The following is a 57,671-nucleotide window of genomic DNA, read 5'->3' as shown; positions in this document are numbered from 1 at the left end:
TTGCGGATGTCTTGTTCAACCATTTTATACCCTATAGGAATTTCATGTTCATATCCATGGTAGGTAACTAGTCTTGTCCCGCTTGCCTTATTTTCCAAGGCTTTACATAAGTAGTTAGAATAATAGGCATACAAACCTGGCGAGTAGTCTATAGATTCGTCTATACGTGCAACATCGATCATGTTCTCTGCAAATGCATTGTAGAAATAAATACTATCATAATATTCGAGGCTCAATTCTGTAAAATTACCGTGTAAAAATTGAACATTATTTACCTCACTTCTTTGTTGTGCTTCAATAGCCAAATTGAATAGATCTTTTCGTTGCTCCACGCCGTGGAACTCTGAATCAGGAAAAAAATGCGCGGCAGCAATACAGAATTTACCAATACCGCTGCCAATATCCAGGATTCTGGACCCAGGCACCGGGGCTAAAAATGAGGCCGCTTTTTTAGCAATAGCCAAGGGTGTCCAATGGACTTTTGATATTTTTTTTATCTGTTCTGGGAAAAAGCTATCAAAAACCGAGTCATTAACGTAATAATTCAAGGGCAACAAGCCGGGTTCTATTTCTTTTTCACTCATAATCATGCAATTAAACAAAAAGCTTAATTATCTCCATGATGCAAAATTAGCTCTATTAAGCAGATATTTTACAGAAATATATCAGTAGCAATATTGATAAAAATCATGTTTTCTAATGACCAAGAAAATTGGTCATGCTATGCTCAGTTAAGATTTTAAAGCATTTTTCAGCGAATTTGTTGTTTTTTTGTAAAACCGCTTAGCCTTAATTCTAAAAACATCGTAGAGTAGGGCATAAATCAGGATGCTTATAGGTGCAAAAAAAGCCTTAAACCCAACATGATGAAATAAATAAGCACCCAAAACAGCACCTGTCATAAAAAAGAATATAATGGCAAATCGAAGCTTGATCTTAGCTCTAAGGGCCTGATGATCATTTTTCTTTTTATCAAATAACTGAGCTAACTCTATACCAAGATCGGTAAAAGTTCCAGTAAGGTGGGTGGTTCTTACCACAGAGCCAGAAATCATAGAAACTAAAGAGTTCTGCAAGCCCATTGCAAAAAGTAGACTACCTGCAAATATTTCTTTGGAAACTAAAGACCCATCGTATCGTTGACCATATAATGCTGAAAAAAGCAAAATAATGATTTCAATAAAGATCGCAATGGAATAAGAATAGCGTTGGTTATGTCCGGTAAACAAAAGAATTAAGCTTGAAATAAAAGCCCCCGCCAGAAAAAGGAACATCCATAAGGCTACAACCTGAGCAGTATGCCAATCTGCCAGGGCAATTCTTTCTGCCAGTAATGCTGCATGTCCAGTAACATTAGTAGTTAATACTGAAAACCCCAAAAATCCCTCTGCATTAACGAATCCCGCAGTTAGTCCCAGTAAAGTTGCTAATTTGAGGTTATGTTGAGGCGTACGTTTTGCTCCCAAGTGTCTTAACATGGCGGTTATTTATTGAAGTTTCAATGACAGCTTCGCATCGTTTTACATTAATAAAACAGAAAATAATCCAATCAGCTACTCGTGTAAAGAATGTCAACTACCTTGAGTGAGCCAATTTAGGAATAATCAGCAGATCTTATCACATGAATTAAAAAACTATTCCATTAAAAGGTTCCAAGTACAGAAAAACTGATAAATATCACGTCCATCAATGATTTCTTACTGTAAAACGCTTTCATTAAGCCAATAGATTTGCATGTGATTACCGCTAGGGACAAACCAAATAAGCATCCGTTAAATAAAAGTGGCAGTACCAATCAATACAAAATTTAGATAATGAATTTATTAGAAAAGAACTTATTAAAATTAGGCCCTTTAGGGGACCATGCACATTATGCACATGGCTATTTCGCCTATCCAAAATTGGAAGGCGAGTTAAGCAATCAAATGTTTTTTAACGGTAAACAAAAACTAGTTTGGAGTTTGAATAATTACCTGGGTCTGGCAAATTGTACTGAAGTAAGGAAAGCGGATGAAGAAGGTGCGAAACAATATGGCCTCGCCTATCCAATGGGTGCAAGAATGATGACTGGTAACACCACCCTTCATGAAATGTTGGAAGAGAAGCTTTCTTCTTTTGTAAGTAAGGAGGATACATTTTTACTTAACTATGGATATCAGGGCATGTTGTCAATCATAGACAGCCTACTTGACCGTCATGATGTCGTTGTTTATGATTCGGAATCGCATGCTTGTATAATAGATGGTTTAAGGCTGCATATTGGAAAACGCTTCGTATACAAGCATAATGACATTGAAGATTTTGAAAAACAACTCATCAGGGCTAAAAAAATAACTGATGGAAGCAATGGCGGAATACTTGTCATTACTGAAGGGGTCTTTGGCATGCGCGGAGATACAGGGAAATTAAAAGAAATCAGCGCCTTTAAAAAACAATATGATTTTACTTTTCTAGTTGATGATGCCCACGGCATTGGTGTTATGGGAGCCACTGGTGCGGGAACTGGTGAAAGCCAGGGTGTTCAGGATGATATTGATTTGTACTTTGCCACTTTCGCAAAATCTTTTGCTGCGATTGGTGCTTTTGTTTCTGGAAAAAAAGAAATTATACAATATTTAAAATACAACATGCGCTCTCAAATTTATGCCAAAGCATTACCGATGCCACTAGTATTTGGTCTACACCAGCGACTTAGTTTGATCAAAGAAAAACCAGAATTAAGAAATCAATTGTGGGACATCACTAAACAACTACAAAAAGGGTTGAAAGAAGCAGGACTGGAAATAGGCAATACACAATCTCCTGTTACACCAGTTTATTTAGAAGGTACAATTGATCAGGCAACTGCATTGGTAAGGGACCTAAGAGAAACGCATGATATATTTTGTTCGCTAGTTGTTTATCCGGTTGTTCCAAAAGGAATGATTATTTTAAGGTTAATTCCTACGGCTAATCATACCAAAGAAGAAGTTGAGCGGACTGTGGAAGTATTTAAGCAAGTTAAGCAGAACCTAACTGCTGGAAAATATGACAATCAACTTGAACTGTCTTAATAAGCCACTCATTAATAAAATAATTAATCATTTAATGATAAATAGAGAAAAACCTTCCTTAGCGTATCTAGGCATTAATAGCAATAGATCAGTCCATTGGAATATTTCTGCTTTCGACCTGATTAGCAACTCTATTCTTGATCATAAATGCGAACTCACTTCATCAGGTGCCTTAGCCTGCAATACAGGTAAGTTTACTGGAAGATCACCAAAGGATAAGTATATTGTGGTCGATGATCTGACTGAAAACAACATCTGGTGGGGAGAAGTTAACCATAAGCTTTCTACGGAATCCTTTGAACGTCTTTACCGGAAAGTGACACTATATTTATCAAACCGGGATGCTTACGTTAGGGATGTATTTGCATGCGCGGCTAAAGATTATAGACTTAAAATAAGAGTTGTAACAGAATATGCCTGGCAAAGCCTTTTTGTTTACAATCTTTTTTTAAGACCGAATATTCAGGAATTATCAAAATTTGTAGAGGACTGGGTGATATTAGCTGCACCGGGCTTTATCGGTGACCCAAAAGAGGATGACATCCGGTCTGAAAATTTTACGGTTATTAATTTTAAAAAAAAAGTCATTCTAATTGGCGGTACGGCCTATACTGGCGAGATCAAAAAAGCAGTTTTTACCGTTTTGAACTACATTTTACCACAGGACAGGAATGTATTACCGATGCACTGCAGTGCTAACGTTGGTGAACGCGGAGATACAGCTATTTTCTTTGGATTATCAGGAACGGGAAAAACTACACTTTCGGCAGACCCAGAGCGGAAGTTAATCGGCGATGATGAGCATGGATGGGATGCCAATTCTGTTTTTAATTTAGAAGGTGGGTGTTACGCAAAGTGCGTCAATTTAAGTCGTGAAAAAGAGCCACAAATCTTTAATGCGATTAAATTTGGTGCGCTATTAGAGAATGTTCGCTTTTTCCCAAAAAGTCAGGTAGTGGATTATACTGACACATCTATAACCGAAAACACAAGGGCAGCCTATCCTATTGATTTCATGGACAATATAGTTGAACCCTCTATCGGAAAGCCCCCTGAAAACATATTTCTTCTAACCGCAGATGCTTTTGGTGTACTACCACCCATTTCAAAATTAAGTGTACGTCAGGCCATGTACCATTTCATTTCTGGATATACGTCAAAAGTTGCGGGAACAGAAATTGGGGTTGAGGAGCCTCAGATTACTTTTTCCGCCTGTTTCGCAAAACCATTTTTACCACTGCACCCGGTGCGATACGCTTCAATGTTGGGTGAGAAGCTTAAAAGTGCTTCTATAAAAGTATGGTTGATTAATACTGGATGGACTGGTGGGAGTTATGGAACTGGTAAACGCATCAAACTAGAATATACCAGGGCAATGGTTACTGCGGCGTTGAATGGTCATTTAGACCGTGTCGATTTTCAAAAACATAAGCTATTTGAGGTGGAAATGCCTGTAAGCTGCCCAGGAGTTCCTACAGCACTTTTAAACCCGGAAAATACCTGGGCTAATAAAAATGAATATGAAATAACAGCTAAAAAACTAGCTGATGAATTCTCAAAAAACTTTAAAAAATATAAAGAATATTAAATTTTACTCATGCATACTGACTCCCTTAATGTAGTATATTTTGATAAAGATACCAGCTTCGATTGTTTATATCCCAGACGCATTCAAAACCTTTCAGGAATGCATTGGACTCCGCTAGAAATAGCTAAAAAATCCAGTGAATATCTGTCAGCGCCAAATTCAAAAGTCCTTGATATTGGAAGTGGTGTAGGTAAATTTTGCATTACGGCAGGTTTCTTTGAGCCCGAAACGCTGTTTTATGGGGTTGAGCAGCGTAGGGATTTATTTAATTTAGCCGAATCGGTAAAAAACACTTTAGATCTGCCAAATGTAAAATTCATACATAATAATATTACAGCGCTTGATTTTGAGTTATTTGATTCTTTTTATTTTTTCAATTCCTTTTACGAAAACATCAAACCAGATTTGGGTATTGACAACAAAATTGAAACAAATGCAGAATTATATAGCTACTATACAAACTATGTTTATCAGCAATTAGATCAAAGACCCTCTGGAACCCGGCTGGTTACTTACCATGGATCAGTAAAACAGATTCCTAAAAGTTATAAACTTGTTGACAATACCCATCACTATGCACTTAAGATGTGGATGAGGGAATAGTAAGAACCGCGTTTTTATCAGTCAAACCGGCTAAAGTACGCCCGGTCTAGCATCTCACGATGATTAGGGTGCGCGATTTCAATCAATGCCTTTGCCCTTTGTTTTAGAGATTTACCGAACAAATTTACCATTCCATATTCAGTCACAACCCAATGAACATGTCCCCTTGTGGTAACCACCCCCGCTCCTTCTTTAAGAAACGGAACGATTCGGCTAATCCCTTTCTGGGTTTGAGAAGGTAGTGCGATGATCGGCTTTCCACCCTCAGATAAAGATGCACCGCGCATAAAGTCCATTTGGCCACCTATACCAGAATATTGATAGGTTCCTATGGAATCAGCACATACCTGCCCAGTGAGATCCAATTCTATTGCGCTATTTATCGCTGTTGCCTTTGCATTTTGCCTGATGATGCTGGTGTCATTCACATAACTGATGTTCATCACACGAATCGAGGGATTGTCATCAACAAAATCGTAAAGTTTTCGAGTACCTGTGATAAATGAAGTGACAGATCTACCGCGATTCAATTTCTTTAAGCTGTTATTGATCACCCCTTTATTGATCAGGTCGATGATCCCGTCAGAAAACATCTCGGTATGCAGCCCGAGATCTTTATGTCCACCAAGATTTTTGAGGACCTGATCAGGAATGCTTCCAATCCCAAGTTGCAACGTGGCTCCATCTTCAACAAGGGAGGCCACATTATATCCAATCTTACCAACAATATCATTAACTGCAAAGGAATAATCCACTTCTGGCAATTCGGCATTATGGTAAACTAAAGCTGCTAATTTGTCTATATGAATAAAACTTTCTCCATGGGTTCTTGGCATTCTTTCGTTTACCTGGGCGATCACAATCTTAGCCGTGTCGACAGCAGCCTTTGCAATATCAACAGAAGTTCCCAAAGAACAGTAACCATGTTTGTCTGGAGGAGATACCTGAACAAGAGCTACATCAATTGGCAAAATATTCCCATAAAACAACTGTGGAATCTGACTCAGGAAGATAGGCACATAATCACCACGACTGCTATTGGCGACTGCGCGGGTTGCCGTAGAAACGAATAAAGAATTGAAGAAGAATGATTTGCGATATACGTCAGTATCGAAATCAACATCTCCCAAAGTCGTAATACTTACCAGCTCGACATGCTCAAGATCTGCATGCCTATTCTGCATCGCTTTAACCAGAAAAACAGGGGTGGCTGCGCCACCATGAATAAAAACCCTGTTTCCCGATGTAATTAATTTCACTGCCTCTGCAGCCTCAGTATGCTTTACCTCCATAATATGCCTTAATTTCTATAAATCTTTCTTACTAAATTATTTTTCAAGTTACATTAAAAGCCAACAATTGCTTCTATCACATATCCATTAAATTTGCCTCCGGAGCGGTAATCCTGGATAGGAAAATCTTTATATTTCTGGACTACGTATTCTCCTTTTAAAAGGATATTTCTAGTCAAAAACCAGCCTGCTGCTCCGGCTATACGCTCAACTTTCAGGTCATCAGTATAGGTAATCGCTGCAGAATTAGCTAAACGCGCAGTAACTGATTAAATAATTTAACCAAAATTACATTGAAGATTTTCTTTCTACGATGATTTCAAGCATTAAAAATAATGATCCTCATCATAAACCTGTTAAATCCCAAAGAAACCGAGCATGTAGTTTTCTCAAAAAGAAATAAAAACCAATTGATTGATGAGGGGCAACCAGTTGCAGCAGGTCCTAAAAAAAGCAGCCCTTAAGGATTCAACTTTGCAAATAAAATCCCGGCAATGATTGCCTGGGCGAAACCGTAAAGAAACCAACTGAGAACCATCAATGCAGTAACATCCATTGCACTAAATGTGATCCACATCACCGGCAGTAAAGCGACTAGGGCATATACAGAACCGAATTCCAGTCCTCTTAACATAAAGGCTCCATTGAATAGTCCCTTAAAGCGATCCCAAAACCAGGATAAGGCAAAACTGAATACAAAGGCGTGCAAATAGAATAGTACATCTCTGTTTCCATCTGAATTAAACAGGGGATTATTATAATCTAGAAATAGACCTGGAAAAAACCTTATTCCAAGGTACAAACTACCGTAACTCAGGATAAAAAGTATAGTACCTACGATCAGTCCGGAAAAAATAATTTTCTTCATTTTAGTTCATTTAATATTTTGATATGGAGCATAAACTCGACATTCAGCTCATTATTGGTCTTAATCATTCCCCCTAATTTCCTCGGAGGTTCAATATTGAAATCAGAGAAATTAACTTGTTTTGTTCCAATCAGCTGAAGCGCCCCATCTCCGTTCATGGTGTATTTATAATCTACCTCAAAACGCTTCACTATTCCCGCAAGTTCAATGGTTACTGCACCACTAATGGCACGTTCTTTCATAGAAGGGTCTGGATACCCACTTAGATTGAGAAATCGGATTATAATCTTCGGATAGACCTTAGCTTTAAGCGTCTTTCTCAGATCACTAGTCATCATCGCATTCCTACAATCAAACTTTTGGACCTCAAGAGCCATTGATCCTGTAATCTTCATCAGCTCATTCTTATTCCTCTTGTAAAACACCAGTGTATCCGGTTGAGTATACTCAGGAATGATACAGCTGAATTTGTTGATATTGGTGCTACCGTTTACTTTAAGTGTGCATTGTTTTGTTAAAATCCATTTCTCAAGATCTGCGCTAATATTTTTAAAACTAAAAATTGGCCACAGGAATAAAAGCAGCAAGAGAAATGGTCTTTTCAGAAGATTTATAGCAATTCGGATCTTAATCATTTTACAGCAATAGCAGACGATGAAATACCCTGTAAATCTTGGACTAATATTTCCTTTTTTAAATGACGGAGAACAGGCTTTATAATGATACTCATCATGCCTGCCGGATAAAACTTCTAAGCGAGTATAGAAAATTTTATTTACCTGATAAACAGAAAATTACATTTTAAAACAGTATTTGTAATTATTTTTTTACAATAAAAAAATAATATTTCTTATTAATAGCCAGTAAATTGCGTATAAATCCAAAAAAACGCCTAAGTGTTCCGGATGTGAACGCTTAAACAACGCTGATCTAAATTATTTCTTTATGTGCTCCAAACTCAATCATCACAACAGTCATATCCTGTACAGGATGTCCCCATTACAAAAGAAGGCCGCGGATATCTCTATTAAAGAATAATTATTGTGTTTACACATTTGTGTAAAGCCTTATCATTCGAAGCATTTCGTACGATTGTATTAGAATCTTGCAAGGAATCAGTACGTTCTCTCCTCTCGGTTTTCCGATCATCGCATTTCCCTTGTATAAAACCCTATCCCTAATTTAAAATGAAAAAACCTCTTCTCCTCAGCCTTTTGATGCTGATCATGTCTAGTGCTTTCGCTGCCGACTACTATTGGGTAGGCGGCGCTGGTAACTGGACCGACTTGAACCATTGGGCATCCACTTCCGGTGGTGTGGCCAACAAATCCATTGTTCCCGGAACAGGCGACGATGTTTATTTCGACGCCAACAGTGGTTTAGCCAACAACGTCTTGGTTACTTTGCCTACCGGTGGACATGCTTACTGCCGTAACATGTCCTGGAATGGTGTAACCACCACAGCCGTATTTAGGAATACCGGCAGTTTCCAGTTACAAATTAACGGGAACCTGGAGCTGACAGCCTCAGTACGATACGCTATCATGGCGCTCACTTTTACGGGGAACAGCAATGCTACGTTCCGTACCAATGGTGCCGCAAGGATTAATCAGGCAGGTTATTACAACTCTTTTGTAGTTAACAAACCTGCTGGCTCGCTTACGCTCTTGGATGAGATTAAAATTGATTTGGCTGTTCAAAACCTTACGCTCCTAGCGGGAACCTTAAACCTATCAGGGAACAATCATTCCATCTCCAATTTTGGATCAAATGGAACAACTGCGAGAAACCTAAATATCAGCAATTCGAACATTACAGTAGGCGCCACCTGGGAGTCGACAGGATCAAACATGACACTTACAGCTACAGGCTCTACCATTACTGCCGATATGTTCAACACCGCAGGTCTTACTTTTGCGAAAGTAGTTGCGACAAGAAACAATCCTGATATGGACATCAATAACGCCACCATTGATGAGCTCATATTAGCTGCGGAGGCAGGACAAATAGGCACTCAAAGGATAGGCGCTGGTAATACCATAGGTCGTTTGGAATTTAAGGGCGGAGGTCGTATTGCTGGTGCAGGCAACATGATAGGTACCTTGGTACTGGCACCAGGAAAAGGTTATATATTTCATGGCAATAACACCATCACCAATTCATTGCAGGCTAACACGCCTGATTGCGATGCACTGGGAGAATTAAGAGGGGCTGATGCTAACGCTAAGCTTACCTTCAATGCAGGAGCCACGGCCGATATACGAAACGTTTTAATTTCGAGCCTTACCGCTTTGGGCAATATTGCCCCTATCACCGTAGTAGGTGAAGACGGTGGCAGCAATGTTGGTTTTAACATTACTCCGAGAACGGGAGGCAACGCTACCCTCTACTGGGTTGGCGGTGGTGGCGACTGGAACGATAAAGCACACTGGAGCTACAGCAGTGGTGGTTCAGGTGGTGCTTGCGTACCGTTTACAACAGACAATGCGATATTTGATACCAATAGCGGATTTAGCAGCGCGAACAAAACGGTTACGGCTAGTAGTACCATCAGGTGTCACGACATGATCTGGACTAACGTAGCCAATTCTCCTATTTTAGATATTGGTGGCTATACAATGGAAATATGGGGTTCGATCGAATTAGATCCTACGCTGACACTATCGTCTGCGAATACCCCATACTTAAGAGGTACCATACAGCTTAGAGGCACCGAAGCCTCTACCTTCAAATCTAAAGGAGCCAGCTTAGGTAACCCTTTATTCAATGTAGATAAGACGGGTATAAATGGCGGGCTTACTATTCTTGACGACCTGACCTTTCCTGCTTGTAGTTTAAGAGTGGCCAGTGGTAAACTCTTAATGCCAGGACGCATCATTGACATTGCGGAGATCAGAAGTCAAACCACTAATGTAAGGAGCATCGATTTTAGCAATACCACCATCACGGTGAATGACTGGGCGAACGATTCAAGAAACTGTACCTTTGTCAACAACGCGGCCGGTTCTTTCATCACCGCTAAGGTGTACTTTGTGGTAAACGGATTGTCCTATCCAAAGGTACATTGTAACACCGTTCTAAATGCCATTAGCATAACAGGGACTACCATCAACGAGTTGGTGTTTACCAATGCCAGCCCTACTTCTTCAGTATTTGCATCAACTGGTACTGGCGGCAACACCATTGGTACCCTGGACGTAAGATGCGGTGGGGTAACTTTTATGGGTAACAACACCATCACTAACCTATTGTTGACACCCTCACGCACTTATAATTTCCGTAACACACAAACCATTAACGGGCTTTTCCGCTTCAATAATCCTGATTGCGAAGGCCTGGGAGAGATGAGAGGCTTCGAAGGCACCTCCCCAACCTTAAACTTTGGACCTGCCTCTACGAAAGATTTTAATAACGTTTACCTGCTAAACATGACCGCAACCGGCACTGGAGTTCCAATCTCCGTAGCGGGTGCCGACGCAGGCGGCAATACTGGTTTTGTGTTTACTTCTGCCACTGGCGGACCACGTTATTGGGTAGGTGGTTCTGGCGACTGGAATGACTCTGCACACTGGAGTACTACTAGTGGCGGTGCAGGTGGTGCTTGTGTACCAACTGTAAGTAACGACGTATTTTTTAATGCCAACAGCTTTACTGCGGGTAGTAGTGCTGTGACCATTGCACAAGGAAATGCTTATTGCCGCAATATGGACTGGACTGGTGCTAGCAATGCGCCAACATTTACCAAACCTGGCACGCTTACTTTAGAGATATGGGGTAATTTGGTGCTGAGCCCAGCTTTAAATCCGAACATCAGGGTTGCTTTTATGGGGCCAAGCAATGCTACTTTTACACCTAACAATGCTAGTTTGGGCACCTTCAGCATGGACATTATCAAGCCTGGTAGTAGCTTAACTTTCCTTCAAGACTATAATAATACGAATGCAGCAATAGTCCTAAATAGCGGTGAACTTAACCTAAACGGACGAACCATCACCGCGGCTGTGATTACGGACAACTCGAGCACACAAGCAACCAGTCTTGATATCAGGAACGCCAACATTACTTCGAACTGGCAATATACCGGTACAAATAAAACCTTACAGGCTGCGGGCTCAAACATAAAAGCAGGTATCTTCAAGGCCAATGCCGGAACATACGAAAAAGTAGATGTGCTCACCTCTAGTTCTGCCAATGTAGGGATCCTCAACACTACCATTACTGATCTTTTATTCAGTAATGCCTCCAATACCTCGCAAGCATATATTGGTGCGAACAATACCATAGGTCGTTTGGAGTATAGAGGAAGAGGTTCCATTAGTGGTACAGGCAACACCATCGAAACATTGATTTTTGCCCCGGGCAGGATTTATACTTTCCTAAGCGGTTCTACTACCACCATTACCAAAGACTGGTTTGGTAGCGGTACCCCTTGTAACCTCACGGAAATCAGCAGTTCAGCTGCTGGTACTTTCACAGTGAACAAAACTGCGGGTAGTGTCGAATTTGATTACGTGAGGTTGCGCAACATTACCGCAGTAGGTAATGCGGGAAATACTCAATTCAAAGCCTTAGAACATTCAGAAGACCTTGGCGGTAACACCAACTGGTCTATTTTACCTTATAACAATACCACTCCTATACTCGGTTTGGGTCCAGATAAAACCCTATGTGCCGATGCATTCCCCTACACCATTAAAACCGATGGTTTCTTTGCTTCGCCTTTGGCTACTTTTACCTGGGGCGATGGCAGCACGGGTACTACGTTGGTAGCAGCAGGTCCTGGAACTTACTCCATAACAGTAAGCTATCCTGACGGCTGTTCACGTCCGGATAACATTGTATTGACCAGAAGTGATGTCGTGATCGCCCCAATTACGGGTAACGCAAATGTATGTGCGGGTGCCACAACGAACCTAACTACAACCACTACAGGAGGTGTTTGGAGCAGCAGCAATACTGCCGTAGCTACCGTGAGCACTACTGGTGTAGTTACAGGAGTTACCGCAGGTACAGCAGCTATTATTTATACTGTAACCAATGGTAACGGCTGTGTAGGTACGCTACAACAAACCCTAACCGTAAATGCCATGCCAACGGTGGCTGCTACTGCAGGACCAAGCTCGGTATTTGCAGGCGACAACATTACTTTAACCAACGCTACTGCAGCTGGTGTTTGGAGCAGTAGCAATACTGCCGTAGCTACGGTCGATGCCGCTGGACTGGTTACTGGTGTTGCGGCTGGAACAGCTAACATTATTTATACCGTAACAGGTACAGGAGGCTGTGCGGTAACCAGCACACATGCTGTTACAGTAGATGCCTTTGATCCAACAAAACGCGTATTGAGCATTACTAAAACTGCCGATGCGGCTGAACCAGCTACACATGGTGCTTTCGCCATTAGTTTACCAGCAGGTGTAAATGCCATAGAAAATATTGCGGTTAACTATACGGTTACAGGTACTGCTACCGCAGGTAGTGACTATACCGCCCTAACGGGAACCGCAACTATTTTAGCAGGTCAAAACAGTGTAGCTGTTCCTGTTAATGTAATCAACGATACACAAATTGAAAGTGTAGAAACGACAATTGTGAGTCTTTCAACCGCTACTTCTACCAATTATACTTATACCATAAATGTTGCAGCCAACAGTGCCACGGTGCAAATTGCTGATGATGATGATATTCCTGCCAATCGTTTGCTCAGTGTAACCTCACAATTGAACGTAAACGAACCTGGTAATACCGGAACCTTCACTATTGCGTTGCCAACAGGCGTACTGGCACCGGAAGACATTTCGGTGGCTTATACCATGAGTGGAACAGCCACCAATGGTGATGATTATGAAACACTATCTGGTACGGCCACCATTTTGGCTGGTCAAAACAGTGTAGTGATTAACGTAAAAGCCATTGATGACCAAATTATAGAACAGACAGAAACCATTATTTTAACGCTTACGGGTGGTACCTCTCCCACTGCGGGCAATTTTGGTGTTCATGCCACTAATGGAGCAGCAACACTTTTACAAGCCGATAATGATTATACGGCAGCCACAAGATTGCTTGCGGTAACCAGCAATGGTAATGCGGCAGAACCAACTACCAATAGCAGCTTTACCATTAGCCTGCCAACAGGTTATGTAAGCTCGTTACCTATTACGGTTACTTATGCACTTACAGGTTCTGCAACTTATGGCGTAGATTATAGCAGCGGATCTGCTACCTCCCTTACCCTGCCAGCAGGTCAAAACAGTGTACAGGTTCCAATCAACGTAATTAATGATGCCTTGATTGAACAAACGGAAAACTTAACCTTAACCATTACCAATGGTGTGGCTACTCAAGGAGCAAGTACGGTGTTCAGCTTTTCTCCAAATCCAACAGCGCCTAACGCAAGCATGAATATCGCTGATGACGATAATACGGCTAGCACCAGGCAACTATCGGTAACCGCTCAAAATGGAGCAGAACCAGCTACCAACGGCAGTTTCAACATCAGCTTACCTGCAGGGGTGTTAAGTTCTGAAAACATTAACATCAGCTATACCTTATCAGGTACAGCAACTTCAGGAGCAGATTACCGACCAATTACTGGTCCAATTGTTATTCCAGCAGGTCAAAACAGTGTAGAAGTTCCAATGATCATTATCGATGATAAGATTATTGAAGGAACAGAAACCGCGACCTTAACCCTTACAGGTGCTGGCTCAACGAATTTTAGCTTTACACCATCGCCTTTAAGTGCCAGTGCTACGGCTCAAATTGCAGACGATGATGCGGCAGCCAATACCACCGTGGTATTACTCACTAAGGTTTCGGATGCAATTGAAGGGGGCACCAACGGACAATACAGGATCTCATTACCTCCAGGGGTAACCAGTGCGGAAGATATCACCATTAGCTTTAACACTACCGGTACGGCCACACGTCCTGCAGATTATACCTTAAGTGGCGCAATTGTGGGTGCTAATATTGTTATTCCAGCAGGTAGTAATGAAGTCTTTGTTAATGTAAATGCACTTGCCGATCTTACCGTTGAAGGTCCTGAAACGGTGATCCTTAATCTAGTTGCGGCTAATTCAGTTTCAACTAATTATACCATAGATCCAACGGGCAACGGTGCGGTGGTAACCATTGTCGACATGGATGCCACATCCACTACCCAATTAGAGCTCCTTACACCACTAAATGCTGCGGAGCCAACAAGCGACGGTTCATTTATAATTAGACTCGCTGGTGGGGTTAGCTCTGCATTCCCAATAACGGTAGGTTACCGTTTATCAGGCACAGCAATTGCGGGTTTAGATTACCAGAACTTTGGTACCATCACTATTCCTGCAGGTCAAAATAATGTGATCATTCCGGTGCGTGTATTAGACGACCAGATCATCGAAAGCACCGAAACAATGACCTTTACGCTTCTTTCTGGCAGTGCGTTTAATGCGGGTGCTGCATTTACTTACCCACCAAATCCATTGTTGAATAGCGTTACGGTGAATGTTGCCGACAATGATGCTACCACTACCAACCGAACATTGGCAGTAGTAAAAACAGCCGATGCGGCAGAGCCAGATCAATCAGGTAGCTTTACCGTAAATTTGCCTACAGGTTATACGTCGAGCAGTGATATTACGCTTAGTTACAGCTTAGGCGGTACAGCCACTCGTAATACAGACTATACCGTTTCTACGGTTACCCTTCCTGCAAACTCCAACAGTGTAACCATCCCTGTTTTGGTGATCGATGACCAAATCATGGAAGGCACAGAAACAGCTATCCTTACCTTGACTGGTGGTACCGATGCAAATAGTTTCAGTTATACAGCGGCTTCCGGCTCAAGTGTAGCTACGTTGAACATTGCCGATGACGACAATACCGCTGCGAACAGAACACTAAGTGCAGTAGCTATGGCCAATGCTACAGAGGGTGGCACAACAGGCGGTTTCAGCATCAAACTTCCTGACAATATACTTGCCAGTACACCAATTACGGTGAACTATACTCTGGGTGGTACCGCTACAAGTGGGGCTGATTATGGGGCATTAACCGGAACAGCAACCATTGCTACTGGCCAAAATAATGTATCAGTAAGCGTAATACCAGTAGATGATGGTGTAATAGAACCCACAGAAACTGTAATCCTAACCATTACAGGTGGTACAAGTACGCTCGGAGCCTACACCGCTGCAACGGGCAGTGCAACCGCTACGGTAGACATTATTGACAACGATGCGAACGTAGATGCGAAGAGAACATTGAGCATTGTGAGAACGGCGCATGCTGCAGAACCAGCAAGCAATGGTGCCTTTAATATTCAGTTACCAACAAACATGAGTTCGGCTGAAGACATCACCGTGAACTATACCGTTGCAGGTACAGCTACGGCTAACACTGATTATGCCACTTTAAGTGGTACGGTGGTGATCCCGGCAGGGCAAAACAGTGTGCCTTTAAACGTACAGGTGATAGATGATTATTATATGGAAGCAACAGAAACCGTTATTGTCACTTTAACGGATGGCGCTTCGGCTAGCTTTGCTTTCCCTATCACCAGCGTTGCGGCCCAAAAATCAACAAGCTTGAATATCACCGATGATGACAATACTATTGCAAACAGGTTGGTAACCCTTACTAAAACGGCTGATGCTGCGGAGCCAGGTACAAATGGTAATTTCCGTGTGAGCTTGCCTCCAAATATCCTTTGTCCGTTTAACATTAACGTGACTAGCTCAACCAATGGTAGTACAGCCACCACTGGTACCGATTATCAATCTATTGGAACTATAGTTATTCCGGCAGGTCAAAACTATGTAGACGTACCAGTAAAGGTAATTGATGACAAGATTCTTGAACTTACGGAAACGGTAAGAATGGCACTTTCGGGAACAAATACTGCTGGATTTGGTTTTGCTATTGCAGTTAACCCGACACCAGTGACACTAAACATTGCCGACGATGATGATATCCCAGCCAATCGAGTAGTCAACGCTTCGGCATTTCGAGATGGAGAAGAAGGTGGTAGTAGCATGAGGTTCAATTTCAATTTACCAACGGGAGTGGTTTCTTCAGAAAACATCACCATTAACTATACAATAACGGGTACTGCGGTAAAAAACGTAGACTATACTCCGCTTTCGTCAACACATTTTAGCGGTACAGCTACCATTTCTACGGGTTCTACTGGAGGAGCAGCCACTGCAGCCAGTATTATTGATGATCAAATTATTGAAGGTACAGAAAATGTAACCATCACCATCGCTAGTGTAACGTCACCTAACTTTACTTATACATTTGGCGGTGCTGCCACGGCTAACATTATAGATAACGATCATTTGCCAGCCAATTTGGTGCTTGCAGTAACTAAAACAGCTGATGCGGTTGAAGGTGGTACCAATGGAGAATTTACCATCAGCTTGCCAGGGACAACGACCACGGCAACTGAAGCAGTTACAGTGAATTACACCTTAGCGGGTACAGCAATTAACGGTACAGATTATACAGGTTTAAGTGGGTCGGTAGTGATCCCAGCAGGTAATCATGAAGTAAAAATACCAGTAAATGCCCTAACCGATCAGATCATAGAAGGTACCGAAACGGTGATCTTGACCATTACAGGTGGCAACTCTACCAGCTTTGCCTTTACACCAAGTGTAACCAACGCTAGCGCTACCATGAATATCACTGATAGCGATAATATCCCTTCAAACCTCAACCTTGGTATCACTAAATTAAACGATGCTGCAGAGCCAAGTGCTTCGGGTCGTGTAAACATAGCTTTACCTACAGGAGTTACCGCTAAGGAAAACATCAGCATTACTTATACGGTGGCGGGTACTGCAAGCCCGGGAACGGATTATGCTACGCTTTCGGGCAATGCAACCATCCTGGCAGGACAAAACAATGTCATAGTTCCTATCAGTGTGATTGATGATCAACTGATTGAACAAACAGAAACCGTAGTACTTACCCTTACTGGAGGCAGCAGTAATAGCTTTGCCTATACCGCTACGGGTAATGTGACGGTGAACATTGCCGATGATGAGAATATTCCAGCAAACCTGGTATTGAACGTGACCAAAACCACAGATGCGGCAGAACCAGCAAGTCAGGGTAACTTTAATATTGCCTTGCCAGCCGGCATCACTGTACCTACAGCTATTACCCTGAATTATGCGGTAACTGGTACGGCTACGGCTGGAAAAGATTATGCTGCACTTACTGGTGTGGTAACTATCCCGGCAGGTCAAAACAATATAGATGTACCGCTCATGGTAATAGATGACCAGGAGGTTGAAGGTACAGAGCGCGTAACCCTTGCCGTTACTTCTGGAACTGCAACCGGCCTGGTATTTACTGCAGGTAGCAGCGAAAGCATGGACATTGCAGATGATGACAATACCCCAGAAAACTTGGTATTGACCATTGCAAAATCTTCGGATGCGACTGAACCAGCAACGGACGGCGGCTTTAGTATCAGCTTGCCAGCAGGTATCACCGTATCAGAAGACATTACCCTGAACTATACCGTTGCAGGTACAGCTACGGCTGACGTTGACTATACTGCTTTAAGTGGCAGGGCGGTAATCCCGGCGGGGCAAAACAACGTCATCATTCCTATCAGTGTGATTGATGATCAACTGATTGAACAAACAGAAACCGTAGTACTTACCCTTACTGGAGGTAGTAGTAATAGCTTTGCCTATACCGCTACGGGTAATGTAACGGTGAAAATTGCCGATGATGAGAATATTCCAGCAAACTTGGTATTGAATGTAACCAAAACTGCGGATGCTGCAGAACCAGCAAGCCAGGGTAACTTTAACATTGCCTTACCAGCCGGCATCACTGTACCAACAGCTATTACTGTGAATTATGCGGTAACTGGTACAGCCATTGCTGGAAAAGATTATGCTACACTTACTGGTGTGGTAACTATCCCGGCAGGTCAAAACAATGTAGATGTACCGCTCATGGTAATAGATGACCAGGAGGTTGAAGGTACAGAGCGCGTAACCCTTGCCGTTACTTCTGGAACTGCAACCGGCCTGGTATTTACTGGAGGTAGCAGCAAAAGCATAGACATTGCAGATGATGACAATACCCCAGGAAATTTGGTATTGACCATTGCAAAATCTTCGGATGCGACTGAACCAGCAACAGACGGCGGCTTTAATATTAACTTGCCAGCAGGTATCACCGTATCAGAAGACATTACCGTAAATTACACGGTAACAGGTACGGCTATTGCAGGAACAGATTATACCACGCTTTCGGGCAGGGCAACCATCCAGGCAGGACAAAGTTCGGTAAATGTACCGTTATTGGTGATGGATGATAATGTTTATGAACCAACGGAGACGGTAATCTTAACCTTAACCGGCGGAACGTCAGCAAGCTTTAGTTTGACCCCATCTACAACCAATGCCAGGGCTACGGCCAACATTACGGATGACGATAAGATGGATCAGGCGATCACCTTCGCAGCTTTACCGCTTAAAACGTTTGGTGATCCGGCATTTACACTCAGCGCCACTGGTGGTTCTTCCGGAAACCCGGTTATTTTTACCAGTTCCAATCCATCAGTAGCCACAGTTTCAGGCAATATAGTTACCATTGTAGGTGTAGGTACAGCCAATATCACCGCTTCACAGTCTGGTAACGCCATTTATCATGCCGCTGCAAATGTAACACAGGTATTAACTGTTCTGGTACCGCCTAATACTGCACCGACACTTGGTACCATTGACAACCAGGCGATCTGTTTTACCAATGCTATGCAAACTGTTGCGCTAAGTGGTATTACTGCAGGCACAGAAACAAACCAAACTGTTACCTTAAGTGTAAGCAGCAACAATCCGGGCTTATTCTCGGGGCTTTCAGTAACGCAACCTGTAGGTGGCGATGCCATGCTGAACTACAGTCTAAACAATAGTGCCGGCGGAACGGCATTGATTACCGTAACGGTTAAAGACAATGGTGGTACATTAAACGGAGGGGCAGATACCTTCAGCCGCAGCTTTACACTGCTCGCCTCTCCACTTCCGCAGCTGCTTATAGAATCCACACCGGGGACAAGTGTAAGTAAAGGACAAACCCTTGAACTTAAAGCAAGCGGCGCGGCGAATTATACATGGACAAATGCTGCCGGTATGATCAGTGGAGGAAATTCGGCTACACTTACTGTACGCCCTACGCAAACCACCACTTATACCGTAACGGGTACCAGCGCCGCCGGTTGTACCAGCACACAATCTATTACTATCACCGTAATTGAAGATTATAACCTGGTAGCCAATAACGTGCTTACCCCTAATGGCGATGGCAAAAACGACTTCTTTGTGATTCAGAATATTGATATGTATCCAAACAATGAGGTCCGCATTTTTGACCGTGCAGGAAGAGCCATTTATAGCAAGAGAGGCTATACCAATGATTGGGATGGTACACTAAACGGCAAACCGCTCCATGAGGAGACCTATTATTACATCATAGACCTGGGTAAAGGTGTGAAACCGAAAAGAGGATTTATATCTATTGTTAGAAAATATTAATACATCGGACATGAAAATAGTAAATAAATATATTGTGTTGCTTTTTGTAATTTTTCCTTTTGCAAAAAGCAGCGCCCAGCTCAATCCTATGAGTGCGATATATTATCAGAACCAGTATCTGGCCAACCCTGCAATGGCGGGGTTGCAACAGCAGCTGACTTTAAATGCAGGCATACGCCAACAGTTTAGCTCCATGCCTGGTGCACCGCTTAGCCAATTTGTAACGGCGGACTATGGCTTTGCCGGCAAGGCTGCATTGGGCCTGCAGGTCTATAATGATCGTGCGGGCTTGCTTAAACGTACCCGTGCAGCGACCTCATTTGCCTATCACCTTCCACTTAATGCTGACAACCAGCACCTTGATTTTGGCCTTTCTGTCTCATTTGCTGATGACGACGTTAATATGGCCGAGCTGCGTGGTGATCAGGACGACCTGGACGTATATGCGGTAAACCTTCGTGAGACCTACCTGGATGCAGATTTTGGAATGGCTTACAGAACCAGCAAACTTCAAGTACAGGGGGCTATAACCAATTTGAAGCGCTTGCTTAAAAAAGACAGCTATCATGCTTCAGACCAACCGATATTCTTCACAGCTGTCAGTTATCAAATACCAATAAGTTTTGCAACAGTAGAACCGAAGGTAGTTTATCGCGGTGTAAACGGGTATCGCAATTTGCTGGATGTAGGTGTAAATTTTGAATTCAGTTCTCCTACAGTTAGTAAGGTGAATATGCTTGCCATTTACCATAGCGCAAGGAGCGCCACCTTTGGAATAGGTATTAACTGGAACAACAGACTGGCCGTTAATGGCATGTATACCACCAATACATCACCTTTGCAAGGTTATACCACCGGCGATTACGAGCTCGGTATCAGCTATAGTTTTTTCAATAAATAGTACAGCCCTACCTATTAGGTAAAAGAGATGCCGGAGAAGATTCCTCCGGCATTTTGCTTTTACGCCTCCGTCTTAGCTTTCCGTTTTTCAAGTCATAAAATATTTTGATATTCGGAATGTTTATTTGTTAGTCATTTCGATATATCACCGTAAATTCCTATCTTATTGTAAAGTTCTTCAGGCTTGAACGGCTTACTGATGTAATCATTCATACCCGAATCAAATGCTTTGTATTGAACATCCAACATGGCTGACGCAGTCAGCGCTATTATGGGTAGCCGCTTAAATTTGTCTCCGGACAAGGCTCTGATAGCTGTTGCAGACTGGTATCCATCCATCAGGGGCATCTGCAGATCCATAAAGACCATATCATAGTCCTTTATTTGTACCTGTTGTAAAGCAAGCAAGCCATTTCCTACCACATCGCACTCTACCTGCCAGAGCTTCATGAACTGTTTTACTAAAATTACGTTAATTTCATTGTCTTCGGCCATCAGTACTTTAATTCCCTTTAAATTCTTCAAAGCTTTTACCGGAATTGATTCCCCCGCAATAATTGACTCATTACTACCATTTCTAAAGCTCAAACCGAATTTAAAACTGGAACCAAGCCCAGGCGTACTCTCTACCTGTATATTCCCTCCCTGTAGCTCAATAAGTCTCTTTGTAATAGCCAGTCCCAGGCCGGTTCCACCATATTTCCTGTTGGTATCCTCATTTGCCTGGGTAAATCTTTCAAAGATGAATTCCATTTTATCTTTCGGTATACCAATACCAGTATCAGTCACTTCAAAATCGATGATGGTTTGAACCTTGTTTCTGCTAACAAAAACAGCAGAAATGCTGACCTTGCCTTTAGCTGTAAATTTAATAGCGTTGTTGATCAGATTGGTTAAGATTTGTCCCAGACGAACAGGATCACCCATAACGGCCTCTGATAACTCATCGTCTATGGTCAGCGTCAATTCCAGCCCTTTTTCAGAGGCTTTTTCCAATAATGAAAGGCGGATATTTTTTAGCAATTCAGGTATACTGAAATCAATCATCTCAAAGGTTACCCTCCCTTCTTCCATTTTGCTAAAATCAAGAATGTCGTTGATCAATACCAATAAATTGTCGCCTGAGAATTTTAATACTTTCAAGTATTCCAGTTGCTCAGGATTGGGATCTTTCAGCAAAAGCAAATTGGTAAAACCAATTACAGCATTCATAGGGGTCCTGATTTCGTGACTCATGGTAGCCAGGAATTGCGATTTTGCAGTCGCAGCTTGTTCAGCGAGATCCTTCGCCATGATCAACTCATTCTCTGCATTTTTCTGGGCAGTTATGTCGATTATGGCACCGTACAGTTTGGTCACTTTTCCTGATTCATTAATAAGTGGCTTACCTATGGCACGGATATACCTGATTTGTCCGTCAGATAAAATGATACGCAAATTAAAATCAGAGGTAACTCGTTCATCAATTGTATGTTGAACTACCCGCTTATAAGTTTCCTTATCATCAGGATGAATCATTCTTCCAAAACTGAGGGTATTTGGTCCTTCCTTTTCTGGAATCAATCCAAAAATACGGAAGGCTTCGTCAGACCAATAGTTCTTGCCCGTAAGCAGATCAGCCTCCCAGCTCCCGCTGTGTGTCAATTCCTGGGTGTCGGAAAGTAATATCTGATTGAGCTTGATTAATTCTGTCCGGTATTTCTGTTCTGTAATATCGTGCCATACAGTTAACAGTACAGTTTTACTATTTATGTTTACAGGTTTTAATGTTACCAGTACTGTAAAAGTCTCTCCGTTAATCCGCTTATGCAGCCATTCAAATTGATGATAGCCATTTTTGTAGGCCAGGCTGTCCATTTCCAAAGACTTTTCACTTGAAAGCCTACCATCTGGCTGATACTTAGGAGAAAAATCTGCCGGGTGACAAGCGAGTAATTCCGCTTTATTGCTACAGTTCAACATCGCAATAGCCGCATCATTGCAGTCAATTATCCCTTTTGTTCCAAACAAAAAATGAGCATCAGTTGAATGTTTAAAGATCACACTGAGGATTTCTTCGGAAAGACGCTTCTCTGTGATGTCCTGAATTATCCCATGCAGCTTAACTGCAATTCCATTTTCGAACACAGCTTTTCCTGATGTCCGAACCCACCTGTCATTACCTCTGGCGGTCACAAAAGAAACTTCAACATCCCAGGACTCTCCACTTTTTACCGCCTTTCCCATTAGATTGATGATCATTTCCCTACCTTCAGCAGAATAGAAATTAAGTGCATTATCTAACTCAGGTACTATTTTCGGTTCAACCTCATGGATTACATATACCTCATCAGACCAGAAAAGGTGATTCGTAGGTAAATCCAGCTCCCAAGAACCCGTTTTAGTGAGTTTACCCGTTTCAGTAAACATATCGAAGGTGTGCTTTTCTGTCGTAACATCCTTAAAAAAACAATCAATAGTAGTCTTACTTGAACGGCTTATTTCGCCCAAACCTTGTATCCATTTTTTCTTACCTGAAGGTAAATTAAAATAGCCTTCCCATTTCCAGGGGATTGACTGATGTACTGCGTTTTCCAATGAACTTAGAAATGATTCCCTATGCTGCTGGGACAAAAGATCCAACAATATTTCAATATCGTTAATCAATAAAATTGGATTCAGTTCCAATTCCCGTTCAATTGCAGCGCTGACAAATGAAAAAGAAAAACGGCCTTCATCTTCCTGAATTCTAAAAACGACACAAGGTATCTCCTTAAAAAAAACAGAAAGATCAAAATTATCTATTGTAAATGACATACATCTTGAGTGCTAAAAATACGTTAATTGATTGCTTAATCTTTTATAAACAATATCATCGGAGTGGCATACGCCCCATTTATTCAAAGATGAGGCATCATCCTTACTTTTCTAATGACCGCCATCATCAGTTGTGATGATATAGATCATCTGCAGACATTTAAAAATTCCGGTCGACTAAAAAGGGTCTGTTAAATTGCTGATTCGAATCAGTTTCTTATTGACAAATTCCTGTATGCCTAGGCTGGACAATTCCCTTCCATATCCGGACCCCTTAGTTCCGCCAAAAGGCAGATCAGGCTGGGTCCAGGTTGGATGATTGATGAATACCATACCGGTATCAATCTGTTCGGCCAAGCGTTTTCCGCGTTCGATATCATTGGTAAAAATACTCCCACCTAAACCAAAAGCTGAGTCATTTGCGAGATCAATCGCCTCCTGCTCATTTTTAACGCTGTAAAATGAAGCTACCGGCCCGAATAATTCCTCATGATACGCTGCCATGCCAGGTTTAACATCACCTAATATGGTAGCCTCTATAAATGCACCTTTTCGATCAATCAGTTTACCACCTAACAATACCTTTGCACCAGCCCTTACACTTCGCTGTACCTGTTCAATCAAATGTATAACAGCTCCTTCTGAGCTTAAAGGGCCTAATTCGGTGTCCTCATCCATCGGATCTCCAACCTTTAACCCAGTCAGTTTAGCCTTGAACTTATCCAAAAACTCATCAGCAACTGCTTCCAGTACAATAATCCTTTTTGAAGCCACACAGCATTGGCCCGTATTGTTCATGCGTCCTATAACAGCCCAATCCACCGCTTTATCCAGATCCGCATCTTCCAAAACAATAAAGGCATCGCTGCCGCCAAGTTCAAGCACCGACTTCTTTAGAAATTTTCCTGCAACAGCGGCAATACTTGCACCTGCGGTTTCGCTTCCGGTAAGAGAAACGCCTTTAATCCGTGGATCAGCTACTACATCATCTATAAGGCTTCCGCTGACAAATAAATTTGTATATAGACCTTTTGGTGCTCCAGCCTGTGCAAACAACTCCTGAATTGCCAATGCACATTGCGGAACATTCGAAGCATGTTTAACTAACACAACATTACCTGCCATAATGTTAGGTGCAGCAAAACGAGCGACCTGATAAAAAGGAAAATTCCAAGGTTCAACTCCAAGTAGCACACCAATTGGAGTGCTCTTAATATAAGCTTCACCATATTCAGTTTCCAACTTTTGATCACTTAGGAAGGCTTCCCCATTTGTAGCGTAATAGTCTATAATATCAGCGCTAAGGGCGATCTCTCCATGGCTTTGAGCGATTAATTTACCCATCTCCAATGTAATCAATCTAGATAGTTGATCTTTTTGCTCCCGCATCAATTTTGCGACACTGTGTAGGAGATCTGCCCGTTGTGCATAACTGGTTTTACGCCAGCTTTGGAAAGTTTCATCGGCGATAGAAATTTCGACCGCAACCAATTCCGGAGACATTTCCCGAAAACTTTTAATAAGTTCGTTACTAAAAGGATTAATGGTTTGTATAGCCATAATGTGGATTGTTTATTTGGTGGATAAAGCATAAAGGTCCGTGTAATCGCCAACACCGGAAATGATGTGAATCATCTACAGAGAAGATACTCATCATCCATATAATTAAAACAAAACGACCTACAGACTGTTGGTATAAAGCAGGTTAGTATGATCTGTACCCCTTTTATGGAAAATACCGTTTTGCTAAAAGCGATTATCGACAATGCGATAGACGGTCTGATCACAATAGATGACCAAGGGGTAATTGAATCCATTAATCCCGCTGCCTGCAAACTTTTCAGCTATACCGAGCAAGAAGTACTTGGAAAAAATATATCTATGTTAATGCCACAACCCGACCGCGGGTCTCATGACGGCTACTTTTTTCGTTATAAAAAAACTGGCACCGCCAGCATTATTGGTATTGGCAGAGAATTGACTGGCATGAGAAAAAATGGAAGTCAGTTTCCTTTTAGGCTGGGTGTCAGTGAAGTCAGGTATTCTGGAAGGATCATTTATGCTGGTTTTATTCATGACTTGAGTAGGGAAAAAGAAGCCGAATCACAACTTCAGGATTATGCAAGCTCGCTGGAAGATCAGGTACAAGAGCGTACGGTTTCCCTCCGGGAAACCGTTGATGCCTTAGAGCGGACAAAAGCTGAATTGAACCGCTCTATTAAAAACTTACATAATACAGTTTTTACTTTGGAACAAACGCAACAGGAATTGAGCTTATCACTGGCAAAAGAACAGGAATTGGGTAAACTTAAAAGTAGGTTTGTTTCCATTGCATCACACGAATTCCGCACACCTCTGAGTATGGTACAGCTTTCGGTATCACTTATTGAACGCTATGCGCTTCCTTTCGAAAGTCCCAATATCGGCAAACATGTCGGCAAGATAAAGGATGCTGTACAGAATGTTACTGCAATCCTGAATGATTTCCTTTCCCTCGAAAAATTGGATACAGGGAAAGTACAGGCCAAATTCAGCCATTTTAATTTGGCGGAATTGGCTGCAGAAATTACTGAAGAGATGCAGATCGCATTAAAAGGGCGACAGAAAATAGTTTTCGTGCATAGAGGCTCGGAATTGATGATCACACTAGATCAAACGCTCTTAAAAAACTGCATCGTTATACTCATTGATAACGCTATAAAATACTCTGGCGAAGAAAGTTCCATACAATTCTACACCAAAATCAATGAAAACAACTGCACCATCAGAATTTGTGACAATGGCATCGGGATACCTATTGAAGACCAGAAACATCTTTGTGAACCGTTTTTCCGAGCTCACAATACAGGGAAGATCTCTGGTAACGGACTTGGATTAAGTATACTTTCCAGGTACACCGATCTAATGAATGGTAAAGTAGATTTCAAAAGCAGAATTAACCGGGGTACGCTTTTTACCCTCACATTTCCACAATCATGAACAAAAAAATATTGATCATTGAAGATCACGATGCCATAAGGGAGAACATAGTTGAGATCCTGGAAATGGCCAAATACACGGTTTTTGAAGCTGACAATGGTAAGGTTGGCGTAGAAATGGCTTTAAAACATATTCCAGACATCATTCTTTGCGATATCATGATGCCTGAACTTGACGGGTACGGGGTATTATATATGCTCAACAGATATGTAGAAACGGCCTCAATTCCGTTTATTTTTTTAACAGCCAAAGCTGAGCACAACGACTTGCGCAAAGGAATGGAGATGGGCGCAGATGATTACCTGACCAAACCCTTTGATGACATTGAACTGCTCAATGCTATTGATGTCAGACTGAGAAAACAGGCCTACCTGCAACTTCAAAATAAAAGTACAACAGAAGAGTTCAAAGTACTGGTTTCCAAAACAGATGGGCTGGCAGAATTTGCCAGGATCATTGCCGGCCATAAAAGCCTTGAATTCTGTAAAAACCACGTGCTTTACTACGAAGGGGATCATGGTAAGGGTTTGTACCTGATCATTCAGGGTAAAGTTAAAACGATCAAACTTTCACAAGATGGACGTGAACTCATGACCGGCATGTATGGCACAGGAGATTACCTTGGCATCAGTGCCATTTTAAGCAAAAATGCTTATACCGATACTGCTACCACAATAGAAGATAGTATACTTTGTTTGATCCCTCTGGAAGAAATTGAAAAAGTAATCAACCTTTATCCCGAAGTAGCAAAAAAGTTCATTCATCTTTTATCTCGTGACAACCAAGAAAAAGAAGAACAACTACTGCAACTGGCTTATGATTCGGTCAGAAAAAAAATGGCCGGAGCCATTCTTCGCCTGTATCACCAGCAAATTATAAAAAAAGATTTTTTCAGCATTGCGAGGGAAGATCTAGCAGCCATGGCCTGCATGGCTACAGAAACGGTAAGTAGAACCCTATCAGATTTCCACAATGAAAAATTAATTGACCGTCAAGGGAAGATCATTACGGTACTGGATCTGGAAAGACTTGCAAAAATGAAGAACTAGTTGAGATGCCTTGATTACAAAGTATAAACTTCGTTATCTACATTGTCGATGGCCTCAAAAAAAGCTCAAAATATACCTAAAAATTTTTTCCTCTTTTTTTTCTTCTCATCCTGCATTTTCATTTCCTTCGCCAGATTCGATTTTTCGGAGCGTTTAAGTTTTTCTAAACGAATACTATCTTCCCTCTCTTTCAATATTCGTTCAAAATACAGGCTATTATAGAATAAAAAGGGTGGTTCAAAGGCTTTCGCATTGGCTACTGCATAACTTACCATCACTTTCTCTTTTGGTAAAAACAGATAAGACAAAAAGGTCGTTAAAAGTGCAATCGCCACAACTAAACCAACTATGATTTTTTTCGACAAACGCACTTCATTTCCATATGCGTGCTTTTTTGTCACCTCATGGGCAAGCGGTTTAGTTAAATTCAGCAATGCGATCAGTTTAGCATTATCAATTATCCCCCCCTCAGGATGTTGCTGCACAGAGAGCACTATTCCATGGGTAATGGCGGCTGCTAGTTCAACACCATTGGCATACCGTTGTGCCGGATCTTTCTCGAGGCATTTATAAATCACGGCTAATAACCAGGCAGGTACTTGTAGCCCGATATTTAAGTCCTCCTTTGACAAGGTGCTTTCCAGATTTTTTTTCCTTAATTTAATCAAATCTGGAATTTGCCCTTCCATGTGACCCAGCATTACCGAATTACGACCGGTATCACCATCCCCATTTAAAGGAAATGGCACCTGACCTGTTAAAAGTTCATATAAAATGATCCCGTAGCTGTAAATGTCAGTTTGCATTAACATCTTCCCTTCATGCTGCTCTGGCGCCATAAATTCGACGGCTCCCGCATGGCGGATACTGGTTCTACGCTGCTCTTCGCTCATAATGGCCAAACCAAAATCAAGTAGCACATAATTGCCTGTATACACATTGTACTTTACATTATTACTCTTGATATCGCCATGCTTTACGCCAACTTGATGGCAATGTGCAATGGCGTTGGCCAGCTGATCGGCAACTTTAACCAGCTCTTTAATAGCGAAAGCTCGTGGGTTCGGGGGTTGTAAAAGTTCAGAGAGGTCTGGCCCCTCTATATATTCCATTTCTATATACGGAAAAGAACCGCTATCGGTAATGCCCCAACTCATTATCTTCACTACATTGGGACATGGATTTTCGTTTACTTTTTGGAGCTTGGTTACTTCATTCCTAAAATTCCGATAATTTTTGTCAGTCTCGTCTTCAGTATGTATAGGCGTAGGCATCAATTTGATTGCCGAATAAATTGCACCCATCCTTTTCCCTTTATACACCGAACCTTGGCCTCCTGTTTTTAAGGCACCAAGATTTTGAAGTCCCGCTGCAATTGTAAATACTCTACTCATTTTCGAGTTCCTGATAACTAAATGCTAATACTACCGATTCGCCCAAAATAATTTGGTCGACCTCTTCAAATCATAACCAATTTCGTACCATTTTTAAGGAGTTCTGGCCGATCACTCACTTATAGTACAAATCTGTTGGCTAACAGAGTTGTCCGACGTTCTTCAACACATGCCCCCATATACCCAATAAATAGATGATTTGGTTGTTACAGGACCGTATTTTGGTTATCTTGTACTTATACGCTAGTATTCAATATCATGAGTCGCTGGATGGGCGAAGCCCTGATTGCTGCGTTCCATTGAAAAATTTAAAAAAGTAATGTTATGAAAATATTAGATGCTGCTGATGCATTTGACAAATCTGCAAAAATATACCAGGATAAATTCATGGATGTCAGTCTGTTTGCTGGCACCTTCAATATCTTCTGCGATAACATAACCATCAACAACGCAGCCATTTTAGATATAGCCTGCGGTCCTGGAAATATCAGCCGATACTTATTGGATAGAAAACCGGATTATGATGTATTGGGAATCGATCTATCGCCGAATATGCTCAGACTTGCACAAAATAATAACCCTGGCGCCAAGTTTCAGCTAATGGATTGCCGTGAAATCTCCAACATCGAAAAAAGATTTGAAGGAGTAATGTGTGGCTTTTGCCTGCCATATTTAACACCAAAAGAAGCTAGTGAACTGATAGCTAACGTATCCGGCTTATTAAAGCCCAATGGTGTGTTTTATTTGAGCACCATGGAAGAGGATGAAAACACCAAATCGAGATTTCAAATATCAAGTTCAGGTGATCAAGTGTATGTAAATTATCATCGGGAAGATGATTTAACAAGAGCCTTCCGGGAGAATAATTTCGAGGTTATAAATTTAACACGGTTTAGTTCTCCAGATAAGGATGGTTCAATTATTACCGACCTGGTAATGATCGGAAAATTGACACATTAGGATTTTTGATGATACAAACAAGGCTTTGATGATTGGCATAATCATCAAAGCCTTGTTCAATCCTTGTTAATCCGTTTTCATTAGTTTACACCTTTAAACAAGCTAACCACATCCAACTGATTACTTGCCGGGGTCACAAAATAAGTTTGAACCCTACCCTTTTCGCCTTTTTTAGGCATAAAAAGTGTGCCGGTAGAAAACTGGCTCATCCATTCGCTATCATTAAAGGCCCATTGATTTGTAGTGCCTGCTTTCACAAAAAACCAATCATAATTATCCTCGGCACTCGTAAAACCCGTTGTAGTTACATAATCTGAATAGCCCCAGGTACCCGGTACAACATTTTTGGCGATATAAACAATATCTCCATTTTTATTCTTCATGTAAATATCCATGGGATCATTACTTTGCGGATAATAGATATAAAAGGCCATTTTGTTGGTTGAAGGATCTGCTGCCGGAGCTTTGATCTCTAGAGCAGCCCCATTGATATATACAAAGGGGAAGAACTGTTCCAATCCTCCTGCATTGAGTTCAAGCTGGCTTTGGTATACTTCTTTTCCTGTCGTAACATCTTTGATCTTTAACAAAGCCTGTTCCTTGCTGGAAGAATAAGTGTAAACCTTACCAAAGTTCAACAAAGTGTTGGGGGCAGTTTTAAACTTATCATAAACCACAGTATCAATGGTTAGCTCTAATTCACTATTGCCAATGTTATAACCTCTAACCTGTACGCTTACTGCCCTGGTACTGAGCTCGTCTTTGTTACAGGCCGAAAGGGCCATTACCAGCGCGGTAAAAAGCGCTAATCTTTTTATATTCATCATGATTTTTTTCATTTTTTTTATAGTTCTAATCGGGTAGAGAATCTCATGATATTTCCCAAAGGACTTTCAGAGAAGATGTAAAGTTTGGACGATGCAGCAGATGCTGAAGGTTTCGGCGCAGTAGAGTTTAATGCATTCCAGGTATAACTGGTGCCATCAATGTAAGGCACATTGGTACCCGCTTTATAAATGCGCACACTAAACGACACTGAAGTCATCACCCCATTATATTCTTGTCTAGCCGTAGAAAATGTAGGAATACTAACCGCTGTACTGAACTCGTAAGGTTTTACGTTTTTCAGTCTGGCTAGCTCCTCAAAAACCTGCGGCGTCACATAGTATTTCCCGATCACAAAGTCGACAGGTTCCGTGTAATTGGTCAAGGTTGGCTGGAACATATACACCAGGCTAATTTTATCCTTTTCCACCTCTGGTTTATCTGGCATAGGACCAACCTTTCCATCCATATATAGAAAATTTACCTTTGCGCTACCTTCTTCTTTATGAAGTTCTTTCTCTAACACGACTTTTCCAGAAGCTTTTTCCATAACCCTAAGCTTGATTTTATTTTCAGTTGATTGGAACATATAGGCATTATTTTGCTCAAATCTGGCATTGGGTAATATTCCATCAGGGAAAGTAATATCGCCCAGTTTTGTAATCAGGGTATCTCCGCTGCCGTTGTAGCCGGTAAGATTAATCCCATACAGCTCATCTTTATAAAACTGTTCTGACTTCTCACAGGCGGCCAGTGCCAGCAGCATAACGCTCATAAAGCCCAGGAATAGTTTATTCGTTTTCATCATTTAATGTTTTAAATCTTTATTAAAAATTATAAGATAAGCTCAGACTGAATGAGCTACCCACCTTACGAATAAAAGTATCCGTATCGCCGATGCGCCTAACTTTTCCATCTTCTGTTGGTTCAAAATAACCTTCCTCATATTTGTCCGTAAAACCATCTTTCCATTCGTAAACATCAGACCACAACTTCATCGTCATGCTATCACTACCTGGCTTGATTTTATAAGTTTCTTTAGAGTTGATGAAGAAACGGTAAGGACTGTTTAACAGATTGCTCATGTTCAGTTTGGCTTCCATTTTTTTACTTTTTAGCAGTTTATAACTTAGTTGGGCATCCAACTGGTTACGTGGCCTTTCCATCTCCGAGTATTGAGGCTGCATCCCTACCGTGAAAGTCTTATATCCCGAATAGTTAAAGGCTACATTGGCACTTAAACGATTTCCTACGTATTGCATGGCAACATTGTACAATATCGGCACCTGTCCATATAAGGGGCGTTTCTCCCGCAGATAAGTTTTGTTTTTGTAGGCATATTTTTTACCTTCTTTATCCTCTCCTGCTCCCATCGTACTATAGCGGAAAGCACTGGCCTGTACTTCTGAATTTTGCAAGGTTAGGTTACCACTGAAGTACATATTTCCAAGAAATTTCCAGTTCTCGTTAATGAACCCAAGATTCTTACGTAAATCGAACTCCCAACCGATCACATCTGCATAATCTGAGTTAGCTGTAAGCAGCTCTACCTTACCACTTGAATTGGTGATATCCAGATACATCTCAACAGGATTTTTGAAATGTTTTTTGAAATAGCCTGCTGAAATTACCTCACCGGCAGAGGGATACCATTCTACTCTTAAATCATAATGAGAAATGATGGTGGAAACCACACCTGTATTACGTTGTATCCGACCATACATATAATTGTAACGTGCAAAACTGGAGTTTTCAATTAACGCAGGCCTAATGGCCGATTTAGCATAGGAAGCACGAATGTTCAAATTGCCAACAGGTGTGAGGGTCAGGTTCGCAGAAGGCATGTATAGCCATCTTTTTTCATCAGCACTGCCATCACGGGTTTGGTGGACCAGATTACCCGTTTCCGGATCTACATAGCGGTTCTTTTCCAGATTCTGCATTTCAGATTTTGCTATCTTATCCGCAGCAGAATCCTTTATCTTGTCGTACCGGTAATACTCTCCCCTCAGCCCCCATACCAAACGAAGCCAGCTGTTGAAACGGTTATCCATCATCCCATACCAGGCCTGGTTATTGTTCTTTCCCGTATAGTTATTGTTATTGAAATCTGAAGGATAATAGAACAGATTATGCAATGGGTCTTTAAAATCAATGTTCCATTGTTGTATAGGCTTGTAACCATCGCTAAAACTAGCTGCCACTCCGACAGGTAAAACGCTCCAGACAAAGTCGCCTTTCTTCTCTAAATACTGATAGCCAGCCTTAACTACTTGTCCTTGTTTTCCGACATTGAACTTATAGCTTAATGCGGCATCTCCAGTCCAATTGGTTTCTACATACTTATAAGAAGAGCGACTTAATGGTCCGGGGTTATTGGTGAAATTACCCAACTGATAAATGTAACTCGTACCATTTAGCGTGGTAACAGGTGCCAGATTTGCATCTACCGCATCCTTTTCATGGTTGCTTACGCTATTACGGGCTATGCTCCAATCTAACTTAAACTTGCCAAAAGTATGCTCAGCTGCTACACGATTCTGTAACAGGTCAATAAATTTAGGACGATCATACTCGTTGACTGCTGGATTATCGTCATAGCCGATATCCTCACCCCAGCCGGAAATGCGGAAAAACTGATTGGCAAATACCCTGGAATAAAAATTGCGTAGGGTAACCTTGTGGTTTTTATCATTCCAGCCCATATTGAGCAAGGCCCCAAAACTGGTGGTAAAATTATACTTACTGGCTGCTGTTTCCTGGAGCTCCTTATTAGTCGCCGGGTCGTAAAAGTTATTAGACAGTTTGTTAAAGTCCCCACGTTCAAAATGAGAAATGTTGTCTATCGACTGTTCATTCCGGTAGCTTAGCGAACCTACAAAACCAAAACGACTGTTCTTTAAACCATAAGTTCTACCTAAGCTAAACTGATAGTTTTGTCCGGGAGCAGTTTGGTAGGTACGGGTACCCAATCTCTCCAAACCACCTATCCTTTTGTTTTGTTCAGCGATCATTTCTGGTGTAATCTTTGGAACCCCCGGAGGTGGCAAAGTATTGGATGGATTGGTAGGATTGTAATTTGACTGGGTAAAGATGACCAGATCCTTCGGAAAATGGTTCCTGCTACCATCGTCAAAACCCAGGTAATCATATTTCCCACGCTGATACCCCAGGAAATCTTTTCCAGTACTTCCGTTGATGTACTTACTGCCAATGTTTAAAGAAGTGAAATTCTGGTTAGGGATGGCCATGGTGTTCATTTGTACCAGTCCGCCACCAAAACCAAAACTCATATCGGGCGAGGCTGTTTTATATACGACTACATTATCTACCAGGTTGCTTGGAATGATGTCGAACTCAAAATCGCGCACCTGCACATCAGTACTTGGTAAAGCAGCCCCATCCATCATCGCCAGATTGTAGCGTTCAGCAATCCCCCTGATCACTACACGCCGGTTATCCGTAGTACTTACCCCAGAAATGCGTTTCAGGGTCTCCCCAATGTTCTTATCCGGCAATGCCGACATCTGCTCGCGACTTATGCCATTTGAAATACCGGCCTCATTTTTTTGCCGGGCATACAAAGCTTTGATGCTTTCTGTTTTAAAAGTTCCGGTAACAACCACCTGATTTAAGTTGTTGGTAACAGGTTTCAATACCACATCAAGGCTCGTCATTTGCCCTGCTTTTACTTCTATTTCGGTAATGCGTTTGGTTTGAAACGAGATAAAGCTGACTTCCAGCGTATAAATGCCAGCGGCGAGGTTAAGCACATAACTGCCATCCACCTTACTTTGGGTACTCTGTCCTGTTTGAATCAGCTTGATATTGGCGCCCGGAAGAGGTCCTCCCTGATCATCGATAATTTTACCGCCAATACGACCAGGTTGTTGCGAGGGAACTTTGGTTGGCTCATGTTCCTTTGTATACAACACCACGGCGCCACCCTGCTCTTTAAAAGCTACATTACTATGCTGCAACAATTGGTTAAGGATATGCTTTAGCTTTTCTTCATGATAATTTGCGGCCCTAACCGATATATTTTTTGCGAGTGATGGGTCGTAAGCAAACCTCACTTTGGTTTTTGCGCGTAATTGTTCGAGGGCAACAGACAAAGGTTGTCCTGCGCTGAATTGTACATCAACTCTTGTTTCAAGGGCCTGTGAATGGGCCTCGTTTGCAAAGAGCGAAGTCATGATATTGATGGAGATGAAATATAGGATCAGTGATATTTTCACACCTAATTTAATTATAGACATTAATTTTTTTTACTTTTATGTGTTTACACGTTAAACCTGGCGTTGTAATGATCATGACAAGGAAGCGGCAATTTTCTGTCAATGATCAAGCGCCTAAATACCCGGTATCTATCCAATAGGTACCGGTTTTTTCTAGTAGACTATCTCATCAATATCACCTCCTTGTCTTTGATTTTATACTGAAGTCCGTGGATTAATTTCAACTGATCCAGAATCGCTTTAAAATTGTCATTACGATTGAATTGTATGGATACATTTAGCTTTTCAAGTGTTTCCTGTTTGAATCTGACCTCTATAGAAAATGCATTGCCAAAAGTTTTTGCAAAAGATTTCAAGGACACATCTTCGAGGATATATTCGCCGTTCAGCCAATTTTCAGTAGAGTAAGCATTGCTGTTTTCCAGCTTGACGCTCTCTGTATGTCGGTTAAATGAAAGCTGATGATTTGGTAATAAAACACCGAGTTGAGCTTTTTGACTTCGAACAGCTACTTTTCCACTCAGCAGGGATACACGGATATCGCTGGATAAAGAATCGTTATTAATGATAAACTTTGTGCCCAATACTTCCGTAGTAATCGGGCCTGCGCTCACTAAAAACGGATGTGCCGAATCATGGCTCACTTCAAAATAAACCTCCCCGCTTTCTAATTTCAGCTGACGTGTTTGTTGTATGAAAGGTTTTGCAACGGCGATTTTTGAGCCTGGCCTGAGATGAATCACCGAACTGTCTGCTAACAGGATCTTTTTAAACTCCCCCTTATTAGCCGCATAGTGCTCCCAAACCTGGCCGCTGCTGCCTATTGGTGATGCCAGGTAAGCCCGGTAACTAAAGATGCTTGTAGTCAGCAATATCACCGCGGCGGCGGCTACATTACGCCAAAGCCGATACAATCGCTGCGCCTTTAGCTTCCGGCGAATGACATCCATCATTTCTAAACCGATTTGATTTTTTTCGTGTTCATCCGCAAAGGCCTCCAAAGGAATATTGTCGTTGTTGCGATCAAACCAGGCTTCGGCCTGCAGGTCCTTTTTACGCCGTTGGGCGAATATGTTTTTCTTTGCCATACATAAAGCTCTTCGCAGTGAAAGGCAAAATGTACTTTAAGAAAAAGCTATGCTTATGTTAAATTTTTGTGAACAGAATTACGAGTACCCCAGCAAGGTTTGCCGGTTCAGCATAGAATTTGCGTGTCTGTGATCTCAGACGTTCTAATGCTATCGAAATGTTGTTCCTTACCGTTTGCTCAGAGAGAGACAGTTCGGATGCAATTTCCCTGATAGATTTATTTTCGTAACGGCTCAACTGAAACGATTGCTTCATATTTACCGGCATCCTTTCGATTTCCCGATCTAATAAATTTTGTAGTTCTTTCGCCTCCAATTCGGTTGAGGAAGATGGCACTAATACTTCTCCATCTTGATACAGTGCTTCCCGCTGCTTTGTGCTCAGTTGCTTTCGATACCAGGAGATGGCTTGCTTTCTAGCGGCAACATTTAACCAGGGAGCCAATGAGCGTTCGGCGATGATCCTGTCCCGATATCGCCAAAGGTTGATAAATATATCCTGTACGATATCCTTCGTTACTTCCTTGTCCCTGACCCGTCTGTAGATCATGCTGTACACTTCCGGCCAATAACGTTCGTAAAGTTCCTCAAAAGCTTTTTGATTACCATTTTTCATGGCGGTAATCAAATCTTGATCGGTAAATATTAGTTCGTTCACCATGCAAAAGTACTATCGACCAGGTTACCCTTTTGTTAATTTATTGTGAACAAAGAGTTTCTATACCAGGTTGTGCCATACCCAATATTGGGTATGGCACAACCTTTTTTTTATTATTATTTTTATTTTAATCAATCCTTAAAATCAATTATGACAAGTAACTCTGTTAACTAAGCGGCAACAAAGTACCTGTTAATCTAAATGCGCCATGACACAATCTCTAGTTAGGCACTTCAAAGCAGGTGCATTTTACCTCTCCATATTTCTTTTCTGTTTTGGTGCCAAGGCACAGGTTCGTGTAAACGCTACCGCCGCAACAACGGGCCCCACAAACTATACTACACTAAAAGCTGCATTCGATGCCGTAAACGCGGGAACCCACCAGGGTAGCATTTCCATAATCATTACAGCCAATACAACCGAAACGACGACGGCCAGCCTTAATGCCAGTGGCGCTGGGCCGGCCAGTTACAGCTCGGTGATTGTTAAACCCGAAGCTGGAACAACACCGGTTATCAGTGGTAATATCAGCAACGGGCCGCTGATAAAATGCAATGGTTCCCGTAACTTTACCATTGATGGCTCCAATAATGGTACAACATCCCGTAACCTTACCATAACCAATACCAGTACGGCCAATTCTAATGTTTTACTGATTGGTTCTATAGGTACTACCCCTATTTCTAATGTTACTATTAAAAACGGTACACTTATTAATGGTGCAAATACTTCTACGGCTGTATCTCTAGGCGACGCTACTACCGTAGGAAACCCAGGTTATTTCAATAACATTACTATACAAAACAACAGTATACAAAAAGCCTACATCGGTTTGTATGGTTACGCAATAGTGTCTGCTGGTAATGGTAACAATACCCTGCTAACGGGGAATGATATCGACGCTACCGGGGCCAATGCCATTAAGCTTGTCGGTGTATACCTACAGGGACTTGAAGGAGCTACTGTAAGCAATAACAACATTGGTAATTTCGAAAGTGCAGGTTCTGAGTTTGACAGGGCCATCTGGCTGGCCACAGGTACAATAAACTCTACCGTATCAGACAATACCATATACAATATGGCCTATACAGGCACAAGTACTTATGCGCCTATAGGGATAAATATTTCAGCCGGGTTTGCCAATGCCAATATCACCGTTGCCGGCAATACGATCAGGAACCTGAGCAGTTCAGGCAGCGGCAATACCATGGGTATTTTTTCTTACTCGGCTTCATCAGGTATAATCTTTAGCGGAAACCAGATCAGCAACATCAAAAATACCAACACAGCAGGTTATGGCGCCACAGGTATTGTACTCGCAAATAACATGACCAATGCCGCCACAAAGGTCTACAACAATTTTGTATGGGATATAGCAGGATATGGATTCAACGGCTATGATAGTAACGATAACGGTAACGGAATCGTAGTCGATGGCGGCGGCGGGTATAACATAGACTTCAACACGGTAATACTGAATACCGAACAGAGACTTACAGGCGGACATAGGTCATCATGCCTGCTCATTACAAATAATGTGACCACATCGGGAACCATCAATGTACGGAATAATATTTTTGGCAACCTGCAAACGACTGGAAATACCACCAGCAGAATGGCCATATCTAATATTGCAAGTCCGGGTAGTGGCGTATTTGGGACCATCAATTACAACAGTTATTATTCGGCCAGCGGCAACCTTTCCAGTACCGGCACCAATGCATCCATAAGCAATACGCTTTCACAGTTAAAAACCAGCCTGGGTGGCAATGCCAATTCAGTAAATGTGAATCCTATTTTAACAAGTGCTAATGACCTGCATTTAATGGTTCCTCAGCCCCAACTTACGGCTACAGCTATAGCAGGTATTACCACCGATATTGATGCTGAAGTACGCAGTGCTACCAGTCCTTATATGGGGGCTGATGAGTACGACAAAAGAATTGTTCCTGATGCCAATGGTATAGTATATGTAAAGAAAGGCTCAATAGGAAGCGGGCTATCATGGGCATATGCTGCGTCTGAACTGGCTGATGCACTTATAGCAGCCAAAACCAATACTGCCATTAAAGAAATATGGGTGGCAAAAGGGACCTATAAGCCGATGTACAGTCCTGAGGATGGTCCTAATTTTGGGACGGATAAAGGCAGAGACAATGCTTTTGTTCTGGTAAAGGACGTAAAAGTTTATGGTGGTTTTGCGGGCACAGAAACGGACCTTTCCCAACGTGATCTATCTATAACAACAAATAAGAGTACTTTAAGCGGAGATTTTAACGATGATGATGTAATTACTGGTACAGGCAGCACCTTGAACATTTCCGGAAACACAGAGAACGCCTATCATGTCCTGGTTTCCGCCGGTGCGGTAGGAAATGCGGTATTAAATGGCTTTACCATTACAGGTGGATACGGTGCCAGTGGAATTCCCCTCTTCGTTAATACATTTAGGATTTACAGAAATACGGGTGGGGGTATGCTTAACACAAATACCTCAAGCCCAACCATAACCAACTGTATCTTCATCAACAACATGGTAAAAGAAGGCTCCGGTGGTGCCATGTATAACTATTTATCGGCCAACCCGCTGGTAATGAATTGCAGCTTTGTCAATAATTTCGCCAGCAATACTTCCGGCCAGGGCTGGGGCGATGAAGGCGGCGGCGGAATGTATAATCTGGATTCGGCGCCTATTATTGTCAATTCTACCTTTTATGGCAATTTAGCCACGGGAGACCGTAGTGGTGGAGCAATTAATAGTCTTAACTCCAATCTTAGCGTTACCAATAGCATTGTTGCTAATAACTCGGCAAGTGCTTCCAACGGAATATACAGCCTCAACGGTACGCTTGTTGTTCGCTATAGCCTGGTACAGGACATGCCGGCCGACGTTACCCATCATAATTTAGATGGTACGGCTGATCCTTTGTTTACCAATCCGGCTACGGGAGCGTACACTTTAAAATCAGGAAGTCCTGCCATCAATTTAGGAAGTAATGCACTATACGAAGCAGCCGATGGCGATGTGGGGAACAACAGTTTAGGTCTGGACAAGGACCTGGCAGGAAATCCTCGTTTAACAGGCGGCACTATAGATATAGGAGCCTACGAGCTACAAAGCCAGCCTCAAACCATTACCGCTGTCAATATCACCAAAACTTATGGAGATGCACCTTTTCTACCAGGTGCTACAGCAAGTTCCAACCTTGAGGTCAGCTATACCTCGGCCGATAATGCCATAGCAGAGGCTTTTCAGGATGCCGCAGATGGCAACAAGTGGAAACTGAGCATCAAAAAAGCTGGTACGGTAAACATTACTGCGAGCCAGGCCGGGGATAACGGTTTTGATCCTGCAACGGATGTAGTGTTTAGCCTTACTATAAACAAAAAACCGGTAACTGTTAACATTAAAGCAGGAGCTGTATTCAGCAAAGTATATGATGCGAGTACAGCCGGAACTTTCCAGGCTTCAAATCTGGAATTTATTGCAGGAGCCATTATTGGCAGTGATGAGGTACTATTGAGTTTAGGTTCTGGGGCAGCGCAATACGACAGTCGTGATGCCGGTACCGGAAAAACCATTACCCTGCCCATTGCCAATGTATTGCTGAGCGGTGCCCAAGCTGGTAATTACAGCATTGCCAATGTATTGGACCTTTCCAGTACCACTGCCATAATTATACCTATGCCCTTAACCATTACGGCCAACAATGCCAGTAAGGTATATGACGGCTTTGCTTACACCGGGGGTAATGGTGTAAGCTATAGTGCCTTTGCGCTAGGCGAAAGCGCGGTCCAGCTTTCGGGAACATTGACTTATGGCGGAACTGCCCAAAATGCACTGAATACCGGAACATATAGCATTATTCCTGCCGGACTCAGCTCAGCAAACTATGCCATAACCTATGTAAACGGGCAGCTTACCGTTTCTTTAAATAATGTAAATACGCTTACTTTTAATGCCCAAACTTCAGGCAGTACCCTTATAAAAACATATGGCGATGCAAATATCAATGCTTCTGCTATTGCCAGCTCGGGCCTAGCCGCAAATTATCTGAGCAACAACACAAGCGTTGCTACCGTAAATGCAGCCGGACAGGTTACTTTACTGGCACCAGGTACAGCGATTATCACAGTAAATCAGCTTGGCGATACCAATTACGGACCTGCAACGCCTATTACCTTCCAGGTACAGGTAGCCAAAAAGGTGCTTACGGTAACAGCCAATGATTTCAGTAAAACCTACGATGGCATTCCTTATGCAGGTGGAAACGGACTGAACTACGAAGGATTTGTGAATGGTGATAGTCCTTTAGTGTTAAACGGAACCCTTACTTATAGCGGAACTTCGCAGGGAGCTGTCAATACCGGGGCCTACACCATTGTTCCGGCTGGCCTGATTTCCGACAATTACGATTTTGACTACAAGAACGGGACACTCAGCATTATACCATCAGGGGCCAATGTGATCACTTTTAATGCCCAGGTATCCGGTGCTACGCAGCAGCTTATCTATGGCCAGGGCAGCATCAACGGATCGGCAATCGCCAGCTCTGGGCTTACTGTTATTTACAGTAGCAGCAACCCTGCGGTAGCAACTGTAGCTGCAAACGGATCTGTACAAATTCTTACAGCTGGTACAGCAACTATAACGGCAAGTCAGCCCGGAGACATTAACCATACCGCGGCCACTTCGGTTAGCTTTAGCATTAATGTACAGAAAAAGGCACTGACCATTACGGCCCGTAACGCCAATAAAACCTATGACGGCCTTGTCTATAGCGGAGGTGCAGGGGTAACTTATACTGGCTTCATTACAGGAGAAAATGAGAGCAGCTTACAGGGTACCTTAACCTATACAGGTACTGCCCAGGGCGCGAAAGATGTAGGCAGTTACTTCATCAGTCCTACAGGTTACACTTCCGGCAATTACGCCATTACTTATTACGATGGTAGTTTAACCATTATCAAAGCAGATGTAACCGTTACTGCTGTTGGACAAAGTAAAATCTATGGCGCTGCTGATCCTGCATTAACCTATACGTTTACGCCCAACTTAATCACGGGCAATACATTTACCGGCTCGTTAAGCAGAGCAGCAGGCGAAAATGCAGGTGATTATGCCATTGGAATAGGAACTTTAGCTGCAGGAGGTAATTACAATATCAGTTATACTGGCGCAAATTTCGCGGTAACCAAGGCCATACTGACCACAACAGCAAGCAATACACAGATGTGTCAGGGTGATAGATTGCCGGTATTTACCATTACATACATCGGTTTCAAGTACAACGATAATGAGAGCAGTCTCCATACTAAAGCTACGGTTAACACTACAGCTAGCAGCAGTTCAGCAGCTGGTAATTACACACTGATTCCAAGCGGAGCGGTATCTGGAAATTACAGTTTCAATTATATAAATGGTACATTGATCATTAATGCGCTCCCTGTCGTAGCAATCAATAGTAACAGGGGAACCAGCATCAGCAAGGGTGAAACCGTAGTACTTACGGCAAGCGGAGGCGTCAATTACAGTTGGACATCAACAAGTGGTACCACCACTGGTCAGAACACTCCGGCATTAAACATCCGACCAGACAAAACAACTACATATACGGTTACTGCCGTTAATGCCAATGGTTGCAGCCAAACTAGCAGCATAACCATTGAGGTCAAAGATGATTTTCAAGCAGTACAGGCCAACAATATCTTAACACCCAATGGCGATAGTTACAATGATGTATGGGTAGTTAACAACATCGATATGTACCCGAACAATGAGGTTAAAATATTTGACAGAGCCGGCAGGCTTGTATACAGTAAACGGGGCTATGACAACAGCTGGGATGGTACTGAAAATGGGCAGCCCCTGGGCGAAAACACGTATTATTACATCATTGATTTCGGCAGCACCAAACTGAGTCAAAAAGGATACATCACGTTAATCAGATCACAATAATAAACAGCTCCTGGTTTAGCACTACTCTTAAATCATTTGCCTAATTTTAATTAAATTCAATACTTATAGAATGTAATGCAAGAAGTAAAGCAAATAGAATTTTCGAATCCTAAACACCAGCAACCATGAAAAGTCATAACCTGGAAAGATTCATCGCCGCACAAAAATCAGTGTATCAGACTGCATTGAATGAACTAAAGGCCGGAAAAAAACAAAGCCACTGGATGTGGTACATCTTCCCGCAGATCCAGGGGCTCGGCTATACCGAGATCTCTAAGCGCTACGCCATCCAGGACCTGGATGAAGCAGCCGAATACCTCGAGCACCGCATGCTCGGCCCAAGATTGATCCTACTGAGCCATGTCCTACTTGGCTTGGAAACCAGCGATGCCCATAAAATATTCGGAAGTCCCGACGATCTCAAACTAAAATCCTGCATGACTTTATTTTCCCAGGTACCCAGCGCAGACCCTGTTTTCGAACTCGTCCTTAAAAAATTCTTCAATGGCCTGAAAGACCACATCACTCTAAAGATTCTGAACCTTCAAAGCCAAAACTAAAACAGGAAAATCAATCGCCATATCGCCCGTGGATCAAACTTTAATGTTGATCCATACCGGAGCATGGTCACTGGAATGCGAGCGCTAAACAAAGCTGTCCCTGGATTGTTTATTTATTTCTAAGGCATTCTATTTTAACTTAACTGATCATCCCATGGAAAAGAAAGGAAAAAAGCCCCAAAACAGTGATCCGGACAGAGCGGCCAGGATTTCAAATTCAGCCGGACAACCCGCTCAAAAAACGGCGGAAGAACAGGAAAAGCCAAAACAGCAAAATGCGCTCAGCAGACCGCATATGCTTTTCAAGTAAGCTTTTCAAATGCAAATCCATTTAATGGCTAATTCCCGGGTCGTTGCTGCTCGGGAATTAGCCTTCTAAGTATCGTAGTAAAGCTTAATTCCATCCGGGATGCCATCTATGTCCATGAGCAGGCAAAGTAATACTTAAACCATTAGCTCCATACCATCGCTCAGGTAGTCCAGCTTCAGCTGATCAAGCCTGTCCAGCATTTCCTGATCAAAATGCGTCAGCAATATGCGGTTAAAGGAGAACTCCGACAGGCGTTTCTCCAGCTCCAGATAATTCATATGCCCTTTGACCTGTGTGCTGAAAAAATTACACTCACAAATAAATAGATCAGCCCCAGCGCTTAGAGGTAGCAGCGTATCGGTCCAGGAAGTATCGCCAGAATACGCAATGATTTTATCTTCAAGCTTTATCCGGATACCGTGTGGCAAGGCTCTTTCAGAATGTTTAGCCTTCCTTTAAATCACCACCCTAAAAGTTAAATTCACCCTGGGCTTCATCGGCCTTACGGATTTAGCAATCCTATGCTCCCAGTTTTGTTGTAAATCCCCCTTCATGATCATAAGTGCACCACTTTCCAGCCGGATCGAATATCGCTCACTATGGTTCTTTTTATTTCGGATATCAAAGCTACGCACCTGCCCAAAGCTCACTGAACCAATCACCGGGTGGGTACCCAAAGCCTTCTCATTGTCACTGTGCCATGCTACCGAATCATTCCCGTCACGATAATAATTCAGCAACACACTATTAAACCTGATATGGGCAATCGCTTCTACTTTAGTCTTGATCATCAGCAACTCCGGCGTCCAAACTAGTGGATCAGACCTGCGCAAGGAAGTATAATCATAGGTCTGCTCCTCGGCGTACCAAGCCGTTAATCTTGGCGTCACTATCTGCTTATCATACATACTCACAACCTTTTGCTTCCAGGGCGTTTCCGAGATAAACAACTTCAAAAGCTGCTGGCTCTGCCAGACATCAAAAACTTCCGGATGATATTCGAGAAGCTCTAGCGGCAGTCCCGGACTTTGTCCCGACTCCTCAAAAAAACTCAACTGTTCCATAACAAAACCTAATTCACCAAAACCTCAAAATCATTACCCATCAGGGCATCATACACTCTAAAGCGAATCTTCCACTCGTCCTTCACTAGCTCAGCTATTGAACCGCTAAACACCTTTTCAAACCTTTCAAGATCAATCCCTTCGACACAAATTACCAGGTACTCCGCATCACTGATCATCACCACCTGCTGAATATAAGCCGACCATCGCCTAGAAATGAGTGCAGGTAACTTATTGAAATGCTGATTCTCAATCAGCCGCCCTATACCAGTAGCCAAACCATCAGGAACCGCCACCCAGCTTCTCAGGTTCCACAGTCCATATTCATTATCCAGGGTACCGATTACCTCGTCTCCATTGACCAGCTGCCAGGGCTCTCCAGGATTAAATTGGATCACCTGGTAAACCTCAGGTTCAGACGATCCTTCAACAAAATACGTAAGTTCAATCATATATCTTAATCAATTAATCAACTCAATCCTACTCAAGATCAAATAAGAGTCCGTATCCCTAAACGGATAAACAGGCATAGTTAAATGCAAATTTAGACTAATATTTTTAGCAAGAACAAACAAAAACTAATTACATTAGCTGTTTAACTAGCATTAAAAAACATTATCTAAAGACATTAGCAAATATTTTACTGGTTTGAAATCATTCTTATAAAGTACAAAACGGCCCGGTTTTTAAATCTTCTTTCCCTAATGTAAAGAATCACAATAGCTAAAACATTCTGTATTGGCCATTGTATAGTATACAGAGAACTAAAGTTGAACATTAAAACAGTAATCATGGGACAATTAAGCAATCGAACCATTGCGGTTTTATCAGAAAGCGGTTTTGAAGAAACAGAATTGACAAGCCCGGTGCAAAGGTTAAAAGAGGAAGGTGCAACTGTTCATATCATTTCCTCTAAAGCAGGAAAGATACAGGCCATGAAGGGTGATCATCAGTGGACCATAGAAGTTGATGTGGATAAGACCATCAGCGAAGCCGATGCCGAAGATTATCAGGGCTTAGTCATCCCAGGTGGGGTTTTGAATCCGGATGCATTGAGAAAGAATGATGATGCCATTGCCTTTGTGAAAGCATTCTTTGAGGCAGGAAAACCAGTAGCCGCAATCTGTCACGGGCCACAGGTTTTGATCACAGCTGAAGTAGTAGAAGGCAGGAAACTGACTTCGACAAAAACCATAAAAATTGACCTGCTCAATGCCGGAGCAAAGTGGTATGACCAAGAAGTTGTAGTTGACCAGGGGCTGGTTACCAGCCGAAGCCCAGTTGATCTTCCTGCCTTTAATGACAAGATGGTAGAAGAGTTCGCCGAGGGGGTACACCAAGGGACATAGCCCGAACCATTTGTGTTTTCAGTTGTTGTCTATGATATACTTTAAAGAATGAGATCAAAAAACAAATCAATAACCGACAGCACCGATAAAGGCGAGGAAGAAATCTTTGAAAATTTCAAAATCGACCTATCCGGGCTTAAACCTGGGGTACGAGAAAAGGCAACGGAACTTGCTAAGGAGATGATGAAAAGTGGCATGCCTAAAGAGCAGGCCATTACTAAAGGAATCCAGGAAGCAGAGACTTGGTTTTTGGAATCTCAGGGCTAATAACCCTCTTGGTTTTATCCTTTTGGAAGCATTTCCAATAAATAAGGCAGTGCAGGATTGCTGCTGTCAGTTTTCCAAACCGCATATAAAGCGGTTTGCTGAGGTATGCCCTTCAGCTCTATAAATTTAATATTGGGGTTATCCGTTGAAGCCAATGAAGTAGGTATAATGCTAAGTCCCATTCCATTTTCTACCAGTCGGAAAATAGTAGGTGCATGAATAGATCGATGTGCTACTTTTGGAACAAATCCCTGATCGGCACAAAGATTAATGATCTGTTGATAATAAAACTGACTTTGCTCATTTGGAAAGAGGATAAAAGATTCGTCCTTGAATTGGCCCATATGCTTAAATTTCGCCGAAACCATGGGATGATGCGCCGGAAGTACAACAGAAAAAGTTTCTGTAAAGACCTTTCTACTGGCAAAGCCCTCCGGTACATTGTTGCTTCGCATAAAACCAAGGTCTAATGATTCATTTTGCAATGCCACAAGCTGCTCACTGTTACTCAATTCATCTAGCTGAAATTTGATATTTGGACAATCACTATTGAACTTCTTAAGCAAATCGGGCAATATGGATTCCATAGCCGAAGCCACAAAGCCAATACCTATTTGACCGGTATTCCCCTCCTTATATAGTTTTAAATGGACAACCGCACTTTCTACTTTATTCAGTACTTGCTGTACATCCCGATAGAATATAATCCCGGCATCTGTTAAAGTGACTTTTTTATTGCTCCGATCTAAGAGGGAAACTTTAAGGATCTGTTCCAGTTGTTTGATCTGCTGACTTAAAGCCGACTGCGAAATAAACAACAGCTCTGAAGCTTTACGATAGTGCAGTTCAGTAGCCAGTACCTTGAAATAATGGAGGTGGCGCAGCTCTATTTGATTAGCAATACTTATCATTAGTTAATTAATATATATCGTTTACTAATGATAAATATAGAGATATTTGAATAAAAACGACAAACCAGATATAAACATGATTAAAAACGTATTAACACTCGGACTAGGTAAGGTTGGCACCCTGGTTGGAGTACTGCTCAGCAAACAGTTCGAAGTAACCGGAATGGATAAAACGAAACCCCATTACCCATATGCCCTTCCGTTTAACGTAATTACTGGTGATGTGGCAGATGTTGAATTGATGACTAAACTGATTTCCGAGCACGACGCAGTAGTGTCGGCCCTACCCTATTTTTTAAATAAAACCATTGCCCTTATCGCACAACAACAAGGTTGTCATTATTTCGATCTGACAGAGGACGTAGAGACAACAACCTATATCAGGGGGTTGAGTGAAACGGCTACATCGGTAATGGCACCACAATGTGGACTTGCGCCCGGAATTATTGGAATAATCGGTGCACACCTCAGTAAGGAGTTCGAAAAGATCCGGTCTATAGAAATGAGAGTCGGTGCATTACCGAAATACCCTAACGGTGAAATGGGTTATTCTTTTACCTGGTCGGCCACCGGTGTAGTAAACGAATACATCAACGACGCGGAAGCTATACACGATGGCAAACGCAAACAGGTTATCTCTTTACAGGGTAAGGAAAGCATCAATATAGAAGGTGCTGCTTATGAGGCTTTTTATACATCTGGTGGCCTGGGTACCATGTGCGAAACTTATGATGGAAAAGTAGATAAACTGGATTATAAGACGATCCGTTATCCGGGGCATTGCTACCTGATGAATTTCCTGATTCATGAGTTGCATATGAAAAATGATAAGGCGCAATTGGAAAACATACTTAAAAATGCTAAACCGGTAGTAGAAGAAGATGTAGTGTTAATTTATGCCGTTTCTGAAGGATGGAAAGACGGTGAATTAAAACGCAACGAGTTTTACAAATCATGCAAACCTATTGATATTGATGGCCAAAGCTGGAGGGCAATTTCCTGGACTACGGCAGCAAGTCTTGTAGCGGTAATTGAAATGGTAGCCAATGGATCACTTCCTTCAAAAGGCTTTATTAAACAGGAAGAAATTTCACTTGAGGCCTTGCTAAATACAAAAACCGGCAGCCTGTTTAAATAAACAAATTATGAATTTTGATAAAGAAAAAGCCCTGGATACCTTTCTCAATATACTCTTTGAGCGTTATGAACAACAGGTTCCCGCAGTCAGAATGATTACCAATGCTTTAATCACCTCAGGTGTGATTGCAGGACAGCAGGATATTGTGAACGACCATATTGCCTTCAGAACTTTGGGTGTTCGCCATTTGGGCATTGCTTCTTTCGAAAAGATCTTTTTGCATCAAGGTTACAAAAAGATGGATTACTACCATTTTGAAGGAAAAAAGCTAAATGCTTACTGGTATGCTCCTCCATCGCCTGAGTATCCCCGGATATTTATGAGCGAACTGATTGTAAAGGATCTATCGGAAAAAGCACAGGAAATAATTCACAGCTATACCGATAACATCCATCAGGATCCAGTAGATGCATTGGATCTGGATAATGGCGAGGAGATAGGCGAGTTTTTCCATCAGCCCTTATGGACATTGCCTTCTGTAGAAGACTATCGTATTTTATTGGAAGAAAGTGAATATGCTGCCTGGGTAATCTACAATCGTTATTACCTGAACCATTATACCATAAGTGTGCATGATCTGAAATCGGGTTACAATACACTTGAAGATTTTAACCGCTTTGTGGAATCCCTGGGATTGAAATTAAACAGTTCGGGTGGAATCATTAAGGTTAGTCCGGATGGCTTATTGCGCCAGAGCAGCACGGTTGCAGAAATGAAAGAAGCTATCTTTATAGGAGCTGAAACCATGCCTATTGCAGGTAGTTATGTGGAGTTTTCTGAGCGCCTGGTGCTGCCGGAGTTTAAGGAACTACCCCTGGCCGCAATTAGACAGGAGCACAGACGTGAAGGCTTCGAGACGGACAATGCAGATAAAATATTTGAAAGCACTTACATCAAACAAACAAAAGATTAACCAATTTAGAACATATGAATCTTAAAGATATATTGACCAGACTCGGTATTGAAGCAAACAATTCAGGGACTTCAACAGGGACAAAATGGCTACCTGCCCAGGGTCCAGTGGTTACCTCCTATTCTCCTGTAAATGGAGCGGTAATAGGAACAGTACAAACTACAGATGAGCATGCTTATGAAGCGGTAATGCAACAGGCACAACAGGCTTTTTTAGAGTGGAGAAATGTACCCGCACCAAAACGTGGTGACATTGTACGTCAGTTCGGAGATGCTTTACGTGAGTATAAAGCCGATCTGGGTGCTTTAGTTTCCTATGAAATGGGTAAAAGTTTGCAGGAAGGATTGGGCGAGGTACAGGAAATGATAGACATTTGTGATTTCGCAGTAGGTTTATCCCGCCAGCTATATGGCTTAACCATGCATTCTGAAAGGCCAAATCACCGCATGTATGAGCAATGGCACCCAATGGGTATTGTAAGTATCATTTCTGCCTTTAACTTCCCTGTAGCTGTTTGGGCATGGAATACGGCCTTAGCCTTAGTATGTGGTAATGTCTGCGTATGGAAACCCTCTTCAAAAACACCTTTATGTGCGGTTGCCTGTCAGCATATCATGGCAAAAGTTTTAAAGGCAAACGACCTGCCTGAAGGGATCAGCAGTCTGATCACAGGAAATCCATGTGGTAACCTGATGAATCAGGACAAACGTATTCCACTTATTTCCTTCACAGGTTCAACAAGAGTAGGCAGATTGGTTGCCGCTGCCGTAGCCGGTAGATTCGGAAAAACGATACTGGAACTTGGCGGTAACAATGCCATCATTATCTCCAAAGATGCAGATCTGGAAATGTCGGTAATTGGCGCTTTATTCGGTGCCGTAGGAACCGCGGGACAACGTTGCACTTCTACACGCAGACTGATCATCCATGAAGCGGTATATAACGATTTTACCGCAAGACTGGTAAAGGCCTATGGTCAGCTTAAGATCGGAGATCCACTGGATGAAAATAACCATGTAGGTCCACTAATTGATAAAGATGCAGTAGCTACTTATCTGAGCTGTATTGAAAAGATAAAACAACAATCCGGACGCTTTCTGGTTGAAGGTGCTGTACTTAATGGTCCAGGTTTTGAATCCGGCTGCTATGTTAAACCATGTATTGCAGCAGTAGAAAATCACTATGAGATTGTACAGGAAGAAACCTTTGCACCCATCCTGTATGTGATGAAATATAGCGACATTGAAGAAGCAATAAATATGCAGAACAATGTACCACAAGGATTATCTTCGGCTATCATGACTTTAAACCTGCGTGAAGCTGAGCAATTTTTATCAGCAAATGGTTCGGACTGCGGTATTGCCAATGTGAACATTGGTACTTCTGGTGCTGAAATCGGCGGAGCATTTGGTGGTGAAAAAGAAACTGGCGGTGGAAGAGAAAGTGGATCAGACGCATGGAAAGGTTATATGCGCAGACAAACCAATACCATCAACTATTCCAATACCTTACCATTGGCACAAGGAATAAAATTTGATTTGTAAGATTAATTGATGAAAGAGCAGCTTGAGTTACTGGCCAGATCGATGGATGGCGAATTTTATACTGATGAAATGACCAGGGTATTGTATGCTACTGACGCATCTGCTTATTCAGAGATGCCGCTTGCAGTAGCCGTACCGCATTCTGTGGCCGACCTTAAGCAACTCATCAATTTTGCCGATCGAGAAGGTACTTCATTGATCCCCCGCACTGCAGGGACGTCACTTGCTGGTCAGGTAGTAGGTAGCGGCATTGTAGTAGATGTATCCCGACACTTCAATAAGATCCTGGAACTCAACACCACAGAACGTTGGGTAAAGGTACAGCCGGGGGTAGTAAGAGATGAATTAAATAATTACCTGAAAAGCGCTGGATTGTTTTTTGGTCCAGAAACCTCAACAGCCAACCGTGCCATGATTGGTGGCATGATTGGTAACAACTCCTGTGGCTCCAACTCCATCGTTTACAAAAGTACAAGGGAACATACGCTTGAAATCACAGCCCTCCTGAGCGATGGCTCTGAAGTTATATTTAAAGCACTTAATTTTGATGATTTCATCGCTAAAGCTGAAGGAAACACCTTGGAGGCATCCTTATACCGATCCATCAGAACCTTACTGGGGGATTATAAAAATCAGCAGGAAATCAGAAAGGAATTCCCAAAACCAAGCGTAGAAAGGCGCAATACAGGATATGCAATAGACATCTTGCTCGACAGTGCCCCTTTTACTGCTGGTGGAGAAGATTTTAACTTTTGCAAACTGATTGCGGGATCAGAAGGCACCCTGGCCTTCATTACGGAGATCAAGCTGAATCTGGAACCCCTCCCATCCGAACATTCCGGTTTGCTCTGCGTGCATTTCCATACTTTGGAAGAAGCGTTAAGGGCAAATTTAGTAGCCCTGAAACACCAGCCGAATGCTGTTGAACTGATTGACCATTATATTTTGGAATGTACCAGAGACAATATCGAACAGCGGGAAAATAACTTCTTTGTTCAGGGAGAGCCGGCCGCTCTACTGGTGATTGAATATGCGAGGGATACTCAAAATGAGGTAAAAGAAATTGCGAAAAAAGTTGAAGCGGAACTGCGTGAATTGGGTTTAGGTTACCATTTTCCTTTGTTATTTGGAAGCGACACCAAAAAGATATGGTCGCTCAGAAAAGCCGGTCTTGGTTTATTAAGCAATTTACCTGGTGATGAAAAGGCCGTACCGGTAATCGAGGATACGGCTGTAGATGTACAGGATCTGCCTGCTTATATTCGTGATTTTAATGAAATACTTAGAAAACATGGCTTGTACTCCGTGCATTATGCACATGCAGGCTCTGGAGAATTGCATTTACGTCCCATCCTGAACCTCAAATCAGTAGAAGGCAATAAAATGTTTCGCACCATCGCTGAGGAAATAGCTGCTCTGGTAAAAAAATATAAAGGCTCATTAAGTGGCGAGCATGGAGATGGCCGGTTAAGGGGAGAGTTTATTGAGCAAATGATCGGATCCAAAAACTATGCTTTGCTAAAGGAAGTGAAGCATACCTGGGATCCGAAACAAATCTTTAATCCCGGCAAAATCATTGATACACCTCCAATGGACACCATGCTGAGGTATACGCCTGGTCAAAAAGACTTTACCTTTAAAACCGTATTCCGTTATGCGGGCCAGAATATGTTGCAACATGTAGAACAATGTAACGGTTCGGGCGACTGCAGAAAATCGCATTTGGCCGGCGGAACGATGTGCCCCTCCTACATGGCTACGCATGACGAAAAAGATACAACAAGAGCAAGGGCAAATATCCTGAGGAACTTTTTGACACATTCTGACCAGATCAATAAGTTTAATCACAAAGAGATTAAAGAAGTACTCGATCTTTGTCTGAGTTGTAAGGGATGTAAATCAGAATGTCCTTCTAATGTTGATATGGCAAAGTTGAAAGCCGAATTTCTACAGCATTACCAGGATGCGAACGGCATCCCATTAAGATCGCGCTTAATTGCTAATTTTAGCAGCATTGCAGCTCTGGGATCAGTAATTCCATCTTTGTACAACTGGACCATGACAAGCTCATTTTTAAGTGCTATGGTAAAAGAAATGGCCGGTTTTGCGCTACAGCGCAGCCTGCCAGAAATGTATCATACAACGCTAAAAAACTGGTTTAATAAACATCGGCCTGCCTCTAAACAGCTGAAAAATTTCAGTAGAAAGGTTTATCTTTTTTGTGATGAATTTACCAATTACCAGGATACAGAAATTGGCATCAAGGCAATCCTGTTGCTTGAAACCCTAGGTTATGAAGTGATCATCCCCAAGCATCTGGAAAGCGGCAGAGCATCCATTTCTAAAGGGTTATTGCGAAAAGCCAGGAAAATTGCACAGCACAATGTATGGTGCTTAAGTAAGTTGATCACAGCTGAAACACCACTTGTGGGCATTGAGCCTTCGGCAATTCTGACCTTCAGGGATGAATATCCGGACCTGGTGAATGAAGAACAGCTGGAAGCCGCAAAAAAGCTTTCGGCAAACGTATTTCTGATTGATGAGTTTTTAGCCAGGGAGATCCAAAAAGGAAATATTTTGAAGTCGCAATTTACAACTGCATCCCAATCCATCAAATTACATGGCCATTGCCAGCAGAAAGCTTTTAATGCCCTGGGGGCTACTGAACAAATACTGTCTTTTCCTGAAAATTACACGGTACAAACTATTCCCTCTGGCTGTTGTGGTATGGCTGGCTCATTTGGATATGAAAAGGAACATTACGAGCTATCCATGCAGATTGGCGAACTTGTATTGTTCCCGGATGTTAGAAAACAAACTGAAGAAGTAATTATAGCAGCCACAGGAACCAGCTGCCGACATCAGATCAAAGATGGCACATCACGAAAAGCACTGCATCCGGTCGAAATATTGTACAGCGCATTGTGTAATGATAAAGTCACTTAATTCAGGAGATAGTAAGTCGAGCTCTTCCTTTACACAACCGCTAAACTCAGATCAGGGCAAACGATAACATTTGTTATTAAATTTATGGGTACACCTGATTGAAAAACGAAATCATTTGCTCCAGTCCTGTTTTAGAGAACATTCTTTCGGTGTTTTCTAAAGTATCTTTTGTGGCTGCGGCACCTCTTGCGATCATATCTTTTTCAAAATGAGCAATTGCGGTTTTGATATCAGTAAATTTATTGCTAGTCAAAACATCTGCCAATTCAAATGAATCCTGCATTGCCACATTCGCGCCTTCACCTGCAAATGGCGGCATACGGTGCGCCGCATCGCCAATCATTGTAAGGTTTTCCTGAGTTTCCCAAATTTGACTGAACGGAAAATAATATTGAGGACGAGGCGTAAAATGCACATCATGGTTTGTAAAGAATTCGTACCAAACCTCACTCCAATCCGCAAACTCTTTTTTGAAAAATTCTAAAACCTGTGCTTTATTTTTGAAATCAATATCGCTTTTTGCAAGCCAGTCTTCAGGACATTTGAAACAAGCGACAAACATAATGGAACCGTCGTCTTTTGTACCATATCCCAGGAATTGCTCATTATCGAATGCCATTACCTTTCCGCCTCTTGCAAATCTAAAAAGGTTTGGTGTATTTTTTTCCGCCTGGTAAACATTCCCCTCAATCAAAGTTATTCCCGAATAGATTGGCTTTATATCACTGATGTAAGGACGGATTTTAGAATTAGCGCCATCGGCTGCAATTACCAAATCAGCGTAAACTGAGTTTCCATTTTTGAAATGTAGCAACCAACCATTGTCTTGCCTTTCCATTTCAACAAAATGGCTATCCCAAACCACAGTTTCGGACTTCAGGGAGTTCAGTAAAATCCCTCGTAATGGGGCTCTGTCAATTTCAGGTCGAGTTTCAGCTGTATTTTCAGCAAAGTTATGGTCGTCAAATTTTATATTGAGCCATTTATCTACCAATTGCATTTTGCTTGCAACCGGCCGATGATGTTTATAAAATTCGTCCAGCAGGCCTGCGCGTTTCATCGCTTCAAGGCCCGTGCCTTCGTGTAAGTCTAAAGTAGAACCCTGGACACGAACATCAGGGTTAAAATCTCTTTCGTACACTTTTACATCTGCATTTTGCATTTGTAATAATCTAGCTAGGGTTAAGCCAGCCGGTCCGCCGCCAACAATCGCAATTTTTTTATTTTGTATCAGCATATTTTCAAATTTTACGATACAAAATTATCTCTTGTCAGTAATTAAAAATTGTAAAAATCGGCCATTTTCGTTTTTGAACAATTCTTTGGGAGAAGCGCCCGAAAGTTTTTTGATTTCTTTGATGAAATGCGACTGATCATAATAGTTTAGCTGAGGAAACAATTTGCCCTCTTTTATATGCGAAAGTGAGGCCTGAAAACGTAAGATGTTGCAATATACTTTTAATGAAATCCCGAATTGCTGGTTAAAATATTGATTGATTTGCCGTGAACTCCAGGCTACTCTTTCAGAAAGTTCTTTTACAGCTATTTCGCCATTGGTCTCAAAAACAAGGGCAAACAATTTACGTTTTCGCTCATCGACATCTTTTGGCAAAAGCGATTGTATTTTTTGCGTCGCTTTTTCGCAAAATGCATCAAAATCGTTCAAAGAATCAATGCTAAAATCCCAAAAATCATTAGGCAAAGACTTCCCTTTATCCAAAATATCTGCAACAGAGTGCCCTAAAATATATTCCACTGCAAGTGGGTTAAAATTAATCGCAAAAAAAGCTGAAATACTTTGTCCGGGTGTCAATTTAGGCTTTGTTTCCAACCCTAAAAGCGAAATATGAAACTGACCATCTGAGGTTTTGTAAAAGGATAAGTCAATTCTTCCGTTGGGAATAATTACCCCTTCAACGATTTCAGAGAGGTTTTGTATCGAGGAAAAGCAATAGACAAAATCGGAAATAGACCGATCGGGTTTGGCAAGTGTATGTATTGGGATATCATTCATTTTTCATTTACCAATTTGCTTTTTATCCGGCTAAGCCCATTTTTAATATGTTTAGATTTTTGAAAGCCACCTTGATTGGAATTATATTAAGGTACCAATATGTTTGTGATTAATCGAATGTTATAATAAACAGCCCTAGCTTAACAGGTATAAAATTAAAGTCGGGTGACATAAGCGACATTAATGCCGCTATATTAGAGAACAATATTCTATATTCACTCCGGATTCACATCTGCGACTATGACTGAAAATATCATTTCAAAAATAGCACTTGCCGCAGTTATCGGCGGTGCCTTGGGTTTATTTTATTCTTTACTGCTTAATTTGCACGGTTTCAGCAAAATAAAATATAAACACGCCGCGTTGAGCATAGGCCTAATCATTTTTTTACTGAGCCTGTACAAATTCGAAACGGCAGGAATAGGGGCCTTTATTTTAGGAATAGGTGTTTTTATTCTTGCTATTGCGCTCTTTGTGAGAGGAACCGCCGATTCATTGAAGGACATGGCAGGCCGGTTTTCGTTGAGCAACAACCTGCAGCAAGGCTCGGCAACAACGGCTTTTCAGGAGAACAATATTACCAGTTATTTTGGAGTGTTATTTCATTTTGTAGTAATTGTACTGATATGCCTTTCCATATTTACTTATTCAAAGGATGTTATCCTGGATCAGGAGCATATAAACAGACTGGTAGCTGATGCAGCATTTCAATTTTCAAGTACCATCCTGCTCATGTTGCTAGGCCTATTCAATCCTTTTGTAACTCCTTCAGAGAAACTGATGCGGTTTTCAATACTTATTGATCAGCAGAAATACCCAAAATGGCATGCATTAATGGCAAAAAAGAGCAGTTGGACAATCATAAAGAGCCTGATCTGTATTGGAATACTGTCTTATTTCATTAACGCAGGCTTTTTCAACATCCCTGCCTGGAACACAAACAGTCCATTCCTGAATGGGTATATCCTGATTATTGGTCTATTCATTTTCATTAACCTGATGCAGCTGATCCGCAATCCTGATTTATTTTTTAAAAGGAACTACTTCAGGATCACTATGTTATTCCGTTCTGTTCAGCTTAGCCTTTTTGTAGGGGCAATTATGGTTTTCTCAACTTTGTTTATATCGGCAATACTAGACATCGACACGAACCGGCTGAATGTAAGTTCAGAGGCTATTCTGTTACTCGGCTTTAACATTGTGATGTGTTATAACGAATACAGACTTGTACGTGCCTAAATTAAGTTTGGCCATTGGATTTCCAGATCCTCCCGGTTAGATTGTGCTTAAGTATTTTTTTATTTATCTTGCTTATATCAATCATGTTGACCACTAGAAACGAACTAGAAACCTATGCATAGAGAACCTTTAAGAGACGAAGTCTACTGGCAGCTATGGATTACCGAATGCACTGAAGACATTAAGGAAAGACAGGAGAAACTTAAAGTAACCCCATTTCCTGAAAAGTGGAAAAAAAACAGCATTACTCAAAACTTGTATTATGATTGTAAACGACTGATCACCTTAAAATATTCAGGCGGTATACCTGTAGATGAAATTACCTCCGACTATCCTGATCTTATCGATGCCTGGGTAGCTTACAATCAGAATATCAGTACCGGGGATAATAAAAAGCACCTGCTTTTAACCAATGACTATTACCGGGTTTTAACCCTGATAAGTTGGGGTATTATCTTTAACGCAGCTGTCGAACTGTTTCAGAAAATAGCAAATCATATTCATAGCAATGGAGAAGATGCATTGATCGAAACCTTGCTTGCTACGAAACTGAAAGAAAGAACCACGACTGATAAGCTGATCTATCCCAAATCTTTTGAACTACTGTATAAA

At 41.9% G+C, this 57,671-nt stretch carries 39 protein-coding genes (2 of these 39 cut by a window edge); 20 read left to right on the top strand and 19 right to left on the bottom strand.

Annotation, left to right across the window (positions count from 1 at the left end):
- Positions 1–584, bottom strand: partial view of a methyltransferase domain-containing protein gene (locus BLS35_RS10660; protein ID WP_165973252.1) — the 5' portion only. It extends 28 nt beyond the left edge of the window; the window shows 584 of its 612 coding nt (coding positions 1–584); the start codon lies at positions 582–584; its stop codon lies beyond the left edge, outside the window.
- 147 nt (positions 585–731) lie between these two features.
- Positions 732–1,478 (bottom strand): YoaK family protein, encoded by a 747-nt coding sequence (locus BLS35_RS10655; RefSeq protein ID WP_090780695.1) that lies wholly within the window; start codon positions 1,476–1,478, stop codon positions 732–734.
- A gap of 336 nt (positions 1,479–1,814) precedes the next feature.
- On the opposite strand from BLS35_RS10655, the gene BLS35_RS10650 reads away from it, so the two are divergent.
- The 3 genes from BLS35_RS10650 to BLS35_RS10640 are packed head-to-tail and all read left to right on the top strand — an operon-like array spanning position 1,815 to position 5,244.
- Positions 1,815–3,053, top strand: a complete 1,239-nt coding sequence (locus tag BLS35_RS10650; RefSeq protein WP_090780693.1) for an aminotransferase class I/II-fold pyridoxal phosphate-dependent enzyme — start codon at positions 1,815–1,817, stop codon at positions 3,051–3,053.
- A gap of 34 nt (positions 3,054–3,087) precedes the next feature.
- Positions 3,088–4,641 carry a phosphoenolpyruvate carboxykinase (ATP) gene (gene pckA, locus BLS35_RS10645; RefSeq protein ID WP_090780999.1) on the top strand — a complete coding sequence of 518 codons (1,554 nt, stop codon included), beginning with the start codon at positions 3,088–3,090 and terminating at the stop codon, positions 4,639–4,641.
- A 9-nt stretch (positions 4,642–4,650) separates the two neighbouring features.
- Complete coding sequence (locus tag BLS35_RS10640; protein ID WP_090780691.1) at positions 4,651–5,244, top strand: class I SAM-dependent methyltransferase; 594 nt, start codon at positions 4,651–4,653, stop codon at positions 5,242–5,244.
- Positions 5,245–5,261: 17 nt separating this feature from the next.
- Here BLS35_RS10640 and BLS35_RS10635 read toward each other — a convergent pair whose 3' ends face one another.
- Positions 5,262–6,536, bottom strand: a complete 1,275-nt coding sequence (locus BLS35_RS10635; protein WP_090780689.1) for an acetyl-CoA hydrolase/transferase family protein — start codon at positions 6,534–6,536, stop codon at positions 5,262–5,264.
- 335 nt (positions 6,537–6,871) lie between these two features.
- On the opposite strand from BLS35_RS10635, the gene BLS35_RS28275 reads away from it, so the two are divergent.
- Positions 6,872–7,000: a hypothetical protein gene (locus tag BLS35_RS28275; RefSeq protein ID WP_256375294.1), complete on the top strand. Its 129-nt coding sequence runs from the start codon at positions 6,872–6,874 to the stop codon at positions 6,998–7,000.
- On the opposite strand, the gene BLS35_RS10630 is transcribed toward BLS35_RS28275, so the two are convergent.
- A complete protein-coding gene (locus BLS35_RS10630) occupies positions 6,997–7,404 on the bottom strand; it encodes a hypothetical protein (protein WP_090780687.1) in 408 nt (135 codons plus the stop codon). The two genes, BLS35_RS28275 and BLS35_RS10630, sit on opposite strands and share 4 nt — an antisense overlap.
- Positions 7,401–8,039 (bottom strand): YceI family protein, encoded by a 639-nt coding sequence (locus BLS35_RS10625; RefSeq protein ID WP_090780684.1) that lies wholly within the window; start codon positions 8,037–8,039, stop codon positions 7,401–7,403. Before BLS35_RS10625 ends, BLS35_RS10630 begins: the two co-directional genes overlap by 4 nt.
- Before the next feature lie 552 nt (positions 8,040–8,591).
- Between BLS35_RS10625 and BLS35_RS10620 the strand changes: the two genes are divergently transcribed.
- Together BLS35_RS10620 and BLS35_RS10615 are read left to right on the top strand one after the other, a co-directional pair.
- Positions 8,592–19,958 (top strand): Calx-beta domain-containing protein, encoded by an 11,367-nt coding sequence (locus tag BLS35_RS10620; RefSeq protein WP_090780682.1) that lies wholly within the window; start codon positions 8,592–8,594, stop codon positions 19,956–19,958.
- Positions 19,959–19,968: 10 nt separating this feature from the next.
- Positions 19,969–20,859 (top strand): PorP/SprF family type IX secretion system membrane protein, encoded by an 891-nt coding sequence (locus BLS35_RS10615; protein WP_132225953.1) that lies wholly within the window; start codon positions 19,969–19,971, stop codon positions 20,857–20,859.
- Positions 20,860–20,990: 131 nt separating this feature from the next.
- On the opposite strand, the gene BLS35_RS10610 is transcribed toward BLS35_RS10615, so the two are convergent.
- Positions 20,991–23,654 carry an ATP-binding protein gene (locus tag BLS35_RS10610; RefSeq protein WP_132225954.1) on the bottom strand — a complete coding sequence of 888 codons (2,664 nt, stop codon included), beginning with the start codon at positions 23,652–23,654 and terminating at the stop codon, positions 20,991–20,993.
- Positions 23,655–23,831: 177 nt separating this feature from the next.
- Positions 23,832–25,214, bottom strand: coding sequence for an NAD-dependent succinate-semialdehyde dehydrogenase (locus BLS35_RS10605; RefSeq protein ID WP_090780678.1), 1,383 nt, complete (start codon positions 25,212–25,214; stop codon positions 23,832–23,834).
- Between the two features lie 168 nt (positions 25,215–25,382).
- Here BLS35_RS10605 and BLS35_RS10600 point away from each other — a divergent pair, with 168 nt between their 5' ends.
- Both BLS35_RS10600 and BLS35_RS10595 read left to right on the top strand, forming a co-directional pair.
- Positions 25,383–26,633 (top strand): PAS domain-containing sensor histidine kinase, encoded by a 1,251-nt coding sequence (locus tag BLS35_RS10600; RefSeq protein ID WP_090780676.1) that lies wholly within the window; start codon positions 25,383–25,385, stop codon positions 26,631–26,633.
- Complete coding sequence (locus tag BLS35_RS10595; protein ID WP_090780674.1) at positions 26,630–27,682, top strand: response regulator; 1,053 nt, start codon at positions 26,630–26,632, stop codon at positions 27,680–27,682. The genes BLS35_RS10600 and BLS35_RS10595 overlap by 4 nt, the downstream gene beginning before the upstream one ends.
- Positions 27,683–27,747: 65 nt before the next feature.
- Here the strand turns inward: BLS35_RS10595 and BLS35_RS10590 are convergent, their stop codons facing one another.
- Positions 27,748–29,076 carry a serine/threonine protein kinase gene (locus BLS35_RS10590; RefSeq protein ID WP_090780673.1) on the bottom strand — a complete coding sequence of 443 codons (1,329 nt, stop codon included), beginning with the start codon at positions 29,074–29,076 and terminating at the stop codon, positions 27,748–27,750.
- A gap of 324 nt (positions 29,077–29,400) precedes the next feature.
- On the opposite strand from BLS35_RS10590, the gene BLS35_RS10585 reads away from it, so the two are divergent.
- Positions 29,401–30,036 carry a class I SAM-dependent methyltransferase gene (locus tag BLS35_RS10585; protein WP_090780671.1) on the top strand — a complete coding sequence of 212 codons (636 nt, stop codon included), beginning with the start codon at positions 29,401–29,403 and terminating at the stop codon, positions 30,034–30,036.
- A gap of 80 nt (positions 30,037–30,116) precedes the next feature.
- On the opposite strand, the gene BLS35_RS10580 is transcribed toward BLS35_RS10585, so the two are convergent.
- From BLS35_RS10580 to BLS35_RS10560, 5 genes are all read right to left on the bottom strand, one after another.
- Entirely contained in the window at positions 30,117–30,863 is a 747-nt protein-coding gene (locus BLS35_RS10580) for a hypothetical protein (RefSeq protein ID WP_132225955.1), read from the bottom strand.
- A gap of 17 nt (positions 30,864–30,880) precedes the next feature.
- Positions 30,881–31,669: a hypothetical protein gene (locus BLS35_RS10575; protein WP_254778812.1), complete on the bottom strand. Its 789-nt coding sequence runs from the start codon at positions 31,667–31,669 to the stop codon at positions 30,881–30,883.
- A gap of 19 nt (positions 31,670–31,688) precedes the next feature.
- A complete protein-coding gene (locus tag BLS35_RS10570) occupies positions 31,689–35,120 on the bottom strand; it encodes a TonB-dependent receptor (protein ID WP_254778810.1) in 3,432 nt (1,143 codons plus the stop codon).
- Positions 35,121–35,260: 140 nt separating this feature from the next.
- Positions 35,261–36,187, bottom strand: a complete 927-nt coding sequence (locus tag BLS35_RS10565) for a FecR family protein (protein ID WP_090780665.1) — start codon at positions 36,185–36,187, stop codon at positions 35,261–35,263.
- A 58-nt stretch (positions 36,188–36,245) separates the two neighbouring features.
- Entirely contained in the window at positions 36,246–36,848 is a 603-nt protein-coding gene (locus BLS35_RS10560; RefSeq protein WP_254778808.1) for an RNA polymerase sigma factor, read from the bottom strand.
- A 205-nt stretch (positions 36,849–37,053) separates the two neighbouring features.
- Here BLS35_RS10560 and BLS35_RS10555 point away from each other — a divergent pair, with 205 nt between their 5' ends.
- The 3 genes from BLS35_RS10555 (at position 37,054) to BLS35_RS27760 (ending at position 43,674) form a co-directional block, all read left to right on the top strand.
- Positions 37,054–42,804: an MBG domain-containing protein gene (locus tag BLS35_RS10555; RefSeq protein WP_090780663.1), complete on the top strand. Its 5,751-nt coding sequence runs from the start codon at positions 37,054–37,056 to the stop codon at positions 42,802–42,804.
- Between the two features lie 125 nt (positions 42,805–42,929).
- On the top strand, positions 42,930–43,364 hold the full coding sequence (locus BLS35_RS10550; protein WP_090780661.1) for a DUF1810 domain-containing protein: 435 nt from the start codon (positions 42,930–42,932) through the stop codon (positions 43,362–43,364).
- A gap of 154 nt (positions 43,365–43,518) precedes the next feature.
- Positions 43,519–43,674 carry a hypothetical protein gene (locus BLS35_RS27760; protein ID WP_165973253.1) on the top strand — a complete coding sequence of 52 codons (156 nt, stop codon included), beginning with the start codon at positions 43,519–43,521 and terminating at the stop codon, positions 43,672–43,674.
- Between the two features lie 134 nt (positions 43,675–43,808).
- Here the strand turns inward: BLS35_RS27760 and BLS35_RS10545 are convergent, their stop codons facing one another.
- The 3 genes from BLS35_RS10545 to BLS35_RS10535 are packed head-to-tail and all read right to left on the bottom strand — an operon-like array spanning position 43,809 to position 45,190.
- The gene (locus BLS35_RS10545; protein WP_090780659.1) at positions 43,809–44,102 is read right to left on the bottom strand and encodes an MBL fold metallo-hydrolase; all 294 of its coding nucleotides are present in this window, start codon (positions 44,100–44,102) and stop codon (positions 43,809–43,811) included.
- A 27-nt stretch (positions 44,103–44,129) separates the two neighbouring features.
- The gene (locus BLS35_RS10540) at positions 44,130–44,738 is read right to left on the bottom strand and encodes an alpha-ketoglutarate-dependent dioxygenase AlkB family protein (RefSeq protein WP_090780657.1); all 609 of its coding nucleotides are present in this window, start codon (positions 44,736–44,738) and stop codon (positions 44,130–44,132) included.
- A gap of 8 nt (positions 44,739–44,746) precedes the next feature.
- Entirely contained in the window at positions 44,747–45,190 is a 444-nt protein-coding gene (locus BLS35_RS10535; RefSeq protein WP_090780655.1) for a hypothetical protein, read from the bottom strand.
- Between the two features lie 339 nt (positions 45,191–45,529).
- Here BLS35_RS10535 and BLS35_RS10530 point away from each other — a divergent pair, with 339 nt between their 5' ends.
- Complete coding sequence (locus BLS35_RS10530) at positions 45,530–46,087, top strand: type 1 glutamine amidotransferase domain-containing protein (RefSeq protein WP_090780991.1); 558 nt, start codon at positions 45,530–45,532, stop codon at positions 46,085–46,087.
- A gap of 48 nt (positions 46,088–46,135) precedes the next feature.
- Entirely contained in the window at positions 46,136–46,354 is a 219-nt protein-coding gene (locus BLS35_RS10525; RefSeq protein WP_090780653.1) for a hypothetical protein, read from the top strand.
- A gap of 14 nt (positions 46,355–46,368) precedes the next feature.
- Here BLS35_RS10525 and BLS35_RS10520 read toward each other — a convergent pair whose 3' ends face one another.
- Positions 46,369–47,265 carry a LysR family transcriptional regulator gene (locus BLS35_RS10520; RefSeq protein WP_090780651.1) on the bottom strand — a complete coding sequence of 299 codons (897 nt, stop codon included), beginning with the start codon at positions 47,263–47,265 and terminating at the stop codon, positions 46,369–46,371.
- Between the two features lie 76 nt (positions 47,266–47,341).
- On the opposite strand from BLS35_RS10520, the gene BLS35_RS10515 reads away from it, so the two are divergent.
- From BLS35_RS10515 to BLS35_RS10500, 4 genes are read left to right on the top strand one after another with little or no spacing between them, the layout of a single operon-like run.
- On the top strand, positions 47,342–48,403 hold the full coding sequence (locus BLS35_RS10515; protein ID WP_090780649.1) for a saccharopine dehydrogenase family protein: 1,062 nt from the start codon (positions 47,342–47,344) through the stop codon (positions 48,401–48,403).
- Between the two features lie 7 nt (positions 48,404–48,410).
- A complete protein-coding gene (locus BLS35_RS10510) occupies positions 48,411–49,316 on the top strand; it encodes a DUF1338 domain-containing protein (protein ID WP_090780647.1) in 906 nt (301 codons plus the stop codon).
- A gap of 14 nt (positions 49,317–49,330) precedes the next feature.
- Complete coding sequence (locus BLS35_RS10505) at positions 49,331–50,860, top strand: L-piperidine-6-carboxylate dehydrogenase (protein ID WP_090780645.1); 1,530 nt, start codon at positions 49,331–49,333, stop codon at positions 50,858–50,860.
- A gap of 9 nt (positions 50,861–50,869) precedes the next feature.
- Positions 50,870–53,806 (top strand): FAD-binding and (Fe-S)-binding domain-containing protein, encoded by a 2,937-nt coding sequence (locus BLS35_RS10500; protein ID WP_090780643.1) that lies wholly within the window; start codon positions 50,870–50,872, stop codon positions 53,804–53,806.
- A gap of 82 nt (positions 53,807–53,888) precedes the next feature.
- On the opposite strand, the gene BLS35_RS10495 is transcribed toward BLS35_RS10500, so the two are convergent.
- Both BLS35_RS10495 and BLS35_RS10490 read right to left on the bottom strand, forming a co-directional pair.
- Positions 53,889–55,043, bottom strand: a complete 1,155-nt coding sequence (locus BLS35_RS10495) for an FAD-dependent oxidoreductase (protein WP_090780641.1) — start codon at positions 55,041–55,043, stop codon at positions 53,889–53,891.
- Positions 55,044–55,067: 24 nt separating this feature from the next.
- Positions 55,068–55,820, bottom strand: coding sequence for a helix-turn-helix domain-containing protein (locus tag BLS35_RS10490; RefSeq protein ID WP_090780639.1), 753 nt, complete (start codon positions 55,818–55,820; stop codon positions 55,068–55,070).
- Between the two features lie 240 nt (positions 55,821–56,060).
- On the opposite strand from BLS35_RS10490, the gene BLS35_RS10485 reads away from it, so the two are divergent.
- A complete protein-coding gene (locus BLS35_RS10485) occupies positions 56,061–57,059 on the top strand; it encodes a hypothetical protein (RefSeq protein WP_090780638.1) in 999 nt (332 codons plus the stop codon).
- Between the two features lie 114 nt (positions 57,060–57,173).
- On the top strand, positions 57,174–57,671 hold the 5' portion of the coding sequence (locus BLS35_RS10480) for a PoNe immunity protein domain-containing protein (protein ID WP_090780637.1). It continues 246 nt past the right edge of the window; 498 of the gene's 744 nt are visible here — the first part of the coding sequence; its start codon is at positions 57,174–57,176; the stop codon falls past the right edge of the window.

It is taken from the genome of Pedobacter sp. ok626, from assembly GCF_900100435.1.
GTDB lineage: Bacteria > Bacteroidota > Bacteroidia > Sphingobacteriales > Sphingobacteriaceae > Pedobacter.
This window is presented reverse-complemented; position numbering and strand designations above follow the sequence as displayed.

Bases quoted from the DNA above. Each gene is read 5' to 3' on its own strand.
- BLS35_RS10515 (WP_090780649.1), top strand. From the start codon at position 47,342: ATGATTAAAAACGTATTAACACTCGGACTAGGTAAGGTTGGCACCCTG.
- BLS35_RS10540 (WP_090780657.1), bottom strand. From the start codon at position 44,738: ATGGAACAGTTGAGTTTTTTTGAGGAGTCGGGACAAAGTCCGGGACTG.
- BLS35_RS10605 (WP_090780678.1), bottom strand. From the start codon at position 25,214: ATGGCTATACAAACCATTAATCCTTTTAGTAACGAACTTATTAAAAGT.
- BLS35_RS10655 (WP_090780695.1), bottom strand. From the start codon at position 1,478: ATGTTAAGACACTTGGGAGCAAAACGTACGCCTCAACATAACCTCAAA.
- BLS35_RS10555 (WP_090780663.1), top strand. From the start codon at position 37,054: ATGACACAATCTCTAGTTAGGCACTTCAAAGCAGGTGCATTTTACCTC.
- BLS35_RS10525 (WP_090780653.1), top strand. From the start codon at position 46,136: ATGAGATCAAAAAACAAATCAATAACCGACAGCACCGATAAAGGCGAG.
- BLS35_RS10575 (WP_254778812.1), bottom strand. From the start codon at position 31,669: ATGATGAAAACGAATAAACTATTCCTGGGCTTTATGAGCGTTATGCTG.
- BLS35_RS10580 (WP_132225955.1), bottom strand. From the start codon at position 30,863: ATGATGAATATAAAAAGATTAGCGCTTTTTACCGCGCTGGTAATGGCC.
- BLS35_RS10505 (WP_090780645.1), top strand. From the start codon at position 49,331: ATGAATCTTAAAGATATATTGACCAGACTCGGTATTGAAGCAAACAAT.
- BLS35_RS10600 (WP_090780676.1), top strand. From the start codon at position 25,383: ATGGAAAATACCGTTTTGCTAAAAGCGATTATCGACAATGCGATAGAC.
- BLS35_RS10610 (WP_132225954.1), bottom strand. From the start codon at position 23,654: ATGTCATTTACAATAGATAATTTTGATCTTTCTGTTTTTTTTAAGGAG.
- BLS35_RS10510 (WP_090780647.1), top strand. From the start codon at position 48,411: ATGAATTTTGATAAAGAAAAAGCCCTGGATACCTTTCTCAATATACTC.
- BLS35_RS10585 (WP_090780671.1), top strand. From the start codon at position 29,401: ATGAAAATATTAGATGCTGCTGATGCATTTGACAAATCTGCAAAAATA.
- BLS35_RS10590 (WP_090780673.1), bottom strand. From the start codon at position 29,076: ATGAGTAGAGTATTTACAATTGCAGCGGGACTTCAAAATCTTGGTGCC.
- BLS35_RS10630 (WP_090780687.1), bottom strand. From the start codon at position 7,404: ATGAAGAAAATTATTTTTTCCGGACTGATCGTAGGTACTATACTTTTT.
- BLS35_RS10495 (WP_090780641.1), bottom strand. From the start codon at position 55,043: ATGCTGATACAAAATAAAAAAATTGCGATTGTTGGCGGCGGACCGGCT.
- BLS35_RS10550 (WP_090780661.1), top strand. From the start codon at position 42,930: ATGAAAAGTCATAACCTGGAAAGATTCATCGCCGCACAAAAATCAGTG.
- BLS35_RS10535 (WP_090780655.1), bottom strand. From the start codon at position 45,190: ATGATTGAACTTACGTATTTTGTTGAAGGATCGTCTGAACCTGAGGTT.
- BLS35_RS27760 (WP_165973253.1), top strand. From the start codon at position 43,519: ATGGAAAAGAAAGGAAAAAAGCCCCAAAACAGTGATCCGGACAGAGCG.
- BLS35_RS10625 (WP_090780684.1), bottom strand. From the start codon at position 8,039: ATGATTAAGATCCGAATTGCTATAAATCTTCTGAAAAGACCATTTCTC.
- BLS35_RS10520 (WP_090780651.1), bottom strand. From the start codon at position 47,265: ATGATAAGTATTGCTAATCAAATAGAGCTGCGCCACCTCCATTATTTC.
- BLS35_RS10560 (WP_254778808.1), bottom strand. From the start codon at position 36,848: ATGGTGAACGAACTAATATTTACCGATCAAGATTTGATTACCGCCATG.
- BLS35_RS10635 (WP_090780689.1), bottom strand. From the start codon at position 6,536: ATGGAGGTAAAGCATACTGAGGCTGCAGAGGCAGTGAAATTAATTACA.
- BLS35_RS28275 (WP_256375294.1), top strand. From the start codon at position 6,872: ATGATCCTCATCATAAACCTGTTAAATCCCAAAGAAACCGAGCATGTA.
- BLS35_RS10615 (WP_132225953.1), top strand. From the start codon at position 19,969: ATGAAAATAGTAAATAAATATATTGTGTTGCTTTTTGTAATTTTTCCT.
- BLS35_RS10620 (WP_090780682.1), top strand. From the start codon at position 8,592: ATGAAAAAACCTCTTCTCCTCAGCCTTTTGATGCTGATCATGTCTAGT.
- BLS35_RS10500 (WP_090780643.1), top strand. From the start codon at position 50,870: ATGAAAGAGCAGCTTGAGTTACTGGCCAGATCGATGGATGGCGAATTT.
- BLS35_RS10570 (WP_254778810.1), bottom strand. From the start codon at position 35,120: ATGTCTATAATTAAATTAGGTGTGAAAATATCACTGATCCTATATTTC.
- pckA (WP_090780999.1), top strand. From the start codon at position 3,088: ATGATAAATAGAGAAAAACCTTCCTTAGCGTATCTAGGCATTAATAGC.
- BLS35_RS10530 (WP_090780991.1), top strand. From the start codon at position 45,530: ATGGGACAATTAAGCAATCGAACCATTGCGGTTTTATCAGAAAGCGGT.
- BLS35_RS10485 (WP_090780638.1), top strand. From the start codon at position 56,061: ATGACTGAAAATATCATTTCAAAAATAGCACTTGCCGCAGTTATCGGC.
- BLS35_RS10595 (WP_090780674.1), top strand. From the start codon at position 26,630: ATGAACAAAAAAATATTGATCATTGAAGATCACGATGCCATAAGGGAG.
- BLS35_RS10640 (WP_090780691.1), top strand. From the start codon at position 4,651: ATGCATACTGACTCCCTTAATGTAGTATATTTTGATAAAGATACCAGC.
- BLS35_RS10565 (WP_090780665.1), bottom strand. From the start codon at position 36,187: ATGGCAAAGAAAAACATATTCGCCCAACGGCGTAAAAAGGACCTGCAG.
- BLS35_RS10650 (WP_090780693.1), top strand. From the start codon at position 1,815: ATGAATTTATTAGAAAAGAACTTATTAAAATTAGGCCCTTTAGGGGAC.
- BLS35_RS10490 (WP_090780639.1), bottom strand. From the start codon at position 55,820: ATGAATGATATCCCAATACATACACTTGCCAAACCCGATCGGTCTATT.